This window comes from Mycolicibacter acidiphilus (assembly GCF_018455725.1).
In the GTDB taxonomy this organism is placed as follows: domain Bacteria; phylum Actinomycetota; class Actinomycetes; order Mycobacteriales; family Mycobacteriaceae; genus Mycobacterium; species Mycobacterium acidiphilum.
Map to the genome: position 1 here is coordinate 1 of NZ_JAHCLR010000036.1, position 42,044 is coordinate 42,044.

General features: G+C 63.4%; 47 protein-coding genes and 1 pseudogene. 19 read left to right on the plus strand and 29 right to left on the minus strand.

All coding sequences use genetic code 11. The annotated features are described in order from the left end of the window. The 13 genes and pseudogenes from KIH27_RS15945 to KIH27_RS16005 all read right to left on the minus strand — a co-directional run. Positions 1-441: pseudogene (locus KIH27_RS15945) on the minus strand (hypothetical protein); the annotation flags it as partial. Between the two features lie 418 nt (positions 442-859). Next, positions 860-1,702 (minus strand): P-loop NTPase family protein, encoded by an 843-nt coding sequence (locus tag KIH27_RS15950; RefSeq protein WP_214093944.1) that lies wholly within the window; start codon positions 1,700-1,702, stop codon positions 860-862. Then, on the minus strand, positions 1,699-2,430 hold the full coding sequence (locus tag KIH27_RS15955; RefSeq protein ID WP_214093945.1) for a hypothetical protein: 732 nt from the start codon (positions 2,428-2,430) through the stop codon (positions 1,699-1,701). Before KIH27_RS15955 ends, KIH27_RS15950 begins: the two co-directional genes overlap by 4 nt. 280 nt (positions 2,431-2,710) lie before the next feature. After that, positions 2,711-3,379 (minus strand): hypothetical protein, encoded by a 669-nt coding sequence (locus tag KIH27_RS15960; protein ID WP_214093946.1) that lies wholly within the window; start codon positions 3,377-3,379, stop codon positions 2,711-2,713. A 349-nt stretch (positions 3,380-3,728) separates the two neighbouring features. Further along, positions 3,729-4,673: a DUF2637 domain-containing protein gene (locus KIH27_RS15965; RefSeq protein WP_214093947.1), complete on the minus strand. Its 945-nt coding sequence runs from the start codon at positions 4,671-4,673 to the stop codon at positions 3,729-3,731. After that, positions 4,666-4,923, minus strand: coding sequence for a helix-turn-helix domain-containing protein (locus KIH27_RS15970; protein WP_214093948.1), 258 nt, complete (start codon positions 4,921-4,923; stop codon positions 4,666-4,668). The genes KIH27_RS15965 and KIH27_RS15970 overlap by 8 nt, the downstream gene beginning before the upstream one ends. After that, positions 4,920-5,303 carry a hypothetical protein gene (locus tag KIH27_RS15975; protein WP_214093949.1) on the minus strand — a complete coding sequence of 128 codons (384 nt, stop codon included), beginning with the start codon at positions 5,301-5,303 and terminating at the stop codon, positions 4,920-4,922. Before KIH27_RS15975 ends, KIH27_RS15970 begins: the two co-directional genes overlap by 4 nt. 63 nt (positions 5,304-5,366) lie before the next feature. Further along, on the minus strand, positions 5,367-5,624 hold the full coding sequence (locus KIH27_RS15980; protein WP_214093950.1) for a hypothetical protein: 258 nt from the start codon (positions 5,622-5,624) through the stop codon (positions 5,367-5,369). A gap of 586 nt (positions 5,625-6,210) precedes the next feature. Beyond that, positions 6,211-6,579 (minus strand): hypothetical protein, encoded by a 369-nt coding sequence (locus KIH27_RS15985; RefSeq protein WP_214093951.1) that lies wholly within the window; start codon positions 6,577-6,579, stop codon positions 6,211-6,213. A gap of 1 nt (position 6,580) precedes the next feature. Then, positions 6,581-8,620, minus strand: a complete 2,040-nt coding sequence (locus KIH27_RS15990; protein ID WP_214093952.1) for a DNA polymerase — start codon at positions 8,618-8,620, stop codon at positions 6,581-6,583. A gap of 2 nt (positions 8,621-8,622) precedes the next feature. Then, positions 8,623-11,844, minus strand: coding sequence for a DNA primase family protein (locus KIH27_RS15995; protein WP_214093953.1), 3,222 nt, complete (start codon positions 11,842-11,844; stop codon positions 8,623-8,625). A 68-nt stretch (positions 11,845-11,912) separates the two neighbouring features. Next, the gene (locus KIH27_RS23310) at positions 11,913-12,212 is read right to left on the minus strand and encodes an excisionase family DNA-binding protein (protein WP_214093954.1); all 300 of its coding nucleotides are present in this window, start codon (positions 12,210-12,212) and stop codon (positions 11,913-11,915) included. Positions 12,213-12,808: 596 nt separating this feature from the next. Further along, positions 12,809-13,006, minus strand: a complete 198-nt coding sequence (locus KIH27_RS16005; RefSeq protein WP_214093955.1) for a hypothetical protein — start codon at positions 13,004-13,006, stop codon at positions 12,809-12,811. A gap of 108 nt (positions 13,007-13,114) precedes the next feature. Here KIH27_RS16005 and KIH27_RS16010 point away from each other — a divergent pair, with 108 nt between their 5' ends. Together KIH27_RS16010 and KIH27_RS16015 are read left to right on the plus strand one after the other, a co-directional pair. Continuing rightward, positions 13,115-13,597 carry a hypothetical protein gene (locus tag KIH27_RS16010; protein ID WP_214093956.1) on the plus strand — a complete coding sequence of 161 codons (483 nt, stop codon included), beginning with the start codon at positions 13,115-13,117 and terminating at the stop codon, positions 13,595-13,597. Between the two features lie 119 nt (positions 13,598-13,716). Further along, positions 13,717-14,787, plus strand: coding sequence for a DUF3644 domain-containing protein (locus KIH27_RS16015; protein ID WP_214093957.1), 1,071 nt, complete (start codon positions 13,717-13,719; stop codon positions 14,785-14,787). 17 nt (positions 14,788-14,804) lie between these two features. On the opposite strand, the gene KIH27_RS16020 is transcribed toward KIH27_RS16015, so the two are convergent. Next, positions 14,805-15,218, minus strand: a complete 414-nt coding sequence (locus tag KIH27_RS16020; RefSeq protein WP_307856902.1) for a very short patch repair endonuclease — start codon at positions 15,216-15,218, stop codon at positions 14,805-14,807. Between the two features lie 129 nt (positions 15,219-15,347). Here KIH27_RS16020 and KIH27_RS16025 point away from each other — a divergent pair, with 129 nt between their 5' ends. Together KIH27_RS16025 and KIH27_RS16030 are read left to right on the plus strand one after the other, a co-directional pair. Further along, on the plus strand, positions 15,348-16,574 hold the full coding sequence (locus KIH27_RS16025; RefSeq protein ID WP_214093958.1) for a DNA cytosine methyltransferase: 1,227 nt from the start codon (positions 15,348-15,350) through the stop codon (positions 16,572-16,574). Then, complete coding sequence (locus KIH27_RS16030) at positions 16,571-17,179, plus strand: Eco29kI family restriction endonuclease (RefSeq protein ID WP_214093959.1); 609 nt, start codon at positions 16,571-16,573, stop codon at positions 17,177-17,179. Before KIH27_RS16025 ends, KIH27_RS16030 begins: the two co-directional genes overlap by 4 nt. A gap of 248 nt (positions 17,180-17,427) precedes the next feature. On the opposite strand, the gene KIH27_RS16035 is transcribed toward KIH27_RS16030, so the two are convergent. Both KIH27_RS16035 and KIH27_RS16040 read right to left on the minus strand, forming a co-directional pair. Further along, the gene (locus tag KIH27_RS16035; protein WP_214093960.1) at positions 17,428-18,225 is read right to left on the minus strand and encodes an Eco29kI family restriction endonuclease; all 798 of its coding nucleotides are present in this window, start codon (positions 18,223-18,225) and stop codon (positions 17,428-17,430) included. Between the two features lie 336 nt (positions 18,226-18,561). After that, on the minus strand, positions 18,562-18,876 hold the full coding sequence (locus KIH27_RS16040) for a hypothetical protein (protein ID WP_214093961.1): 315 nt from the start codon (positions 18,874-18,876) through the stop codon (positions 18,562-18,564). Positions 18,877-19,084: 208 nt separating this feature from the next. Here KIH27_RS16040 and KIH27_RS16045 point away from each other — a divergent pair, with 208 nt between their 5' ends. The 9 genes from KIH27_RS16045 to KIH27_RS16085 all read left to right on the plus strand — a co-directional run bounded on the left by KIH27_RS16045 (position 19,085) and on the right by KIH27_RS16085 (position 26,776). Continuing rightward, a complete protein-coding gene (locus KIH27_RS16045; protein WP_214093962.1) occupies positions 19,085-19,438 on the plus strand; it encodes a hypothetical protein in 354 nt (117 codons plus the stop codon). Next, positions 19,438-19,767 carry a hypothetical protein gene (locus KIH27_RS16050; protein WP_214093963.1) on the plus strand — a complete coding sequence of 110 codons (330 nt, stop codon included), beginning with the start codon at positions 19,438-19,440 and terminating at the stop codon, positions 19,765-19,767. The genes KIH27_RS16045 and KIH27_RS16050 overlap by 1 nt, the downstream gene beginning before the upstream one ends. Positions 19,768-19,912: 145 nt before the next feature. Then, on the plus strand, positions 19,913-21,034 hold the full coding sequence (locus KIH27_RS16055) for a hypothetical protein (RefSeq protein ID WP_214093964.1): 1,122 nt from the start codon (positions 19,913-19,915) through the stop codon (positions 21,032-21,034). 1 nt (position 21,035) lies between these two features. Continuing rightward, positions 21,036-21,695 (plus strand): hypothetical protein, encoded by a 660-nt coding sequence (locus KIH27_RS16060; RefSeq protein WP_214093965.1) that lies wholly within the window; start codon positions 21,036-21,038, stop codon positions 21,693-21,695. A 13-nt stretch (positions 21,696-21,708) separates the two neighbouring features. After that, the gene (locus KIH27_RS16065) at positions 21,709-22,503 is read left to right on the plus strand and encodes a hypothetical protein (RefSeq protein ID WP_214093966.1); all 795 of its coding nucleotides are present in this window, start codon (positions 21,709-21,711) and stop codon (positions 22,501-22,503) included. A 14-nt stretch (positions 22,504-22,517) separates the two neighbouring features. After that, positions 22,518-24,458, plus strand: a complete 1,941-nt coding sequence (locus KIH27_RS16070) for a hypothetical protein (protein ID WP_214093967.1) — start codon at positions 22,518-22,520, stop codon at positions 24,456-24,458. 39 nt (positions 24,459-24,497) lie between these two features. After that, entirely contained in the window at positions 24,498-25,019 is a 522-nt protein-coding gene (locus KIH27_RS16075) for a hypothetical protein (protein ID WP_214093968.1), read from the plus strand. Between the two features lie 635 nt (positions 25,020-25,654). After that, positions 25,655-25,855 carry a DUF3846 domain-containing protein gene (locus KIH27_RS16080; RefSeq protein WP_214093969.1) on the plus strand — a complete coding sequence of 67 codons (201 nt, stop codon included), beginning with the start codon at positions 25,655-25,657 and terminating at the stop codon, positions 25,853-25,855. Between the two features lie 333 nt (positions 25,856-26,188). Further along, positions 26,189-26,776, plus strand: a complete 588-nt coding sequence (locus tag KIH27_RS16085) for a recombinase family protein (RefSeq protein ID WP_214093970.1) — start codon at positions 26,189-26,191, stop codon at positions 26,774-26,776. 61 nt (positions 26,777-26,837) lie between these two features. Here KIH27_RS16085 and KIH27_RS16090 read toward each other — a convergent pair whose 3' ends face one another. Further along, entirely contained in the window at positions 26,838-27,179 is a 342-nt protein-coding gene (locus KIH27_RS16090) for a VOC family protein (RefSeq protein WP_214093971.1), read from the minus strand. A 97-nt stretch (positions 27,180-27,276) separates the two neighbouring features. On the opposite strand from KIH27_RS16090, the gene KIH27_RS16095 reads away from it, so the two are divergent. The 4 genes from KIH27_RS16095 (at position 27,277) to KIH27_RS16110 (ending at position 31,032) form a co-directional block, all read left to right on the plus strand. Further along, on the plus strand, positions 27,277-29,124 hold the full coding sequence (locus KIH27_RS16095; protein ID WP_214093972.1) for a hypothetical protein: 1,848 nt from the start codon (positions 27,277-27,279) through the stop codon (positions 29,122-29,124). Positions 29,125-29,216: 92 nt separating this feature from the next. Further along, positions 29,217-29,540 (plus strand): WXG100 family type VII secretion target, encoded by a 324-nt coding sequence (locus tag KIH27_RS16100; protein WP_214093973.1) that lies wholly within the window; start codon positions 29,217-29,219, stop codon positions 29,538-29,540. Then, positions 29,540-30,661 carry a polymorphic toxin type 44 domain-containing protein gene (locus KIH27_RS16105; protein WP_214093974.1) on the plus strand — a complete coding sequence of 374 codons (1,122 nt, stop codon included), beginning with the start codon at positions 29,540-29,542 and terminating at the stop codon, positions 30,659-30,661. The genes KIH27_RS16100 and KIH27_RS16105 overlap by 1 nt, the downstream gene beginning before the upstream one ends. Further along, positions 30,658-31,032: a hypothetical protein gene (locus tag KIH27_RS16110; protein WP_214093975.1), complete on the plus strand. Its 375-nt coding sequence runs from the start codon at positions 30,658-30,660 to the stop codon at positions 31,030-31,032. The genes KIH27_RS16105 and KIH27_RS16110 overlap by 4 nt, the downstream gene beginning before the upstream one ends. Before the next feature lie 11 nt (positions 31,033-31,043). Here the strand turns inward: KIH27_RS16110 and KIH27_RS16115 are convergent, their stop codons facing one another. The 4 genes from KIH27_RS16115 to KIH27_RS22645 form a co-directional block, all read right to left on the minus strand. Next, positions 31,044-31,439, minus strand: coding sequence for a hypothetical protein (locus tag KIH27_RS16115; protein WP_214093976.1), 396 nt, complete (start codon positions 31,437-31,439; stop codon positions 31,044-31,046). Next, positions 31,439-31,720, minus strand: a complete 282-nt coding sequence (locus KIH27_RS16120) for a hypothetical protein (RefSeq protein ID WP_214093977.1) — start codon at positions 31,718-31,720, stop codon at positions 31,439-31,441. The genes KIH27_RS16115 and KIH27_RS16120 overlap by 1 nt, the downstream gene beginning before the upstream one ends. Next, positions 31,717-31,962 (minus strand): hypothetical protein, encoded by a 246-nt coding sequence (locus KIH27_RS16125; RefSeq protein WP_214093978.1) that lies wholly within the window; start codon positions 31,960-31,962, stop codon positions 31,717-31,719. Before KIH27_RS16125 ends, KIH27_RS16120 begins: the two co-directional genes overlap by 4 nt. A gap of 520 nt (positions 31,963-32,482) precedes the next feature. Beyond that, the gene (locus KIH27_RS22645; RefSeq protein ID WP_307856903.1) at positions 32,483-34,414 is read right to left on the minus strand and encodes a protein kinase domain-containing protein; all 1,932 of its coding nucleotides are present in this window, start codon (positions 34,412-34,414) and stop codon (positions 32,483-32,485) included. A 286-nt stretch (positions 34,415-34,700) separates the two neighbouring features. Here KIH27_RS22645 and KIH27_RS16135 point away from each other — a divergent pair, with 286 nt between their 5' ends. After that, positions 34,701-34,991, plus strand: a complete 291-nt coding sequence (locus tag KIH27_RS16135; RefSeq protein ID WP_214093979.1) for a hypothetical protein — start codon at positions 34,701-34,703, stop codon at positions 34,989-34,991. A gap of 21 nt (positions 34,992-35,012) precedes the next feature. Here KIH27_RS16135 and KIH27_RS16140 read toward each other — a convergent pair whose 3' ends face one another. Then, positions 35,013-35,666: a chymotrypsin family serine protease gene (locus KIH27_RS16140; protein WP_214093980.1), complete on the minus strand. Its 654-nt coding sequence runs from the start codon at positions 35,664-35,666 to the stop codon at positions 35,013-35,015. Positions 35,667-36,255: 589 nt separating this feature from the next. Between KIH27_RS16140 and KIH27_RS16145 the strand changes: the two genes are divergently transcribed. Further along, positions 36,256-36,573 (plus strand): hypothetical protein, encoded by a 318-nt coding sequence (locus KIH27_RS16145; protein ID WP_214093981.1) that lies wholly within the window; start codon positions 36,256-36,258, stop codon positions 36,571-36,573. Positions 36,574-36,577: 4 nt separating this feature from the next. Here the strand turns inward: KIH27_RS16145 and KIH27_RS16150 are convergent, their stop codons facing one another. The 7 genes from KIH27_RS16150 to KIH27_RS16180 form a co-directional block, all read right to left on the minus strand. Then, entirely contained in the window at positions 36,578-37,297 is a 720-nt protein-coding gene (locus tag KIH27_RS16150) for a hypothetical protein (RefSeq protein ID WP_214093982.1), read from the minus strand. Between the two features lie 6 nt (positions 37,298-37,303). Beyond that, positions 37,304-38,020, minus strand: coding sequence for a hypothetical protein (locus KIH27_RS16155; RefSeq protein WP_307856904.1), 717 nt, complete (start codon positions 38,018-38,020; stop codon positions 37,304-37,306). A gap of 52 nt (positions 38,021-38,072) precedes the next feature. Continuing rightward, entirely contained in the window at positions 38,073-38,381 is a 309-nt protein-coding gene (locus KIH27_RS16160) for a hypothetical protein (RefSeq protein ID WP_214093984.1), read from the minus strand. Positions 38,382-38,433: 52 nt separating this feature from the next. Continuing rightward, the gene (locus tag KIH27_RS16165) at positions 38,434-39,711 is read right to left on the minus strand and encodes an amidohydrolase (RefSeq protein WP_214093985.1); all 1,278 of its coding nucleotides are present in this window, start codon (positions 39,709-39,711) and stop codon (positions 38,434-38,436) included. Continuing rightward, positions 39,708-40,451 (minus strand): hypothetical protein, encoded by a 744-nt coding sequence (locus KIH27_RS16170; protein ID WP_214093986.1) that lies wholly within the window; start codon positions 40,449-40,451, stop codon positions 39,708-39,710. The genes KIH27_RS16165 and KIH27_RS16170 overlap by 4 nt, the downstream gene beginning before the upstream one ends. Positions 40,452-40,481: 30 nt before the next feature. Continuing rightward, positions 40,482-40,790: a hypothetical protein gene (locus KIH27_RS16175; protein ID WP_214093987.1), complete on the minus strand. Its 309-nt coding sequence runs from the start codon at positions 40,788-40,790 to the stop codon at positions 40,482-40,484. Between the two features lie 99 nt (positions 40,791-40,889). Further along, positions 40,890-41,918, minus strand: a complete 1,029-nt coding sequence (locus tag KIH27_RS16180) for a phosphotransferase family protein (protein ID WP_250150236.1) — start codon at positions 41,916-41,918, stop codon at positions 40,890-40,892. Positions 41,919-42,044 lie beyond the last annotated feature (126 nt).

The following is a 42,044-nucleotide window of genomic DNA, read 5'->3' on the forward strand; positions in this document are numbered from 1 at the left end:
TTCGGCACGGCGGGCTTCACGTTCGGCTTCGTAGTCAGCGCGCCGAGCTTCACGTTCGGGGCGTGGCTCGGCGGTCGGCTCAGGCTCAGGCTGCGGCTCGGGCTGTACACCCGACAGATCGACGGGGCGGGTGTACACGGGTGGTGGTTGGTGACGGAACTGCCGTGTGGCAACGGCGGCGTCGTAGTCCTCGACGGCGGGTGCGGTCGGCACCGATGCGGGACGTGCAGCGCGGTTCTTGATCGCGGCGGCTGCGCTGTCACCGAACAGACCCACCAGCAAGGCAGCCAACAGCGCGACGATGCCAGCGGTTGCCAGCGGCGTAACCAACGGATCGCTGCCACCTGCGTGCGTGGTCGATCCGACATACAGCGCGCCTGCCAAGCACACTCCGCCGATGATCGCCAGCGCCTTGGGTGCGTTTTTTATCAAGTCGTTCATCACGGCATCCCCAACAGCCAGTCGCCAGTCGCCCACAAGCAGGCGCGGCGTGCGGCAACGGTGGTAGCTCCTGCCCGCTCGCACTGCCTCATTTCGAGTTGGGCTGTCGCCAGCGAAATACGCGCGGGATTGGAGTGAATGACCTGACGTGACCAATCGAAGTCCGCGTCGGCAGGCTTGGGTGGGGTGGTGAGCAAGGACGTGCGTGTGGCTGCTGTCGGGGACACAGGAGCGCTCGGGGTGTCGTCGCTCTTGTGCGTGAAAACCAGACCGCCGACTAGGACGACGCCCGCCACAGCGGCGTAGGTGACGACCTTGTTGCCCTTCGTCTTCGGGGACGGGGACGCGGGCGGCACGTGGGGTAGTGGCTGCTCCAGGTGCTCGGCGGCGCGGGTCGGGTCGATTGGGGCGGTCATGGTTAACCCTCCTCGACCTTGCTCTTGAAGTAGTCGATCCCGTCATGCACGACGAACTCGCCCTTTTCAGCTTTGTGGACGGCTTCAAACACGTGCTCGGGTGGGACGCCCAGTACGGACACAATCTGCGAATTGGACGAAAGGTGGAAAGCGACCTGTACGCTCGCGCTGTCCCGAAGCCCAGGCGATACCCAGTGCTCGCCAGGGCTCTGAATCATCAAGATGACCTTGATATTGGCTGCGCGCCCTCTCCGTACGAGGTCTTCGATCCTGTCCCAGAAAACGGTCAAGTGTCTACGCGCGTCTTTAGCCCGTCCCACGAATGGAGTTAAGGCACTCGTCTCATCAATGACCAAGATGGCGGGAGGGAGGTTCGCCGTTCCCAGCTCCAAGCGCTCAGTCATCGCATAATGGACGCCTTTGACGACCAGCAACGCCGACTCGAAATTGCCATCAGCGGTGAGGTTCACACCCTGGATGCCATCCCAGTCGTGCCCCGCCTTCCCGTCGATGACGACGACCTTGGTCTGTGGATCGGCGGGAACCTCCTTGAGCCAGTTCTGGACGGCGTAGGTCTTACCGAATCCTGACGTTCCACCAACGAGGACAGTGGACACGCTGGGGTCAAGAAGCGGGTTGTAGTTCGGGCGGAGTTCCAAGGCTGGGCCTGCCTCGGCGGGCGGACTCCAGGTCTCGCGCTCGTTCACAATTACGTGCGGCACGGGAGTAGCCGTCTTCCGCGCACATCCCTTGAGCACTTTGACTGCGGCGGCGGCACCGATGACGGCGGTCGCGACGGCTGCACCGAGGGCGGCACTAGTCAGGTCGATCTTTGATGCGGTCATTTCTTGCTTCCTCCTTGAGTAGTCGGTGTCCAGACCTCGGGTACGCGGTCGATCCAGGTCTCGATCTCGAAGTCGAACTCCATCTGCGTCCAGCCATCTCGGCGGTCTCCTATGGGGTCGTCCAGAGCGGGTAGGGAGATAGAGGAGGTCATGCATTCGTGGGCATCGGTTCCGTTCGTGATGACGTAAGTCCCGAAGTCGGCATCGGTCAGCCCGTCGATCTGCGCGTCGCTCGGGCTAGCACCAAGGGCTGCCCGTGCGTAATCGCGGTCGGCGGCGCGAAGGCACACGCGGATAGCGGCGAGTTCAGTGATCTCGACGGGGATCGAATACGGGTCGCGGGCGCTCAGGGTCACGTTCATGTTCACGTCCCCTGCACGGGCGAACAGCGTGTTGACGGCGGTGGCGATCTCGGGATCGGTGATCAGGTCGTCCGCGCCGTCGATGATCAGCGTCGAGGGCGGCGTCCAGCCCGTGCTCTCTCGCTTACGTAGTTCTTGAACGGCTGCGTTGAGCGCGACGCGGGTGGCGTCTATGGGCTCGTCGCCTCCGATGAATGAGTACGTGAGGCTCAACTCGTACTTCGCACGCCAGGACAGCCAATCCAAAATGGCGGAGGTCTTGCCAGAGTCCTCGACACCGAAAAGAACAACCCCGCCCGCTGCGGAAATGGGAGCATCGCCTGACCGCGCAAGCGGTGCCAGTGGCGGTAATGGCGGGTAAGCCATCTCTATCTCCTCGTTTGCCGACCAAGCCCGAAATCGAGCCCCTATATAAGAGCTATATCGCTGGCGCTAGCGCGCCAGCGATAGCGCCATATAAGGAAGTTTAACGGGTAACGGGGGAGTTTTCTGGATTCCGTTTCGACTTTGACCAGCGCATATGTGTTAATGACGTATTAGCACGTGGTTTAACCAGCGCGAATAGGTACCGTCGTGTACCAAATGGCTAATTAGGTGTGTTGTAGATCACAACCAGAAAGCAGCCCAGATAGCCAGAAATGGCGAGTTAGTCGTTCAGAACGGGTAGAAGGGCGTCCGCTTTTTCAATCTGATCCACCAACTCCTGCACCAGTAGATCGGGGTCGATGTCAGGTATCCGCAGCGTCTCGATGCCCGCTGTCAGCTCGTCGCGTCGGCGGCGATCATGGGCAGCTAGCAAGTCAGCCCCACGGCTTGTGAAATCCGCGCGTTGGATCAAGCCAACCCGCTCGCCACTCGGCATCGCCCGCCAGGCGTCAATAACGCTCATTCCATATTTCGCCACCGAGCCGTCGATGCCCAGCTTTGGGGATTCAGAACCAGCCAGAACGCTAACGGTGTCTGCGCCGGGATGGGCAAGTACCACCGTCAGATCGGTGTCATCGAATCCAAGCGGCATGTCGGCGCGCTTGATCAAGACCCGCGCGTCTTTGGCGCGGACATCCCGCGCCGTCGCGCCCCAGGTGATCGCGTCTTTGCTCAATTTCACCCATCCCGCGCTGGGTACATGCGCCACGATGACGGCGCGGGCTCGTGCGCCAAGGGCGTACATGAGCGGGGTGAAACCAGAGGCGTACAGCGCGCCATCGGTGGTAATCACCCGCGATAAAGCCAACCAGGGAAGATCGTGGTCAAGACGAAATGCCAGGTCACGGTCTTTTGTGCCGTTCCCTGTCGGCAAAACGAATGTGTCCATGCCCTGACTCTCCTCGTTAGTGAACGTCGGTTACGCGCTCTTATTAGGCATGTTACCAGACAAAGTTAACGAAGCCGTGAACGGACTTATGTACAGCTATGTGACCGTGCTATTGAACGAAATCGCGAAAACCCGTAACGCAGGTCGTAACACCGCGTACAGGGTTGGTGTACTTACAGCGAATGCCTTAAATGCGCAGTTCACAGCTAGGTTTCAGAAGAAGAGAGTGGTCTCAATTAGCTGCCCTGCTTGCGTTCCCAGGCACAGGCGTATGTAACAGCTATAGGGAATCAGGAGAACGTCCGTGAACGCCTAGAGCGGCGATTAGTGAACGGCAGCAGTGGATAGGTCAGATCACCGCGTGCAGGGACTCACGTGCGGGCTCAGCGCCATCGCGCACCTCGTCGGCGCGCGCGATCAGGCGGCGCAAGGCATCTTTTTGGATTCCTGTCGCGCGCGTGATGTCAGCGCGTTTGGTGGCGCGTTCCTCCAGCGCGAGCGCCATCGCAACGGCGCTCGGCTCGGCGCTCGTGGCGCGCAGCTCGACCAGCTCGTGCGCCAGGCGCAGGTGTTCGGCACTCGGCTCGACGGCGCTCACAGGCGCGAATTCGGCGCGCGACTCAGCAGCGCGCGGAGGAGTTGGCGCGGGGGTTGGCGCACTCGCCTGGCGGCGCATTGCGGCGGTGTCAGCCTTGGCGTCCGCCACCTCGGCGGAAGTTGGACGGGTCTTGACGGCGCGTTCCCAATCGGCGCGCTTGGCGGCTTCGGCAGCCTCCCGCTCGGCTTGCGCCTTCTCCCGCGCAGCGCGGATGTCAGCGGCGGATGCGGGACGTAGGTGGTAGATAGCCAAGGTCGCCAGCGCGATACCAGCGTCGATTGCCAACGGGAACAGCAGCGCCATTCGTGGACTCAGACCGCTCGCCAACGCCAGCCCGTTCAAGCCATTGAACGAAATGACAGCCGCGTCAATTGCCAGGATCAACGTCGCCGCGACGGCAGCGCGAAACGTCCATTTCGCCGTACCGCTTGAGCGCGTACCCGCGCCGACACGGGCAAGAACCGTCACACCGTGAATCGCAATCAGCGCAATCAGCGGCGGCGTCAACGCCACCGCCAGGCGGACTTGCTTGGGCAGATCGGCGGGCAGCAGCGCGTGCCCCGCGTTACCAAGCAATGTCAGGAACGTCGCCGCTACCAGCCATGTCCAAAAGAAGCGACGGGCATGGGCGCGGTCGGCGTCGATCTCCTCAAGATGCGCTTCCAGCGCCGCATCGGCGGTCGTCTTCTTAGCCATCGTCCCTGTCCTTGTCCCCGTCGTCAGCGGTCCATCTAATCCGCACGGTACCGCCGCGTACCGTCAATGTGGTGGTGCCGCCTAACGCCGACAGGTAGCGCTCTAGCGTGCTCGACATCCAGGTTTTCTGTCGCTCGATTCGGCTCACCATCGACGGCTGTACACCCATCGCGTCCGCCTGTTTCTGTTGGCTCAGCCCCGCTTGCCGCCGAAGTTCGGCTAAGCGCTTGCCCGTCAGTTCGTCAGTCACAGAACGCCTCCTTGCGTCAGTGCCGACAACCACGCAGCGGATCGGTCATGGACAGCGGAGTCCGCCGTGCGAAGGTCGCCGTAGGTCTTGAGCAAGCGAACGGTCTCGCGGTGTTCAGCGTCATAGCCAAGGTCGTCGAGCAAGTCCGCGACCACGCTCTCGGTCGATCCGCGCAAGATCGCCAACGTCAGGCTCTCCAGGGTGTCGTCACCGTTCGCAGCGTGAACGGCGACGACGGTGGCTTCGACGGCCAGTGCGGGATTGAGCCCGTGCATGAGGTCTTCGTTCTGGTCTGGTCCGAGTTGAAACGGTGATTTCGGCGATTCGTGCTTGGGCAGACGTGGGGGACGCGCGCGGCGTGCTCGTTTAGGCGTGCTCATACATCGACTATACACCATCGTACAGGACTTACATGTACAGGGATGGTGTACGGGGACGGGCGGCTAGATGGCGATGACGAAAGCTCCCAGGCGATCCAGCAGACGCAGGTAGGTGTCGCCCGTGGCTCCGCGCTTTCGCCACTCCGCCATCGCCATCGTGCAGAAAGCACGTACGGCGGCGGAGTCGATGACAGGGGCGTCGGGATCAACGCGAGCGTCGTTGATCGCTTGCACGGCGGCGTCAGGGAATGGCATTCCCTGCGCCTCCAGCAGTTCGGTCATGGTGCCCAAGTAGGAGGCAACTTCGGTTGGGGTGGTCATCGTTCGTGCTCCTTCGTGTCGTTGTGATTGGTTTCGATCCAAGGCTTCAGCAGGTACCTCAGCCCCAGGTGCAACGGCGGGGAATGCCAGCCGATACGCGTGTTGCAGCCTTCGCACATCACAATCACGTTGGTGCTGTCGTCGTACGTTGACCGCTCCAAGCCCCAGCGTTCGGCTTCGTATCGACTCACGATGTGCCCGCCTTGGGTTCGGCGGTTTGGGGTCTCGCAGACGCGGCAAGTCAGCCCGTCGCGTAGTCGTAGAGAAATAGCAGACGGGTACTCGATCCATTCCCCGCCGTTGCGAAACGGGACAGCTGGGTAACCCCGAACCAGCAGCGCGGCAGCGAGCAGTTTGGTCGTTCCATCCGCGTGTGCCCAACGTTTGTGGCATGTAGGGCACAGTGGCGCAGCATTGCTTTCGTGTTTGTACATGCCGCCCGCCAGGTCGGCCGGGATGATCGCAGTAGGAGACGCGGACGGAAATGCACATACCGCACACACACTCGGGTCATAGGCAAGAGCTAGCCCTCCCCATGCCACACGTCGTTGTGTGGTGGGGCACGGGGAGAGGACTGTGATCATCGCTAGTCGTGCTTCCAGATTTCGTCAGCGTCTCGGATAGGACGTGACTTCGAGGGTTTGCGCGTTGCGCGGCGCTTCGGCGCGGTCTCATTGCTGAACCACGCATCAAGATCGGCGGCAGCGGCGTCCATCTCCTGCGCGACTTGCTCCAGCAGGCTGGTGTCATTGGTGTGGAGAGCTTTGTTCAGGTAGCGCAACGCTTCTGACATGTCGGGATACTCGGGGTCAAGGTCAGGGCGTCGGGTGCCTTCGGTCGCTGCCAAGCGGTCCTGAATCGCACTGAGAGTGTCCTGGTCGGGGGACACCGTACGTAGGCGCTTTGCGTCGGCACGTGCGCTCTTTGCATCGTAGGGTTCGCAGACATCGTTCATCTCACTTCTCCTTGTTGTTGATTTCCTCGGGCACAGATGTACCCGCAGGCTTCTTCACGTCGGTCTTCTCCATCCATGAGGTGCCGAGCACCTTGGCTTCGGCGGTGATGGGCACGCCGTTGTAGACGGTCTCCATCGCTTTCACCACCCGCTCGGCGTAGGCGTCGGCTTCCCCCTCGGGAACCTGGAGAAGAATCTCGTCGTGGATGGGCAGCAGCATGAACTCGCCCATGCCCGCGTCCTCGACACGGAAGATGGCGTCGAGCAGCAGGTCTCGTGCGTAGCCCTGGATCATGAGGTTCAGTCCCGCCCAGGCGCGGCTCGGGTCGGTGGATTGGAAGCGTCCACTCGGTAACGTCCAGAACGGCTCGCCAGCTTCGACTCCAGGCTTGACGTTATCGGTGAACCACTTGCCGAGTTTCGGAAAGCGCTTGCGGTATCCGTCGAGTACGCTCTGCGCGAGTTGCACCGAAACGTCCACCTGAGATGCGATCTGCTCCGCGCCTCCGCCATACATGTTCGCCAGCACGACGATTTTGGCGAGCTTGCGGTCTTTCTCGGTGGCGGTGTCTCCCCAAACCTGCCAGGCGATCTGCCAATATGGGTCACGCTCCCGAATTTGCCGCTCGGTCGGGCTCGCTGGTAGCGGCTCCGTGTACATCTTCACCAGCTCGGGGTCGCCCGTCATGCCCGCCGCAACGCGCATTTCGACGGATGAGAAGTCCACCGACAGGAACACGAAGCCTGTATCAGCGGTGTAACACGCCTTCACCGACGCGGGCACGTTCTGCGCGTTCGGTTGTGAGCAGGTCATACGACCCGTCCGCGCCGCACCCGCTTGGATGTCGGCGTGGATGCGGTCAGCTCGCAACTTGAGGTATGGCGTCAGGTACGTGCCGATCTCCTTGTCCGCCCTGCCCCATTCGCGGTACAGCGGTGCGATCTTCGAGCCTTCAACGGCGTACTTCTTCAGCGACGACTTGTCCAACGTCGGGGCGCGCTTGCCGTCCTTGGTGGTCTTAGTCGGCACCTTGACGCCCTCGGCACGGATGGCGTCGGCAATCAACCGTTCGCGTGAGTCTTGCTCGTCGGTGTCTTCGGCGTCCGTTTCCCGCTCAGCCTGGGCGAGCTTCTTCGACTTCTTCGGCGGGGAGTACGTCATATCCACACCAAGTGCGAGTAGGTCCGCCTGCGCTTTGTCGCGGCGTGCGATGGCGTCCGCGAAGCACTCGACAGCGGCGTTGTTGTCGAACTTGACGCCACGGTAAGACATCTCGCACACGATTCGATGGATACGGTGCTCGGCTTCCACGCGCTCCGCCCAGAGCCCTCGAACGATGGGGTCCAAGGTCTCAGCCAGTAGCGCAGAGTCGAACACGTCGGCGGCGCAGTAGTCCACAAACGCCTTGTTGTCCCTCGGAATCAGCGCCCACGTGTTCCCCTGTTCGGGATCGCCCGTGAGCGCCCCGTCGGGGTTCACTGTCACGGTCTTGTATACGCTCCAGTTGCCCGAGCCAACACCCTTGGTGCCCATCTGCTTCTGTACGGCTTGGAGCGCTTCCTTGGCGTCCTTGGACACGGCGGCTTCCCCACACCAGGTGGCGGTCTGCTCCTTGAGTCCTACGCCGATACGCTCACCGCTGGACAATAATCGCGCCAAGATGATGGTGTCGGTGGTCCGTCCCCAACCATCCGCGATGGTGTCGAATACACCCGCGCGGGTCAGGTAGAGGATATCGAATCCCGCGTTGTGCGCGGTCAGGCGGAACCGCATGTCGTTCAGCGTCTTACGGGCAGCGTTGACGTGTTCGGTGTCTGTTGGGTCCAGCAGAACCGCGACATACTTGCTACCCACTTGAATGCTAGTCAGTCTGGCGCGCGGGTCGGATGCCCATAGAGCGTTCGTCTCGACATCGAAAGCGATGAACTCGCCAGGCTTCAACGAACGCGCCAATGCCTCCACGGCTGGCGTCGGGTCTTCCCCCTTCCTGACGTAGAGCACCGAACGGACGGGTGCCTTGCGGTCTTCCTTGACGTGCATGGTCAGTTCTCCTTTGTGGCTGCGAATTCGGGGTTGCGGACGATGACGAACGCCTGGCGCTCAACAGGCAGGTACTCGGACACCTTCTTCATCTCAGACAGGTGCTCGGACAACGCGGCGTAACGCTGCTCGGCGGCTCGCACCGCTGCGGGCTCAACGCCCTTGTCCCGTTTGAGTTGCGTCAACTCCCGCTTGGCGCGACCAACCTGCGCCGATACCGCGTTCTTGTCGGTCTTCTTGATAAAGGTGCCCGTGTAACTATCCACGCTCGTCAGGTCTCCGTCGGTGGTGAGACGGCGCTCCAGCAGAGTCACCCCACAGTCCTTCAGGATCGGGTTAGCCGCCCGCAAATAAGCACGCGCCATCTCGGGGGGCAGGTGTAGAGACGCCGCCAACTCAGCGAGGGTCACGACAGGTGAGAGTCGTCGTACCGCACCGCTGTACTGCTGACGTGCTCCCCACTCCGCGAACTGGTTGTCGGAAGCGAGCGTGAGGGTCGGCTTCGGGACTACCACGCCGCGCTCGTCCACGATGCGCCAGAACTCCACGCTCATTCGCGCCAGGGCGGGGTGATCGCGACCGCTACCACCGTTACTGCCCGTGGGCGTTGCGTCCGTGGGCGTTGCGGACGCTGCTTCTGGTGTCGTATGTGCTAGTACGGCAAACGGATTGACGATTGACTCGGAGGTCGCTGTTGGCGGCACCGTCGGGGTTGGGTCTGGGGTGATGGGTGAGCCGCCCCCGTTGTCGTCCTTGTCGTCGTCGTCGCCTTCGGCTTCAGCCTCGGCAGATTCGTTGTGGGCGGCGGCTTTCAGCATCGCTGAGAAGGGCAGCGTTCCACCGCCCGTGGGGGGTGTTGGTGGCGGGATAGTGAGGGTGCCGTTGGTGCCGCCGATGACGTGGGATTCCTCGACGGGTAGCAGTTTGCACCCGAAGACTCGCCGCCCATCGGACGTGCGCCCCTCACGGACGTTGAACGGTGCGCGGGTGATGGCGTCCAAGAACCGTTTCCGTGCCATCGGCTTACGCCCGACACTCAGCGCGTGAGCGGTGTACTCGGCGTACAGGTCGGTCTTGGTGGTTCCCCATTCGGTGGTGACGGTTCCTGTACCCGACCACGCCGCCTCGGGGGCGACACCGACACGCTCAGACATGAACTCTGAAACGGGGTTGGTCGCCTCGGCGAAAGCACGGGTCGCCTCGGCAGCGGGAGGTAGGAAGGTGCCGCCGCGAGACTGCCGCGCCTTCCACGCCTCGATGAGCCGATTCAGAATTCCTGGCAGTTCCGCGCGAAGACGCATACCGATGCCACGATCCTCCTGCCCCACATTTGATTTCGTGAAACGGATCGGTACCAGTCGTGCGGTGAAGCCGCCTGTGGTGTCGGAAACGTGAGGTAGGTCGTTGCCCATGAAGATGCAGAACGCGCGGTTGCGGAACCGCCACAACTTTCCGTACTTCAGCTCAGCGGTGATGAGATCGCCACCAAGGACACGCTTCATCACTGAAGTGTCGGCAACGAACTCATCGCGGGTCTCGCCGCTGATGTTGACCAACATGCGGTACAGGCTCGCGTTCTGCACGGGGCGGTCGGCAGCCATCTCCGACAGTGACATCGCGGTCTGAAATTGAGGTGGAATCAGCGTGCCGATGATGTCGTTGCCGAGCGTGCCTTTTCCCGCCCGTGGTGCCCCGTATAAGTACGGGGCGATGTCAGGTGCGCGGCGTCCTGATGCGGTGTCCAACAGTGCGGACATGGCATCGAGGACGATGGCAGCTTGATTGGTTCCATCGGACAGCGACGTTGCCTCTGGGAGCCAGGCGTCGAATTCCAGGCATTCCGCGTCGGGGTCGAAGTCCACGTTGAGCTTCGCGGTCACGAACACTTCTGGGCTGTACGGGACCAGCCGTCCAGTTTCCATGTCCAGCAGGCCGTTGTTGACGGGTAGTGACCCGTTGGTGTCGGGCACTTCGGGGATGATCCGTCCGTCCGCGATGAGCCGCGCTCGCACCATTTCCTCGACCGACGAGATGAACGTGGAGCGGTAGTCGTCGCCCAACAGGTCGCAGAGGTTGTCGGAGACGAACGCGGACCCGCGTTGTGACCCAGCGTTGCGGTCAGGCTCGTAGAGCCCCGTGAGGACGCTCCAGCGGTACAACACACCGCTTTCGGAGTCGATTGCGTAGTTCGCGGCGTCTAGAATCGCCTCGGCGCACGCCTTGGTGCGAAGCCCGCCCGCGAACGGGTGAAAGTACATGGGCTCGTCGGCGTCCTCGCCCCGTGGGCGCTTCTTCGGGCGCACGTCGGCGGGCGCGGGGATAGCGTTGTCGATGAGTTCGGTCAGGTATGCGGGTCGTTCCAGCGCGGGTAGTTCCGCCAGCACATCGTCAATGCCGTCCGTCAGTCCCTTCGCCCCGACGAGCTGTGCGAACCGCACACAATTGCGGCGTCCGTTCATCCGTGCGCGGATCGCCTTGCCGAGGCGATCCATCGCGTCGTAGACGTAGGTGTTGGTGGCAGCGTCGGCGTCGGGAACGATGATGACCTGCTTCGCGCCTTTAGCGACGTGAGATATCCCGTCCTGCAACCTCCCGTTCGTGACCCCGTTCTGGCAGCCGGGGATGCACACCACGACGTACGACGGGTCGTGCGCCAGGGCGGCGGCGACCGCTCGCGCTTGCTTGGTTCCCTCGATGATGAGGACGGTGTGGTTGACGGGCGGGACGGCGAGCGGAGCGGACACCAACCCGACTGGGGAGCCTGAGCCTTTACGAAACGTGTACTTCTTCGGTCGCCCGTCGTCACCGACGGTCGGGTGGTCGGGGCGGAGCTGCCAGGAGATTTTGTCCGTCTTCGGGTCACGGTGCCCGAACCAGATTCCCGTGGGCTCGTGGGTGTGGTCGATGGCGAAGCGACGGGCTTCGGGGATGTGCTCCCACGAGTTGAATGAGCGGATGAGCGGGGCTACGTGCGGTAGGTCTAGGTAGTCCTCGGTGAAGCCTCCGTCCAGCAGATACGTCAGGTGCGCGGGAGTCAACTCGACGCCAGGCAGCTCGGCCGTCAGGTCGGGGTCTTCGGGGCTCTCGGCGTCGTCGGCAACCTCGGACACACTTCCGCCGTAGATGTCTTCTGGCTCGGCGGCATCGTACGGGGGCACGGTGGGAGGTGGGACATCCGCGTACGGGTCGAATTCTTCCCCGTCACCAATTCGTGTTAAGCTCATATCAGCTTCTCCTAAAGAGCGGGTCTATTTCGTTTCGCAGCGAAGACCCGCTCTTTTCCTTTCTTTGGTCAGGCGTCCACTAGAGGCGTGTCGGACTCTTCACTTACACCTATTGCGGTGCTCACGGCGTCTTTTAGTTCGTCGTCGTCAAGTGGCTTAATCGGGTACTTCCGAATTCCCCATAGGCGATCTACGTCCTCAGGGCGTACTAACCGTGCGGGGTTTCCGTCATGCTCCGAAACAGTGATGTAAACAGGAAGCCGTCCAGCGTCGATTGCCTGAACTACCGTCGGGCGGCTAACGCCGTTCCGCCGTGCGGCTTCAGTGATAGTCAAGAATGGTAGTTCTCGAACGGTCGCGCTCTGCATAGCTAATACTGTAACCCCAGAAATGCAATCTTGTGCACCCCTGCTTGCGTCAAATAACCGTATGCGCTAACGCTATATGAACACTACTAACTACCTGGTTAACGAGCTATTGGGGCGCACGGGACGATGAATCCCCAGCTAGATATTCGTGTACATCATCCCTGTACGGAGTCAACACAGCAAAGGCGTAAGTGGACCGAGAACATTGTTTGTGATATCGGTCACATAGGGCAATTCCTACCGCGACTTCGGGCGGCGCGCCATGCAGAGGCAGATCATCGGATTCATTGCGTTTGTATGTTATATAGCGCATGTATGTCATATGGCATATGTACGTTATATACGGACTGGCAACTTTTGGGGCACTTGACCTGCGCAAACGTAAAACAGGCAAAAAACGGGGGTCTCCCAGAAACTCCCATAGGGGATATTCCTTATATCTCTATAACACTTAAACTGCTTACCACCACGATAAACACTTGCCAGAACTGCCAGAATTGCAGGATCTAGGGTATGACCTGCGGTGGTGCTTTCGCGAGCACCCTCGAAAGTTGCCAGCGAAGTTGCCAGAGTTGCCAGTCTGGTGGCTGCCGAGGCTAACCGTCGTCCGAGTACAGGCTGCCGATTACCTCGGCGCGCTGAGAGCTGTCAATGTCGTCCACGATCATCCGCGCTTGTGTCCGCAGCCGCTTGAGCGTCTCGTCATCGGGTTCAGCGTCCGCGTTGTCCTCGCGCCACCGCTTGAGCATTCGCTCGAACTGGGTGGAGTAGAGCTGCTCCAGGTACCACGACATCGCTACCTCCCGTTGGTCCGTCTACGCGGGCAGGGTGCCACGTCGGTCCGACAAGATGTTGGTGCGTAGCTCCCCAACGTTGTCGGTGTCGCGGTGCACAGTAGAGAAATGAAAGTTCCCGACTCCCGCGCCGCAGCCGCCCGCTACGAGATCACGGAGGACCGATTCGGGTGTTATCCCGCCGTACCCGATGACCTCGGACCGATTCATGCCGTGCTGCTCGATGCAACGAAGAGCCCGTGGCGGCGAAAAGAGCGGCGCAAATATACGAAGGCGCACGAGGAACTGTTCCTAGAGTTCTTCCCCGAAGAGGCGGCGTGCGGTCGCAACGTGCGGCTGATTTTCCCGTTGTCGTTCGACACCGGTGAGGATGACGCCTGCGCGGAGTGCCTGGAGATGGTCGAGCTGTGGACGACCGACCGTGATGCCTATGACCGTCGAGTCCGCGAGCGACAGCGGCGTAGGTGGCTTGCTCGCGAACGCGCTGACGAGGACGAGGAAGCGCAGCGTGACTACGAGGAGTTCTTGGAGCGCCAGGAGGCGGACCTGCACCACCGTAGCAATCAGCAGGAGCACGACGAGGTGGGCTAAAGGCTCACAGCAGCTTCTCGCCCCCCCATCAGGGGCGCTACCAGGCGATCTTCCGGCCTCGATGACAGGAGCGGCGTGGGGCAATGCGGTTGGTCGGAGCCTACGGCTAACGTTTGGCCATGGCGCGACCGAAACGTTGGGAACTGCTCCTACGCGCTTCCCAGCAGGAGGCGCTTCTGGCAGTGAGCCTCTTCAATGACCCCAGTCGGGATCGGGCGCTCGAAGGCTTCATCATCCACATGCACATCGCCTGGCTGTACGCATTCCAGGCGAAGTGGCTGCGCGCGGGGAAGAACTACCACGTGCGGCTCAGTGAGCGTCCCCGCCGCTACAAGCAGATCAACGGTGAGCGGATGTCGCAGCCGTTGGAGTGGTTCGTCAAGCAGGAGTACCCGCAGAGTAATTCCGCCGTGCGCGCGAATCTGGAGTTCTTCATTGCGCTGCGCAACAAGATCGAACACCGCCACACGGGCACCGACGAGGCGCTGCGAACTGTCGTCAACGGTGAGTGCCACTCGATGCTCTTGAACTACGAGGAGTTCATCACCGATTTCGCGGGGCAGAAGCATTCTCTCGCCCACCGACTGCACTTCCCCGTGTTCATTGGCGGGTTCACCGACCAGGGGAAGAGTGACCTGCTGAAGCTGACCAAGACCCTGCCGAAAGACCTGCATACGTTCCTCGCCGAATACGACGCAGGTCTTGACGAAGGGGTCTCACGCGACCCTCGGTACTGTATGCGGCTTACCGTGCTGTTGGAGAGTGGAAACCGCAAGGGCGACCTGTCGCTTCAATTCGTCAACTACAACAACCTGTCTCCCGAACAGAAGAAAGCTGCGGAGGAGATCGCTGCCCAGGGCGGTCTCGTGATCACCAAGACCAAAACACAATCTGTCGCCAACGCCGACAAACTCAAGCCAGGGCAAATCGCGCAGCGCGTCGAGGACGCTATCCTGTTCCGTTTCAGACCGTACGAGATGTCCTGCTTCTGGAGGAAGCATGGGGTCAGGCCGCCCGCAGGGGACGTGGACCCAAAGAACACGAAATCCGAGTGGTGCGTCTATGACACCGCCCACGGTGACTACCTCTACACCGAGGCATGTGCGAAGTGGCTGATCAAGAAGTGCTCAACTGAGAAGGGCTTCCGTGAGGCGACGGGACTGGAGCCGAGACTCAAGCAGGGTTCCTAGCGCGCAGACGTAGTTCCCTATCGTCTGACACGTTCACCTATCCGCTCGACCGCTTCGGTAATGTCGTCGTGCTCCCACACCACGATGAGTTCCCACCCGTTCGCTTCGAGCGCCGCCCGCTTCACCTCGTCGCGTTTGATGTTGTCCGCGATTTTCGTTGACCAGAATTCAGCGTTGCGCCGCGACGGGCGGTGGTGCTCGGGGCATCCATGCCAGAAGCAACCGCGCATTTCGACGGCGACGCGGGCACGGCTGAAGGTCACATCCACGGTCATCCGTGACCCTGGAAGCGGTCGGGTGTTCACCCGATACCGCAGACCCGATGCGTGCAGGGCACGGCGCAGCGCCATCTCGGGCGCGGTGTCCCGCCCCTTGTTCGCCTTCATGACCTCGCGGACGGCGGGTGACGACGCCCAGGACTCCGATGGCACACGGTGACGGTACGCCGACCCGCAGCGACCTGCGACGACCTGGAGTGACCTGGAGTGACCTGGAATAACCTGGAACGACTCCGCCCCGCCTCACGATATTTGTGGGTGGGTACCGCTAGGGTCTGAGCCGTGCGATCCGTCGAGTTGTTCGCTGGCGCTGGCGGGCTTGCCCTTGGTTGTGAGATCGCTGGACTGAACGCGACCACAGTGGTCGAGTGGGACCGCTGGGCGTGTGACACCATCCGCGAGAACAAAGCCACCGACTACCCGTTGGTCCGCGATTGGGAGGTCATCGAGGGCGACGTTCGGGATGTGGACTGGTCCTCCGTCGAGGGGGCGGTAGACGTTCTGGTCGGCGGACCCCCATGCCAACCGTTCAGCATCGGTGGTAAATCACGGATGGCTGACGACCCGCGCGACATGTTCCCCGCGACCGCTGAGGTGATCCGCCAGCTCCGACCCCGAGCCTTCATAGTTGAGAACGTTCGAGGACTGACCCGCGCCGCGTTCTCCAACTACTTCGAGTACATCAAGTTGCGTCTCGAACACCCCGAAATCGGCAGCCGTGACGGTGAGCTGTGGCTCGACCATTTGCACCGTCTCCAGCGTGAGCACACCGCCGCTGGCACGGGTGAGCTGACGTACAAGGTTGTGCCCACCCTCGTCAATGCCGCTGATTACGGAGTGCCTCAGCAGCGGTGGCGGGTGTTCTTCATCGGGTTCCGTAGTGACGTTCCCGCCGAGTGGTCGTTCCCCGATCCGAGCCATTCCCGCGCGGCGCTGATGCACTCCCAGTGGGTGACGGGTGACTACTGGGACCGCCACAAGGTCGCCAAGAAGAACCGCCCCGAGGCGCGTCCTTCGACGTTGCGCGCGGCTCAAGCCTCGGCGGAACTGGAACATGCGCTCCGTCCGTGGCGCACGGTGCGCGACGCATTGCTGGGGCTTCCTGAACCGACCCGCAACGGCAGCCGCAAGTACCTCAATCATGTGTTACAGCCGGGTGCACGCTCCTACCCACCTGGACACACGGGAAGCCCAATTGACCTGCCCGCCAAGGCGCTCAAAGCGGGCGATCACGGTGTACCTGGTGGGGAGAACATGCTGCTTCGCCCCGATGGGTCGGTGCGGTACTTCACCGTGCGAGAGGCTGCGCGGTTGCAGACCTTCCCCGAGCGTTATGAGTTGCACGGCGCGTGGACCGAGGCGATGCGGCAGCTCGGTAACGCGGTGCCCGTGCTGCTGGCGCAGAAGGTCGGGGCGTCCGTCGCCGAGCACCTGGCGGTCGCGTCGGTGCGGGAGACGGCGGACCAGCGCAAGACCGCCCGCAAGTCGTCGCGGCGGGCGACGGCGTGAGTGGACCATTCAATCCGCTCGACATGGAGAATCTCGCGGTCAGCACCGCCAATGCCCTACTCACCACCGATCCGACCCCACTTGGGGGCGTACCGCAGTTTTACGGCGCGGGTGTCTACGCCATTTACTATGGCGGCACCTTGCCGATGTATTCGCTGTTGACGACCGCCACTGTCTACGACACCGCCGTCCCCATCTACGTTGGGAAGGCGGTCCCGAAGGGCGGGCGCAAGGGCGTGGCGGTCGAGCACGGCACCAAGTCACGGGCACTGTCTGGTCGGCTGGGCGAGCACGCCCGAAGCGTCACCCAAGCGACGAACCTCGACATCGCGGATTTCACCTGTCGCTGGCTGGTGGTCGAGCCGATCTGGATTCCACTCGGTGAGAGCGTGGTCATTTCGCGGTTCGCACCCGTATGGAACGTCATGGTGGACGGATTCGGGAACCACGATCCTGGAGCGGGTCGCCGTGCTGGAGTGCGTTCGCGTTGGGACACCCTGCATCCTGGTCGTCCGTGGGCACCGTTATTTCCTGAGCGCCCCGAGTCTGCCGACGACATCGCCGCTGACGTTACGGAGTATCTGGTACAGCGCTACCAGGTGTGATCACCGCTTCCGAGCGGTGTCCCTCTCCTTGGCTCTCGCGTTGTGGTTACTTCGACACTCGATGCAGCGGCATCCACTGTCGTAGGCGACTTCCGAGCCGTGTTCCCCGAGCATCCGTCCCTCGGCGCGGACACGAGCGATGTACGCGCGACGGATAGCGGCGTTCGCGGCGCGACACCTATCGCAGCGGCAGCCGAGGTTGCCGTAACCGTTCGGTGTCCCATGTCGGGGGTCATCGGCTTCTAGCATCACGGTGGCGTTGCGAGCGTCTTCACGTAGGCGTCGATCACGTCCTGGCGCGTCTTCACGGACGGATGTGCTTGGAAGTGCTGCCCGACCTGTGCCTTGATCTGGGAGACGGTCAACTGGTCCTTTGCCGTGCTTGCTGCCCAACCACGTCCAGGATGCAGGGTGTCCCAAGGGGATCGACGGTTCGCTCTCGTTGTCGCGCTGTCTCCGTGCTTGCCTAACCCGTGGACGGGACCGATGCCCTCGTTCCAGACGGGACAGAAGTATCGGATGAGTTCGAGTTCAGCGGGCGCTTCCCACCCCGCCGCAATCACCAGGTAACGGCACTCGAAGTCCGCGATGTTGAGATTCACAGCGTTCGTGATGGACCGTTTGTGTTCACCCAGCCGCGCGGTGACGGCTGTTCCCTGTTCGACGGTCAGGACCGCGCCTTCCTTCGGTTGCGCCTTGCCGACGTAGAGCGGGGTTTCGGTGTTCGCGACGGGTGCGTATTCGGGGTAGTCACCCAGGTAGTAAAGGGCGTAGACGCCCGAGCCATATACAGGGTCCACAGCGTCGAGGGCTATCCGATCCTGCGCGACGAGGGCGATGGAGGCGAAGCGCCCGAACAACCGCGTGTCCGATGGGTCGAAGACGGCGGGCGGTAACGGCTTCGGGTACACGGTGGCATCCAGGGCGCGCTTGAGATTGCTCGCGGTGGTTAGCAACTGTTCCCGCTGCTCGGTGGACACCCTCCTGCCCTTGATTGTCTCGGTACCGTCGATGACATCGGTGATCTTCTGGAGAAGCTCATCCACCTGTTGCTTTAGTGTTGGCGGCACCGTCTGAGCGTATGGGGGACACCACGCCGTGCCCAGTCCATCACGACGTGTGTCTCACAAATTCGTCTGATCCCACGTCCGCGCGCCGCCCTGATCAGGAGAGCGGACCAGGGCGGCGCAGCTCACGCTAGCCCGCTGCTTTCAGCTCCGCTATTCACCCCTCTGACGCCCCGCTTTCGGAGTCCCATCGCAGCAGCGTGAACACCGCCGCCGCCAGTTCCTTACCCGCGTGCTCAGCGTCATCGTGGGTCGGACCCCGCCCGTCCCAGCGGGCGAGGGCGACAATGAGCTGATCGACAAGGGGAGCAGGAATCACGAGTCCACCTTCCATTCGTCGGTGTCACCAAGCGGTGTAACCATCTCGACGCCGTTCTCCCGCAACAGGTTCGGGGTCAACTGGGCGTTGCGGTGGTAGCCGTCCGCGCCGACCCACTCAACCTGCGGAAGCTTCACGCGGTTACCGAGCCAGTACCCAGGATCGGCGTAGCGCACAGTGACCACCTGCCGACGCGTCGTGAGGTACGCGTACCTGGAGGGATGCGTGGAGTGCACCACCGTTCCGCGCGGCAGTGCCACTTCGCCGCCTTGCGGGATGGGGTTCTCGATGAGCCTTCCGTCCGTCGTCATGCGTCCATTGTCCGTGGACGGTGTGACAAGCACATGAGCGCGCGCATGACGCCATCACCACTAAACCGAGTCGGTGAACTGGATGACCTGTGAATATCTACGTCCCCGAATAACTCATACAAAGTGAGAAATAGGGTGTACACCATCCCTGTACAAGAATGGTTGAATTTGGAATGCGATGCATGGCTTTACATGTTAGTGTATAGATATGCAAACGACCTGTATGGATGGGCGTATAAATGGCAACGGTACGCGCCTTTTGTCGCATTTGCGTGTGTCTTCGTCTGATGAACTCCGCGCCGTCGCGTCCTTACTGGACGCCTTGGAAGCCGAGCATATTGCGACCATTCACGCGAAGGGCGATAACGCATACCGTCACCATTCAATCCGCCGCGCCCGTTTGGCGGCAGCCTTGCAATCGCTAGGTGCTGGTTACAAGCGACAGGCGGAACGCACAGGCGTCACCCCGCCCGCAGTGGCGTACTGGATCAAGCACGTCAACGACGGCGAGCCACTGCGCGCACCGACTGGCTATGAGACCGAAACCGAAGGAGCCGTCTGATGACCGCCTACGCCCCAACCCTGAGGCGCATCCAAGCCCGTCGTCGTCCCATCGACCCGTGGTCACGGATGCGACGGGAGTCCGCTGAAGCCGCCGCAGCACGGTTCGCCGCCGACCTGGCGTCCGCGCGGGTGATCGCCCGAACCTCTCGCGGCGTCGCGCTCTCCGACGCCTTGCGCGCCGCCGCCATTGCCGAGGACGGGCTTGCCGCCGCCGCACACACCCTGTACCACACGGGGCTCTCGAAGCCGCAAGTTGCCGCTGAGCTGGATGTGTCCCCGTCCCGTGCGCGGAAGCTGATTGACAAGGGGAACCAGATCAATGGCTAGCTCACCTTTTCACGGAATCCGCGACGCCCTAACGCAATCCGCCGAGGGCATTCGTGGCTCAGCGGGACGCCTACCGAGTGGTACATCTGGTGAAGGCGCGGCAGCCGAAGCCATCGCGCACAGGTTGCAGCGGATCAAGCACAACTTGACCCACGCCGCCGATCACATGGAGTCGAATGCGGGACGGGCGGACACCGTTGCCCACGCTGACGATGAACTGACCCGTCATCCAAGCCCTGCTCAGGTGACCGAAGCGACGGCGAAGGCGAAGACCGTGCGGGTGATGATGAAGGCGGGCGAGGTGACCCCCGCTCAAGCTGCACCAATCATCAACGGTGCGGAGGAGATGCGCCGCGACCGCGACACCGCGTTTAACGTGCACGCGAACGCGATTGTGCCGATGGAAGACTACAACCCACCCGCTAACAGCGGTGGTGGGGATCGTTCAGGTAACTACGAGGGCGATGGCGGCGGCGGACAGAGCGGCGCTAACGGCACCGAGAACACCCCTACGACCGTTGGTGATCTTGGTGGATCGTCCGCAGGCAGCGACGGTGCTGGAGGAGGCGCTGGTGGTTCGTCCGTAGGTGACAGTGCTGTCGGCACCACGACCTCAGGTGATGGCGATGGTGCTAGCGGCAGCGCTCTTGGTGGACAGTCCCAAGGCGCACCCTCGATGCAGCCCATGCAGGGACAGGGGCAGCCGCAGGGCACATCTGTCCCTAGCACGGGCGGTGGTCCGACCGCAGGAACGGGCGCGCCGTTCACCGGTCTGAAGGCAATGCCTCCGAAGAAGCGGAAGGGCGACGGTGACAACGGACTTCCGACCGCGCTTAGCGGTGGCGGTGCCGTTGTTCCTGTCGCTGGTGACCAACTTGGACCCAAGAACGGCAGTTCAGTCCACGACGTGACCACGAAATCCAGCACGACTGGACAAAACGCGCCCGCCGTCTCCGCTACAGGAGCTAAGCCTGGTGGGGGAGCTGGTGGAGGCGCAGGCGGCATGGGTCGCGGCGGCGTGATGGGCGGCGGGATGGGGTCGGGTGCTGGCATGGGCGGTAGTGCCAAGGCAAAGAAGCCTGACGACACGATCAGTGCCTTTCAAGACCGCAATCTCACGGGTCAAGTGAACGTCGATCACGCCGTAGAAGGTGGCTCTATCGGGCGTGACACAGCCAACCCACCCGACTTCGAGGACGGTAACGTGCTGGATCGTGACTCAGTACCACGCGACATGCGCGAACGCAGCGAGCGTAAGGACATCTAACATGAAGGCGCACAATGGGTTTACCATCCTCGCCGCCGCCATTGCGGTAGCGATGGGCGTCCCTTCGTGCGCGCACACCGTGTCAGGTACGGCGGTAGCCGAACAGTCCGCCGCGTCGTTCGCTCCGAGCCCGACCACTACGGCAAACGTCCCGACCAAAGCCCCGTCCGAGATGACCACGGATGAGATGGTCCGCACGATGGTGAAGGAAGCCACGGACTACTGGGTGTCCCGAGGCGTTGATATGTCCGCACCCAAGGTCATCGAAGGGGACACCTGCCCAGGAGCCACATCCGTGAACATAGCTAGCTATTGCGAACATAGCCTTCGGTACACCCCGCCGAGGGTGCAGAAGCTACGCGACGACCTTGGACCAATTGCGGTGCTTGAGGTTGTCGCCCACGAAATCGGGCACGCGGTGTCTAACGCCGTAGGACGTACCGATGGCGACAACGACACGTGGGAAGACCGTGCCGATTGCGCGTCGGGTGCAGTGACCGCCGAGCAGAAGAACCTCACACTTGACCGTGCCGTTGCGATATTCGGGCGGACGAGGACGCCCACCCGTGACGACTCGATTGACGCCTTCACGACTGGCTTCAATACCCAGCGCAATGGCGGGGACACCCTGACCACATGCACGACTTACGAGTACAAGTAAGGAAGTCACGATCATGCCTGCATACACTGTGATCATCGACGCGGTGGAGGACGCCGCCAAGGCGGGCGCTCGCGCATTCGGTAAGGGTGCAGGTAAGTCCGAAGCGGATATAGCTGAGGAGCTAGCCACCAAGGCTGCCGCCAACGCGGGTAAGGAAGCTAAGGCGGGCGCGCAAGCCGCCGAGGAAGCCGCCGAAGTCCAAGCTGCTGACGCCGCAGCCGACGCCGCCAAAAAGCGCGGGCTTGTTGGTAAGGCTGGACAGTGGGCGAAAGAGCACCCGATCAAGGCGGGTTTGGGTGCCGCAGTCGCGGGTCTAGGTGGTAAGGCGATCTATGACCAGTTCCACCACACGCAGAAGCAGAGCGGTGGACCCCTGAACACCGACGCCGTTGTACACGGTGCCGCGAATGCCCTTGCCGCAGCAGCCGCTAACGGGTTGGCTAGCAGCAAGGATGTGGTTCAGTACGACCCCGAAGTCCTCCAGGCGTTCATCGCCGCCTTGCAGGGTTCGGCGGACGAGATGTCAAGCGCACCAAAGATGATGGACACCGCTCTCGAAGAACTGACCGCATCCATGTCCCGCGACGAGTTGGGTAGCCCGACCCGCGACAACGCCCCGTCGCCTGTGTATCGCGACGTGGTGGAGGTCTTGGATGAGTTCCGTGACGCGTTCGCCAAGCTCGTACACGACAGCCAGACGCAGCTTCGTGGGGACGCCGAACGCCTGACGCGAATCCTCGAAGCGCAGATCGAGGTCCAGAAGACCAGCGCTGACGCGATGTCCGCGACCGACACCCACTTGCTCTAGACAGGAGATCAGACATGGAGCAGTACGCCGAGGAGTATCAGCACCGCGCGCCCGAAGCGCCGCGAACGCAGTACCTCCCCATCGCCAATAACGGCGACATCGACACGCCTGATGGCGCTACTGCACCGAATGCCGTTGACGTGCTTGACAGGAAGCTCGACAAGATCAACGACACCACGATGAACTACGACCCCGAAGGGCTGTATTCGTTCTGTGATGACGGTTGCGGTGGAGGATGCGTTAAGTCGGCGCAGCACGTACCTAACCTCGCGACCGAGGGCGTACTTACCGCGATGCAGCACTTCGTGGACGCGTTAGGTATCACGACCGCAGCGTTGCAGCAGCACGGTGGCGAGCAGAACGTAGACCGCATCGCCGCCGTGTACGGAGATGAGGGCTGGTTCGACCTGGCAGGTATCGCCAACCGCACCAACGAGGTTGCTAAGTCGTACACCGACACGATGACCTCCGCCCACAGCTCCGCACAGAGCGCGCTAGAGGCAGTACGACTCACCGTGAAGAACGAACGGAGCAAGCTAGCCGAGAAAGCCGACGTGGTTCATTGGAACGCCAAAGAGATCGCAGGCGAAATCGGGTTCAATGGCAGTCCCGCCGCGCTGATGAAGGTCGCCCCGCGCCTGGTCGGAGGACCGTGGATGCTGGCGGGCGGAGCAGCAGCAAGCCTGGCTGTGGACTGGTGGAAGCGCCGCAAGGCGCAGGGACTCGGACCTGAGGTAATCGAGCAGGGACAGAAAGCGGCGCAGAACGCCATCGGCGAACACGCCAAGGCGATTGAGGCGTTCCGCGAGGAGATCAAGAAGCTTGCCGTTGTCCCGAATACCGAAATCGCCAGTCTCCCAACACCTAAGGCAGATGAAGCGAAGACCGTTAGCAAGACCGACCCCGCCAAGCCCGAGGACACCCCAGCTCCCGCGATGACCGACCCGTTGCCAGGGACACCGCCAGCCGATGACAAGCCGCAGATGACTGACCAGGCGGGACTTGATTCGCTGTTCCCGAAGATGAACGACGGCGCGGGTGGTGGTTCACCGATGGGCGGCGGGATGCCCGATATGGGTGGCGGTTCACCGATGGGTGGAATGCCGCAGATGGGCGGGCAGCCAACAGACCCATTCGCGGACAAGCCGCTTGACGACGCCGAGGACGAGGAAGACCCGTTCGAGGACGAAGACGGCGACCAGGACGAAGCCAAGGACGGGGACGAGGACGCCGAGACCAATCCCGATGACGACACCGAAACCAAGCCCGACAACGCCACTGACCAACCCGTCACCGAGCCAGGCGACGCCACTGACCCGCCAGTACAGTCCACCACGGAGCCTGTCGCTGCGACGGCAGACCCTGAGTCCGAAGAAGCACGCACCGCGACGCTTCCTGACGGACGCAGCGTTACCTTCCCGACCGCTCACCAGGCGGAGGTCGCTCGAAGCATGACTGAAGCCGCAGCCAGCGGTAACCCGAAGTCGCTGTACATGGCAGCGTCCGAGGCGGGCTACGACTTGCCGCCGCAGGGTCAGGACATTGGGGAAAAGGTTCCACCGGCTTTGATGAAGGAGGGTGACATCCTCAGCACCACTGGCGGACAGGGAATGTACGTCGGTAACGGGGACGTGCTCATGGAGAACGGCGAAATCTCCAAGCTGTCCGATGTCGCCAACTTCGACGGCGAATCGCAAGGCGTGTTCCGCATGGCTGAGCCAGACGATCACACTGGACCGGGACTGGAGGGACCAGCCCAAGCGGTGAGCGCCGATGTCACACCGTCTGACACGGGAACCGTTTCAGGGGATGCGACAACGACTACGAGTGGCACCCCTGGCGTCCCGACTGACACCGCCGCTCCTGTACAGGACACAGGCACCTCGCTCGGTTCAGGCAATGGACTGTCATCCAGTGGCGGTGCGATGGACCCGAACAGCGCGTTCCCGAGTTAGAGATGAGGAGATAACGACATGTCAGGTGGACCAGGCACGTTGGGCGAACTCGCCAGCGGCATCAAGCCGCTAGCAGCGGACCCAAAGGCGGGCAAGGCGTTAGCGACGGCGGCAATCGTCAAATGCGACCCCGACGAGTTGCGGGTGTTGGCGCAGCAGCTACACGACGAAGCTGTTTCGGTGGCGACTGACCGCCAGCCCGTCACCAACGAGCAGCTCGCAGCCTCCAGCGGGATCGCCGCGTTCGTGGGTGAGTGGGAGCCACACAAGGAGAAGTACGCCGACGCAAAAGCGAAGTGGAACGCCGCAAGTGCTAAGTACCACAACCACATTGACGAAGCGGTCAAGGAGTTGACGACCACGGCTAACGCGCTCCAGTGGATCGCGGACAACATGGAGGAGGCGCAGGAGATCGCCGCCACGAACACGAAAGCCGTGGACACCGACCTCGGTGTGGACACCGACCTTGGCGCGGACGGCGGTAAGGGCGCAGCAGCACAAGCAGCCCCGACACCAACGCCGCCGCCCACCGCTAGCGGCGAAACGACCCAGTACGCGTGAGGACTTGACCAGTGTCTACGCCCACCCTTGACCGATACCTGACTACGGACATGACAGCTATGTCCGTTGGCGCGGTCGGTTCAGCTATCGCCCAACGCAAGATGACCGACACCCGAGCCCAGGCGGAGTACCGCAATGCTGCCATGTCAGGGATTAGGCGAAGCGGGGACGTGGACGAGCACGAGATCATGGAGCGATTGGACGCCCTCGTGCTACGTACAGCGAACAGCCAACGGAACAGCCCCGCGCCCGAAGTGGTTCCGCCAGCGACACAAGGCAAGAACGTGATCTTGGTTGGCGCAGAAGGCAGAGGTAGGGCATGGACGGCGGGCGCGGGTTTGGTGGAACTGACCAAGCACACCCGATCCGCCGTCGATGAAGGTCAGGACGGGTTCACGGGGTTCGCAGGCGAACATCTCATAGGCACGCTTGATCGCATCGCGGCGGGTATCATTAGGTAGGTAGACGAACTGCGCGCGTGTTAGAACCACAAACGCCAACAGCAACAACCGAATAGCAACAACGGAACGCCCCCGACCCGATGTGTCGAGGGCGTTCTTCTTTGTACAGGGACGGTGGACACCTCCGCACTACATCGCTTCGCTCTGTCGGTACCGCCGCGTACCGTCGCCGCCATGACCGCCACTCGAATCCATGTCCTCCCGATCTACGCCGATTCCGTCGTCGCACCTCGTGCATCGAACATCGAGCCCGACTTCCGTATGTACCAGCGCATCGTGGGCGGTTATATCGAGGCGGTGTACGGCGAAACCGCAGATGGGCAGCGAGTCGTGTTCTATGTCAACGAAGACGGCAGAGCACTAGGTCTCCCATAAACGCGGTGGCAACGCAGTTGTGGCATCGGCTGAACCCCACCGCCGCGCAGTTCCTTGTCGGGAACGTGATCGTGGTCGGGGTGGACGGCTGCGACGATGCCGACCTACCTCCCGCCGTGGCAGGCATCGCGCACGCTGTGCACCACGAAATCGAGGTTGCGGGATTCGTGGCGCGATTTCGGGCTGGGGGAGAGCGGTCTCACTTCTAAAGAACCGCGACCGCTAATTCAACCACCGAGCGGGACGATGAACGCGCAGGTCACCTAGTCTCATTTCCTGGTATCACGAAATCGGTCGCATATCCCTGTCATACCCGCGTGTGAGACTCAGCCCATGAGCACTAGCACCGAGACCCGAACCGCCACCGCCGCATACGTTCGGGTGAGCACTGGTCACCAGACCTTAGATCAGCAGCATGATGCCTTGACGGCGGCGGGTATTGATCCCACGCGCACGTTCACCGACACCGCCAGTGGCAAGGCGGGCACCGACCGTCCTGGTCTAGCCGAAGCCCTGGACTGGTTGCGAGAAGGGGATCGCCTTGTCGTCGTCGCCTTGGATCGACTAGGGCGTTCGGTTGCCGAAGTGACCGCAACCGTCGCCGAACTCACCAAACGCGGCATCACGGTGGTTGCCCTTCGCGAGGCGGTGGATACCTCAACCGCGACGGGGCGTGCAATCGCCGCGATCATGGCAAGCCTGGCGGAGCTGGAACTCGAACTCGGCAAGGAACGCCGTCTAGCGTCCCGCGAGGCGCGGGTGTCGCGTGGGCTACCCGCTACCAAGCCGCCGAAGCTCGACACAGCGCAGCAGGAACGCCTTGTTCGTCTGTACCACCAAGGTGAGCCCGTCGCCGAACTGACGGCGATGTTCGGGGTGTCGCGGGCGACCGTGTTTCGGTACGTGAAGCAGGTGTCCTGACGAACCGCGTCGCCGCACAGGCACCGTTAGACATGAACTCCGCAGGTCAACGCGGTTTGGTCTAGCGCCCAGTGTCGCGTCCGTGTACGGATACCGCCGACCGAGCCCGCACGGTGATCAGGTTGTGATCGGGATCACGGACGCAGAACTGCGCCGCACCCGCGCCCGCCTCACGGACCTGGAAGCCTGCCGCAATCAACCGAACCCGAACAGCCGCCAGGTCATCGACGTAGAGACCCAAACCGACCCGTGAAGCAGGTTCACCCCGCCACAGGTAGAGCGTCCAGCGGTCGAAGTGCACACGAGGGATGTCGTCTTCGTAGTCAGCCCATCCACCGAGGAGTTCGTAGAACGCAGCCGTAGCCAGCGGATCGGGGACGGTGAGCGCCAGATCAGTGAGCATGATCGGGATGGTACTGCGCGGTACCGACACTCCCATGCGCCAGCCGCCAGGCATTCTGAGACATGAACGCAGCAGGTTAACGTGGTAAAATTGGGTTATGTGTCGAGCGCTATCAGACCCGCGAGGCGGCTATCGCTGTCCGAGCAGTGGTGGCGTTCGTCCATGCCCGCAGACCCGCAAGGAACGCCGAGCCCTTGCCGTTGAGGTTGAACGCCGCCGTGACGCCAACCGCCGCGCCGCCCTCGCCTACAAAGCCCGTGCCAAAGAGCAGGTAGCCGAAGCCGAGAGTTGGCTAGCCACCAAGAGACCAACCGCCGACAAGATCACCGCCTACCTGAACGAGCTGCCCGAACGCGGGCACAGCGCCGAGCGAAAGGTGCTGGAAGCCGCCCTTGCTGCCTCCCAAGGACAGGGACAATCGCAGGTAGACGCCTCGTCAGCCCGACCAGAACGGAAGAAGTCCAAGGCGCTGCTTGCCGCCGAGGAGCGGCTTGAGTTAGCCCGCCAGGCAGGTGCCAGCCCCGAGACGTTGGCACTCATGGAATCGAAGGTTGCCAAGCTCACCCCGAAAGCGAAGACGAAGCCAGCCAAACCCGAACCGCAGCCCGTAGCAGTCAACCCGTACACGTCCCAGGTCGAGGCGTTGATCAAGTCCGCCACAGCCCGTGGTGAAGACCCCGCCGTGACGCTTGCGTTGATCGAAGACGCCCTCAAGATGGTGCCTGACGGCAACCCCGAATATCGCGAAGCGCTCACACGAACCGCCGCTGAACTGCGTAGTTCATGTCTAAGCGTTCCGCTTCGACCTACCTCCGACGAGTCGGAGGGCATGTCCAGCGTTCCCACCGTGGATGAGGTAGCCGCCCGTCGAGCAGCGAAAGCCGAAGCCGCCGCCGAACAGAAGCGCCAGGACGAGATGACCCGACAGGAAGCAGCCCGCGCCGATGACCGAGCCGCCGATGATCGTAAACGTCAGGACGCCGAAGCGCGCGCCGCCCAGGACGGAACCACCGCCGTCAAAACCACCAGCGGGGTATGGCTGACAGAGAAGGAGATGACCCGAGCCAACTCCTACCAAGATGCCGTTCGTGACGGTGCCGATCCCGAGGACGCCGCCTTGTTCGCCGACGCCGAAGCAGATCGCCAGCACCAGCCGAAACCACACCCGCAGCCGCAGCCCACCGTGGATTGGCGACAAGCCGAACGGGAAGCCGCCGAACGTGCCGAGGTGTACGCCGAAGCCCAGCGCATCGGTGCCGATCCCGACCTTCTTGCCGCCGAACGGGGCGTTCACGTGCCGCCAGAGCCGAATCTCACGCTAACCCCGACCGCTGAGTCAGAGAACGGTTCAGAAAGCCCTTTTGCCAAGCACCTACAGGTACCACGAGTCCGCAGGGGCGGGGCTTACGACCAGACCGCCCCAGTACCGCCGTCAGGTCACCGAATCCCTACGTCGTCGGGTTTGTCGTTCGCGGGGCGGGTTGACCACAAGTTGAATCCGTTCGGCGACATGCCAACTCAGCCGAAGGACATGGATACGAGCACGTCACAACCACAGCCGCAGCAGCCGTTGGTGTTCGACGCCGAGGCGTTCAAGGTAGGGCTAGCCAACAGCGAAGCCCGCAAGAACGCCGAACGCCAGGCGCTCAACGCCGAACGCGCCGCCGCCGTGAAGGCACTCAAAGACCAAGGCGTCCCGGAACTCGCGTGGTTCGAGCCCGAGCACGTCGTGCGCGTCGCCAAGGGCGAAGGTACCCGCTGGATCAAGGACGGTCAGGGCAGTTGGGTGATCGCCGCACCCGCCGCCGACGTTCAGCCCGACAACACCGTGATCGTCCACCGCAAGGACGGTAGCGCCAGCGTTGAGCGGGTAGCCGAAGTGCTGGCTCATGGGACGGTTGACGGCACTTGCGTGGCGATCTTGCGTCCAGCGCCGAGCGCATAGGGGACGTAGATCATCCCCGATCAGAAATACCTCGCGCGTACGAGAACGGTATCGTCACATCAATCAGAGTTGTCGTCCTAGTGGGGGATGTCGTGCCCGAACCGTTGAAGGTTGACCTGACCGACCTGCGGATGTCAGCGAACCACGTAGACATGCACCACGGAGACCTGCACCAGGCGCACACCGCCGCGCACGGCACCATCGAGGACAGTTCAGTGGAATGGGTCGGGGCATCGGCGCTGGCGCTGCAAGCCGCGCTCGCCGAATGGCAGGCTCACTCCGTACACATGACCAATGAGACCGCGCACCACCGTGACGCCTTCCACCAGATCGCGGATGTGTACCAGACCGTCGATGAGGATGGGGCAATCGAGGTGCTGCGGACTCGCAAGCAGTCTTCTGCCCTTGACCTCTGATGCCGCTGACGCTAGCGGATGTGCGGAAGTGGAATCCCGAAGCGATCCGCGATGTCGCCAAGGCGCTGACGAAGAAGGGTGCGTCAGCCCAAGAAGTCGCTGATGGACTCAAAAAACTTCCCATCATCGCGTCCTGGGAGGGGCAGGCGGGGACGGCGGCGAAGGAGTCGCTGGGCAGGCTGGGGTTGTTCCTAACCAGTCACGCCGAGCAGATGGAGACCCTGAACAAGGCGCTGCTCAAGGCTGCTGACGACGTGGAGAACGTCAGAGGCGACCTCAGCGCCATGCAGACCAACGCCGACAACTGGTACTTCAACGTCAACTACGAAACTGGCGCGGTGAGCGCCACCGACTCCACCGATGAGTCCACCGCCGACGCTCATCAAACCGAGCTGGAGGGCGATGTCGCCAAGGTGCTGGCAACAGCGAATGGCGTCGATCAGGAGCTTGCCACCGCACTCTCGAACGCGACTGGTGCCCCACCCACCAACGAGCACACACCTGGGAGCTTGCCCGACATCCTCGACAGGATCACGCCGCACCCGCTTCCGCCCGAAATGCACCCCACACCATCGGAGATGAATTTCACCGAGGCGGAGAATTTTATCTACAACGAGATGATGAAGAACCAGAATTCCCCGTGGTTCACCGCCATTAAGGAAGCGATGAATAACGGTCCGCTTCATCCGCTGGATAAGGTGGACGCGCTGCACGCTTTCTTCAACCTCACGCGGTCAAATGGACCGTGGGACCACAAGCCGCAGATTCAGAACCTCGTGGGGATACACGGAGGTGACGGTCTTTTCTTTCAACAGCCAGGAAGCGACCGTCAAGTATTCTATGACATGTACTCGAACATCCACTACGGGTTCATTGGACGGGCAGCGGGGATACCCCCGTCTCTTCTGGAAACAGCACCAAACATCCAAACCCCGTTCACTGGTGTCAACGACGCTGCTGACGACATCTACGTAAAGGCGGGCATTTCTATGTTTGATAGATATGGACCTAATATGACGGCAGCACAGTTCCACACGGGGCTGGTTGATGTCATCAACCAGCTTGACGTGGCTCAACAGGCTGGCGGGGCAATCGGTCAGCTACGACATGGGTACAAATGATGCGAGTACGGTTTATAGGGTTCTTCCTTGTTGCTTTCCTGACAGTGGCATCCCTTCTTGCCTGGTGGGCGATCCTCGGCATGATGTGGAAGGACTGCGAAACCCTTCCTGATAATGTCGCCAACGGCGCGACGATTATCGTCAGCGCACCAGTGGTACTTGTTGGTGTGGCGGCGGCAACTTCTGCGACTTACGCGTTACTAGTTCGATTGCCGAAAAGCTGGTCAATGTACGTTGCTATCGGCGCAAGCGTGATAATTGCGGCGTTGGCGGTGATCGTGGCGGTTTCTTGGGTGTACCAACCCGTTGCGCACTCCGAGAATCCCTCGTGCCACAAGGGTGCCCCATCATGGTGGTGGTTCCCTACGTGATCGTCTGCAAGCTAACGCCAACCCGCCTCAATCATCAACTGCGCGAACTCCACCTCAGGCACCGTGTAGCCATTGCTGTCCGTCATCGCCGCCAGCGCCGCGTCAACCCAATCATCACCAGCAGCGGCGGGAATGCTAACGGCGATCCGTCGCCCCCGCCGCGTTGGTAGTGGTCGAATCAGCGGAGGTAACGGCGGCAGATGTACAGGGTCGATGTACGGATCAGCCGTCCACAACCAGGAGTCGTACCAAGGGAAGGTGTCCGCGTCATCGCCGTCGGCAGCCATCAGGGCATCGAACTCGGCTAGGTTTCGGGCACGGCGTTCGTCGTCGGTTTCGATTACGGGCTCAGGCTCCGCCTCAAGCTCACCGATCCGCTCAAGCAGCTCGTCCAGGTCACCGCTCATCACCTAAGTACCTCCAAGCGCGCTATTCCGTGCGGGCACTTGATGACAGCCCAATCATGTTGTGCTAGCTGACGATTCACTTCCAGCGTGATACGGACGTGGGTGTCGGTGGGCAGGATAATGCCCAGGTCACGCAGGATTTCGCCCATGCCGCAGTTGAGCACGGGGACACCCCAGGCGTTCAGGTAGTCGCTCTGTACGGTCACAGGGGAGCCGCCGCGCGGGTGCCAGGTGACACGAGCGTTCAAGAACTCAGGGTTGCGGTCGGGATCGGTGGTCACCAGTTCTCCCAGCCTGTCGTGTCGATGGGCGGGGCGCAAAGCCCGCGTTCCACCGCGAGATCGAACATCGCCTTGAAGACATCCAGCACAGCCGCGTCGCTGTTGGGGTCAAGGTGTGCCATCCGCGCTGACTCCGCCCTGTCCGCCCACATGCCAGCCCAAGCAGCGCCGTCCCAGCCTGCAAGCAGAGCGTGGTCGGAGTCGTCGGTGTACAGAGCCAGGAAGTCAGGAGCAGCGGTCATACCTCAATTATCCCAGGCAGGTGCGACATCACGAAGGAATCAGCATGGCGGTGGAGGGGACGTGCATTGCCCGCTATAAGCGTCGAGCAGCGCACGACTCGACGCTTATTCGACGCTATTGCCCCGTCGAGCTAGCGATAACGCGGCGGCACGTTAACACTTATGCCAGGTCAACGGCTTCCATTGCTACTCTAAGCGATTCGCGCTACCAGGCGTTTCTCCATGTCCGCTACCAGAAGGTTGGGGGTTCGAATCCCTTCGGGCGCACTTTTTTCGCAGGTCAGAGACTTTTAGTCCTCGTCAGAATCTCCCAAAGCCGGTCCAACTGTCCAGAAAGTGTCCGGAAATGAAATCAGGCCGGGCAGCGCCGCGGTCGAGTCCGGGGCCTGAATAGCCCGGTCGATGTAGTGCCGGCCAGACAACGGGATCATCATCGGTCTCGCTGAGCCGTTTGGGGGGTGTGTTGACGAGGATTGGCAAGCGTTTCGGTGTACACGCCGACGCCAGGCAGCAGGGGTGCTCACCAGTCCCAGACCAGGTCGCCATTCAGGTCTGCCTTGCACGTGGCGATCCCATCGGTCTGCACGACACGGGCGCGCGCCCCGGGCTCGCTGCACGCCGAACCGCGCTCGACGGCCGGCCGACTCTGGTGGGTCTTGTCTCTCCACGAACCCGTCTCCATGCTGCAATACAACGCGCCATCTGGTGATACATCGCCGGACTCAGCCGGCGTGCATGGCTTACCTTCGTACAGGAGGGGAGCCGCGGTGGTCGTCGTCACCGCGGTGCGGGTCGAAGTGACCGCGGGCGTTGCCGACTTGTCCTCCCCGACGTAACCGCTTCCGTCCCAATGCAAGTCCTTTTCGGTCCATGTCCCATTGGCACACGAGGGTGTGCAGTCGTTCCAGTGTTCGCGAAGCACGTATCGTCCGTCGACACCGGGACCGATCAGCTCGGTGTTGAGCATGTCCTCACCGATGGTCCTGAACCCCTGCGCGGTCGGGACCAACACCAGAACCATTGCGGGGTCGTGGGCTCCGCCGCCCCGGTAGCGAATGAAGAGATTGCCGGTGAGATCGGTCGCTGGATCGGCAAAGTCGAATCCGTGGCCGAACTCGACGGGAATCGGCATGAGAACTGAGCCTGCAGCGGTCACAGCAGAGATGCAGGCGCCGTCACCGACCGCGGCACCGTACGAAGGTGTCTGGGGGATGAGAAAAACCCGCATGCGGCCCAGATAGGGATGGTCGAGGTCGCGGTGAGCGGAGGCGGTGCCAGGGCAGCCTGAGTTTGGTGATGGGTTGTCCGGCAGCGACGCGGCCTGCGCCGATGACGGCGGCATGCTCACCGGAGGGGTCAAGGTTGCTGTTGCCGAAGTCTCCGCCGCCCTGGCCGCCGGCGCCGCGGCTTCATCGCTCCCACCACGGGTGGCGTAGAGGCCGACCGCCGCAGCGACCGCGACCGTCGCCACCACCGCCCCAGCGATCGGAGCCGTCCGGGACTTCGACTGCGGTGTAGGAGAGTCCTTCGTCGCGACCTTCCGAACCTGTGTCGACGCGTTCGACGGCTGCGCGGCAGCTGCCATGGTCGGAGCGAACGCCGCGACCTCGCCGCCAGCTGCCTCCTGTAGCGCAGTGACGAACTCCGCAGGGGACTGATACCGGCCGTCGGGGCTCTTCGCCAGCACCCGTTCGAAGACCGCGTCTAGCCCCTCCGGCAGACGCGGATTGACCGCGGTGATGTGCGGCACCGGCTTGGTCAGGTGGGCGGACATCGTCGAGGCGATCGATGTTCCCGTGAAAGGTGGTTGCCCGGTGAGCAGGTGAAACGCGGTGCAGCCCAGGGAGTAGAGGTCAGACCGGTTGTCGACCTCCTCGCCCTCGATCGCTTCGGGGCTGATGTACTGCATCGTTCCGATGGTCATCCCGGTGGATGTCAGCGAGGTGGACTCGCCGGCGGCCTTCGCGATGCCGAAGTCCGCGAGCTTCACCGATTCGATCTGCGCCGCCCCATCGGTCTCGTCGATCCCGACCAAGATGTTCGCGGGCTTCACATCGCGGTGCGTGATGCGTTGCTTCCGCCAGGCATAGTCCAACGCCGCGGCCGCGGCGTCGACCAACTGGATCGCAAGGTCGAGGTCGAGGGGCCCGTCTGCCTTGACTAGTTCCGAGGCGTCCGTACCGTCGATGTACTCCATCGTGATCCACAGCCGGCCCTCAAACTCGCCGCGGTCGTGCAGCGTGACGATGTTCGGGTGGTTCAGCTGGGCGAGCAGGTCCGCCTCGCGTTGGAACCGCACCTTGAAGTCATCGTTGCGGGAGACCCCGGCGTCGAGCAGCTTCAACGCATCCTGCCTCGGTAAACGCGGGTGCTGCACCAGGAACACCTGCCCCATACCGCCCGCACCGAGCTGACGGATGACGCGATACCCCGCGATCTCGGTGATTTCCACGCTGAGAGTGTGGCAGGCCAGTCGCTGCGTGGGACAGAGCAATGATCAATGCCTGTGGATGAGCCTCGGCGGGGCAGCGTAGGAAAGGACGCCCCCACTGACATCGCCCTCGCCGGCGGCCCGGCCATGGAGTTGTACCCCGCGAGCTCTGGCTGACGGGTCTGCTGCACGGCAGGGTGACAGGTTGACCTGTCCGTGCAGCAGAACCCGGTGGTGTGCAGGTGAGAGTGTGCGCCTGTATTGGTGCCGGTCTTGTCGATGTCGGACCGTTGGGGTGCAATGAGCCATGACCAAGTCGGATCAGGAGTTGGCTGATGAGCGGCTGATCGCCGCGTTGAAGGACCACGGCGTGTTCCAGGAGCAGGATGCCGAGGGGCGGATTTTCTACGGCGATGGTGAGACGTGGCGGATGGAGGTCGCGGTCGATCTCACGGAGGACCCTGATGAGTCGATCGATCACGACGGAGCCTGTGTGCTCGGGCAGTACGCTCTGGAGCAGCTGGAGGCAGGCGACATCGAGATGCTGTGGGCGCCGCCCGACGAGTACGACAAACGGGTATGGGGTCCTGACTGCTGAGCTTGGTCAACGAGTCCAGCGTTAGCCGCCGACCGGGACGTACCCGGTTCCGGGCCCGCCGTCGGCGTCGATGGCGTTGAGGATCACGCTCATCAGCACGATCTTCGGGCGGTACCCGAGCGGGAATATGGGGGGCTGGCCCAGCACGAAGTCCGGGCAGGGTCTGCCGAACGGATTGTGCGGCTCAAGCCCGCCCTGGACCATCCCGATCAGCCGGTCGTCGACGGTGACCGGCGCCCCGGTGTCGTCGGGGGTGCCGCACTCGATCGCGGTGACGATCCAATCATCGGGCATCAGTCCGCGCCCCCCGATCAGGAAGCAGGTGCGCCCGGTCGCACCGCTCTGCATGCAGGCCGGCGCGCGCAGCGGCGGTGGCGGTCCGATCCCGCTGATCGCGAGTCCGTCGAAGTCACCGATCGGGGTGATCTTGCCGGGGTCGAAGGTGATCACCGCGTAGTCCAGGGTGTCGTTGACCCGTGCCACCCGGCCTACCGTTTCAGTCAGTCCTGGGACGGTCACCACCGAGTCGAGTCCGCCGCAGTGCGCCGAGGTGATCCCCACCAGCGTGCCGGTGCTGTCGTGTCCGATCGTGGTCAACGTGCAGGCGACATCGCCGACGTGGATGGCCGCACCACCACCCAGCAGAACCGCCGCTGCAGCACTCGGGGCAGACACCGTGGCAATCAGGACTGCCGCCACGAACCCAACGCCGTACGCTCGCCGGCCCGGAAACATGCTCAACATTTTCCGCTTGACGGCCCGACCGGTCGAACATCCGCGATTCAGACTGTCGTTCTCCCAGGAAACTCTGATTGAAGCCCGAGGAATGTCCCAGAGTGAGATCTGGTTGTGGGAACGATCACATTCTCCGCATGTTTTCGCAGGTGGGATGGCCTGCGACGGTGTTCTACGACGCTCGCCGGTCAGCGGCGCGATACCCGGCGACGCCGGTACCGTGGCACGCAGCTACCTAAGTGCCCCCTGAACGGAGTCCCGATGATCGCCCCCGCCCGTACCGCCACCCGTCTCCGCCTGCGTCGCTGGAGCGTCGGCGCCGCCCTGGGCGCCGCGGCCGGCTTCGCCGCCGTCGCGGCGGCGGCCACCGCCCACGCCGACGCGCCCCCCGGCTCCGATCGACCCCACGACGCCGCTCGGCATCGCCTATGACGACCTGACCAGCGCTAGTGCCGCGACAAGCACGGCGTTCTTCCTCGGTGACCCGCAATCCTTCCAGTTCAGCGAGGCCGCCAACACGCTGACGACGGTGCAGAACGACGGGCTGACCTGGATCGACCAGACCGAAGAGGTGCAGGCTGCGCTCGCCAAGCACGGCGGCAGTGTCGCCGAGATCGGCGCCGTGTTCTTCAACGGCCTCAACGAGCAGACCGAGGCCGCTGCCGCCGCGGCGCTCAACGCCGACCAGGCGTTCGTGACCGAGCCGTCGCTGTTCACCGAGATCGGCCTGATCGGGCCGGAGTACGACCTGGTGGGGCTGGAGTACGAGACGTCGATCTATGACCAGGTGGCCAACAGCGTCGCCGACCTCGGCTTCAGCGACCTCGCCGGTCACCTGCCGCTCTGATGGCCTAGGACTCCGCGTCGGCGGTGAACCACGCCGCCTTGGCGCGCCAGGACCGCGCCGACCCGTAGGCGAAGATCCCGATCGACAGGCAGGCGCAGCCCCAGATGGCGCAACCGAAGTTGGCGCCGAAGACCAGCGAGGCGATCACCACCAGGCAGGCGGCGGTCGCGAACGCCATCGACACCAGATACAGGTGAACGGTCGTCTTCGCCCGCGGGTCGCTGCGCAACGCCAACAGAACCCGGGTGACGTAGCCGCTGAGGTAGATCACCACGGCAGCGCCCACCAGTTGGTAGGCGATCAGGGCGGATCCGGAGGTCTCGTCGTCGAACATGTCCGGCTGGAAGTCCTGATCGGCGAACACGAACAGCGGGATCATGGCTGCGATGCTCAGCGCCACCGGGCCCCGGATGTGCCGCCGCATGATCGCCGCCACCTGGTCAGGGTCGGCGAGGCGCACCAGCAGGTGATAGACGTTCGCGGCGATCGCGATGATCAGGCAGAAGTGCCCGGCCATCTGCTGGACGTTCCACACCCCCAGCGCCCGGTGCAGGAACGGCGCGAGTTCGACGCCGGCCCACGGCGACATCAGCACGATCGAGCATCCCTCCAGCGCGACGGCCAGGGTGGCGCGCGCCTCCCAGCGGGACCACCAGGTGTCGCGACGCACCCACAGGCTGTAGACGACGATCGCCAGTGTGGCGTTGATCAGCACCGGTGTCATGCCGCCTCATGACTGGGTCGGCGGTCGACTGGACTGCAGGTCCAGGTCCGTACCGGAGGTGAACCAGGCGGCCTTGGCCTGCCAGGAGCGTGCCGAACCGTAGGCGTAGACCGCGACGGCCAGGCTGGCGGAGAGCCAGATCGGCAGCGTCATGTCGGCACCGGTCCAGGTGCCGACCAGCAGCGCGATGCAGGACGCCACCCCGCACGCCGCCGACGCCACGTAGAGGCGGACGGTCGTCTTCGCCCGCGCGTCCGAGCGCAGGATCAGCGTCACCCGGCCGGCGTAGCCGAACAGGAACATCAGCAGCACGCACGCCACCAGCCGGTATAACGCCAGCCAGGTGGTGGTCACCGGCGCGGAGTTCAGGTCGCTGTGATGCTGTTCGTCGGCGACGATGAACAGCGCCGTCAGGGCAGCGATGCCACCCCACACCGGGATGCGCAGGTGCTTGCGCATCAGGGCGCGAACCTGGTCCGGGTCGGCCACCCGGACCATTGCGTGATAGCTGTTCGCGGTGAGCGCCAGTACCAGGCTGATGACCCCGAGCAGATGCTGCACGTTCCACAGCCAGACGGCGCGGTGGAGCAGCGGACTGAGTTCGGCGGCCAGCACCGGCGACGTCAGCAGCAGCGCAACGCCCTCCAGCGCAATGGTCATGGTGGCGCCGACCTCCCAGCGGGTCCACCAGGTGTCACGGCGAATCCAGAGGCTGTAAGCCACTGTCAGGAGTGCTGCGCCGATGAATGTCGACGTCATCGGCCGACGCGGCCGCTCAGACCGGCGGTTTGTTCAGGTCGGGTTTCAGGTCACCGAGCCGCGGCGTTCGCGCGGCGGAGTCCAGGTATTCCTCGACGGCGGTGTGCTCGATCAGCCCGAACCGGACCAGCAGATCCACCGGGCTCAGCCCGAAGTACCTGGCGACCTTGATCAGGTTGTCGGCGCTGACCAGACGGCCCTCATGCGCGGCCTTGTAGTAGGCCGACTTGCGGTAGCCGAATGCCTCGTAGACTTCGGTCGCACCGAGCGGCCGGCCCACCAGGTACGGCAGAACTACGGTTGGATCCTTGTGACGATCGTCCACGCCGACAAACGTTAGCTTGTCTTCCATCCTCGGCGCAATATCCACACGCCGCTCACCTCGGTGTTCGCAGCAGCTCCAACATGGCGCGGCTGGCGACTTCGGTCCCGAATCCGATGGCGGCCGGGTCGACGACGTACTCCGGTGAGTGCGGGGCGTAGGGGAACAGCTTGCCCTTCGCGGCGGCGTCGGCGTAGACCTTCGGATCGGCCACGCCGACCATCAGATAGGCCAGTGGCACGTCGGCGTGCGGGCCTTTGAGCAGGTGGCAGTCCTCCGAACCGGTCACCGCGGGCAACTGCGTGACGACGTTCTGCGCGCCGACCGCCCCGCCCAGCGCGGAGGCCAGCCGGCCGGTCAGCCCGGTGTCGTTGGTCAGCGGCGTGGACCCGCCGTGCATGGTGATCTCCGGCCGCAGGTCGTCGGGCATCCCGTTGCTGTGCGCGATACCGTCGCAGACCGCGCGGATGCCGTCGAGCAACTGCTGGCGGACGTAGGGGTTGAACCAGCGCAGGTTGACCTTCAGGCATGCCCGGTCGGGGATGACGTTGTAGGCGGAGCCGGCCTGCAGCGAGCCGACCGTCAGCACCGCCGTCTCGTGCGGGGCGACGGTCCGGCTGACGATGCTCTGGAACTGCACGACGGCCTGGGCGGCCATCAGCACCGGATCCTTGGCCAGCTGCGGCATCGACCCGTGCCCGCCGACGCCGTGGAAGACGATGTCGAGTTGGTCGGTGCCGGCCATCCGCTCACCGCCGACCGCGACCACCATCCCCACCGGCACCGGCGCGGTGTGCAGGGCGACGAACGCGTCGGGCTTGGGGATGACGTCGTAGAGCCCGTCGTCGATCATCGCCTGGGCGCCGGCGATCAGCTCCTCGGCGGGCTGGCCGATCAGCACCGCGGTGCCCGTCCAGGTGTCGGTGGTCTGAGCCAGCACCCGGGCCATCCCGAGCATCCAGGTGACGTGCGCGTCGTGCCCGCACAGGTGCCCGACGGGTGTCTCCCCGGCGCCGTCGGCGTCACCGTGCCGCACGTGCGCCGTGCTCGCGTAGTCCAGGCCGGTGTCCTCCCGCACGGGCAGCGCATCCATGTCGGCGCGGTACATCACCACCGGCCCGGGACCGTTGTCCAGGGTGGCCACCACCCCGGTCCGGCCGATCCCGGTGGTGACGGTGAAACCGAGATCGGCCAGCGCCTGCGCCACGATCCGTGAGGTGCGGACCTCGGTGAAGCCCAACTCCGGGTTGCGGTGCAGATCCTTGAACACCTCGATCAGCCGGTGCGTGTCACCGTCGATCAGCGCGGTGATCTGTTCGGTCGCTGCACTCACCCGACATCTCCTTTCAACCGGTTCGTCGACCGGTTCGGACTGAACCACGCGGCTTTGGCCTGCCAGGACCGGGCGGACCCGATCGCGAACACCGAGACGCTCAGCGCCACACCCGACCAGACCGCGATGTCGGCCCGGAAGTCGAACCAGACCGCGACCATCTGAATTGCGAAGGCCGCCACCGCGAAGACGGTCGACGCCTGGTAGAGCCGGTAGGTCTCACGGGCGCGCGGATCCGCCTTCAACGGCAGCAGTACCCGCGTCGCATAGCCGCTCAGGAAGATCAGCAGGCTGCCCGTCACCACCCAGAAGGCGTCGAACCAGCCTGAGGTGTCGGCGGCTCCGAACCCGTGCGCCAGCGCTTCCTCGTCGGCGATAACGAACGTCGTCACCATCAGCACCAGCCCGAGCAGGACCGGCACTCGCAGGTGTCTGCGCAGTACGGCGCGCGCCTGTGCGGGGTCCACCATCCGCACCAGCACGTGGTAGGTGTTCGCGATGATCGCCGGGATCACGCAGAGCCACCCGAGCAGGTGCCCGACGTTCCACAGCCCGACGGCCCGGTGCAGCGGTGGCCCGAAGGTGCTCGTCCCCCACGGCGAGAGCAGCAGCAATGCGACGCCCTCCAGGGCGAGCCCGACGGTGATGCCGACTTCCCAGCGCGTCCACCAGGTATCGCGCCGCACCCAGAGGCTGTACGCCACCGCGGCCAGCGTGGCGACGACCAGAACCGACACCATGGTCACCGCAGGATAGTGGTGCGGGGATGCTCAGAGGGCCGGTTTGTCCGGGTCGGCGCGGAGTTCGCGCAGCCGTGGTGTCGGCGCGGCGGACTCGACGAATTCGGTGACCGCGTCGATCTGGATCAGCCCGAAGCGGACCAGCAGGTCGACGGCGTTCAACTCGAAGTACTTGGCGACCTTGATCAGGTTGTCGGCGCTGACGAGGCGGCCCTCGTGGGCGGCCTTGTAGTACGCGGATTTCCGGTAACCGAAGGCCGCGTAGACCTCGGTTGCGCCGAGCGGTCGACCGACCAGGTATGGCAGAACAACGGCGGGATCCTTATCGCGATCTTCCATGATCCCCAACCATCTTCCCGTCGTGTAGACCGATCTTGTTCGTGGGGGGCATAGTACAGATTCAAAACGAACGGACAACCAACAAAGCCGTTACGGCCGTTACGGCGAGTCCGCGGCCATCAGCGTCAGCGCGCGTTCGAACAACCAGACGGCGGCGGCGTGTAACTGATCGCCGACCTCCTTGGACGCTTTGCCGGCCGACGCCCGCGCCAGGGTGCCCTCGATCACGATTCCCAGCTTGAAGCAGGCCAGCACCGTGTACCAGCCGATGTTGCTGAGGTCGCGGGTGGTGTTGGCCGCGTAGCGCTCGATGAGGTCGGCGGTGGAGGCCAGACCGTCCAGCCCGGTCAGGGTGTGGCTGAACACGCTGGTGCCGTCGTCCTGCCGCCAGGTCGCCAGCAGCCAGCCCAGGTCCAGCAGCGGATCCCCGATCGTCGACATCTCCCAGTCCACGATCGCCACCACCTGCGGCCCGGTGCGGGAGAACATCACGTTGGCCGCGTGGTAGTCGCCGTGCATGATCCCCGGCTGCCAGTTCGCCGGGATCGTGCGCTGCAGCCAGCCGGCGACGTCGTCGACACCGGGCAGGTCGGGTCCGGGGTAGTTCTCGAACTGCCGGTAGGAGTCCAGCTCCGAAAGCCAGCGCGGCACCTGCCGTTCCAGGAAACCGGCGGGTTTGCCGTAGTCGGCCAGTCCGACCGCAACGTGGTCGACGGCGCCGAGACGCGCCAGCGCGTCGGCCATCGACAGCCCCATCCGGTAGCGGACCTCGGGGTGGGTGGCGTGCAGCGTCGGCAGCCCCTCGCCGGTGTTGAAGCCGTCGACCGGTGCCATCAGGTAGAAGACCGCTCCGTCGAAGACCGCCGGGTCGTCGCAGACCGCGATCAGCTCCGGATGCGGCACGTCGGTGCCGGCCAGCGCTGCGAGTACCCGCGTCTCGCGCAGCATCACCTTGTTGCTGCCCGGCCGCAGGTGCGCGGGGCCGCGGCGCAACACGTAGTCCCGGCCGGACCGGGTGAACCGCAGCATGACGTTCTGGGTGCCGCCGCCGAGTTCGGCGACGTTCTCCAGCGGGCCGTCACCGATGCCCCGGCCGGCCATCCACCGCGCCACCGCGTCGAGGTTCATCCGAGCGAACCTACCGGGCTCGGTTCCTGCCGGGGTTGCATCCGTGACGGCGGCGCGGCGCCAACGGTGGGTGAGTTGTGCCCGCCTTCGCGCGACGTTGAGACTGGTATTGCTCCGTTCGGTGGT

What these genes read in the sequence shown, in the direction of transcription:
- KIH27_RS15950 (WP_214093944.1), bottom strand. Translation starts at nt 1,702, where the DNA reads ATGACCGCATCAAAGATCGACCTGACTAGTGCCGCCCTCGGTGCAGCC.
- KIH27_RS15955 (WP_214093945.1), bottom strand. Translation starts at nt 2,430, where the DNA reads ATGGCTTACCCGCCATTACCGCCACTGGCACCGCTTGCGCGGTCAGGC.
- KIH27_RS15960 (WP_214093946.1), bottom strand. Translation starts at nt 3,379, where the DNA reads ATGGACACATTCGTTTTGCCGACAGGGAACGGCACAAAAGACCGTGAC.
- KIH27_RS15965 (WP_214093947.1), bottom strand. Translation starts at nt 4,673, where the DNA reads ATGGCTAAGAAGACGACCGCCGATGCGGCGCTGGAAGCGCATCTTGAG.
- KIH27_RS15975 (WP_214093949.1), bottom strand. Translation starts at nt 5,303, where the DNA reads ATGAGCACGCCTAAACGAGCACGCCGCGCGCGTCCCCCACGTCTGCCC.
- KIH27_RS15980 (WP_214093950.1), bottom strand. Translation starts at nt 5,624, where the DNA reads ATGACCACCCCAACCGAAGTTGCCTCCTACTTGGGCACCATGACCGAA.
- KIH27_RS15985 (WP_214093951.1), bottom strand. Translation starts at nt 6,579, where the DNA reads ATGAACGATGTCTGCGAACCCTACGATGCAAAGAGCGCACGTGCCGAC.
- KIH27_RS15990 (WP_214093952.1), bottom strand. Translation starts at nt 8,620, where the DNA reads ATGCACGTCAAGGAAGACCGCAAGGCACCCGTCCGTTCGGTGCTCTAC.
- KIH27_RS15995 (WP_214093953.1), bottom strand. Translation starts at nt 11,844, where the DNA reads ATGAGCTTAACACGAATTGGTGACGGGGAAGAATTCGACCCGTACGCG.
- KIH27_RS23310 (WP_214093954.1), bottom strand. Translation starts at nt 12,212, where the DNA reads ATGCAGAGCGCGACCGTTCGAGAACTACCATTCTTGACTATCACTGAA.
- KIH27_RS16005 (WP_214093955.1), bottom strand. Translation starts at nt 13,006, where the DNA reads ATGTCGTGGTACCTGGAGCAGCTCTACTCCACCCAGTTCGAGCGAATG.
- KIH27_RS16010 (WP_214093956.1), top strand. Translation starts at nt 13,115, where the DNA reads ATGAAAGTTCCCGACTCCCGCGCCGCAGCCGCCCGCTACGAGATCACG.
- KIH27_RS16015 (WP_214093957.1), top strand. Translation starts at nt 13,717, where the DNA reads ATGGCGCGACCGAAACGTTGGGAACTGCTCCTACGCGCTTCCCAGCAG.
- KIH27_RS16040 (WP_214093961.1), bottom strand. Translation starts at nt 18,876, where the DNA reads ATGACGACGGACGGAAGGCTCATCGAGAACCCCATCCCGCAAGGCGGC.
- KIH27_RS16045 (WP_214093962.1), top strand. Translation starts at nt 19,085, where the DNA reads ATGCAAACGACCTGTATGGATGGGCGTATAAATGGCAACGGTACGCGC.
- KIH27_RS16050 (WP_214093963.1), top strand. Translation starts at nt 19,438, where the DNA reads ATGACCGCCTACGCCCCAACCCTGAGGCGCATCCAAGCCCGTCGTCGT.
- KIH27_RS16060 (WP_214093965.1), top strand. Translation starts at nt 21,036, where the DNA reads ATGAAGGCGCACAATGGGTTTACCATCCTCGCCGCCGCCATTGCGGTA.
- KIH27_RS16065 (WP_214093966.1), top strand. Translation starts at nt 21,709, where the DNA reads ATGCCTGCATACACTGTGATCATCGACGCGGTGGAGGACGCCGCCAAG.
- KIH27_RS16070 (WP_214093967.1), top strand. Translation starts at nt 22,518, where the DNA reads ATGGAGCAGTACGCCGAGGAGTATCAGCACCGCGCGCCCGAAGCGCCG.
- KIH27_RS16080 (WP_214093969.1), top strand. Translation starts at nt 25,655, where the DNA reads ATGACCGCCACTCGAATCCATGTCCTCCCGATCTACGCCGATTCCGTC.
- KIH27_RS16085 (WP_214093970.1), top strand. Translation starts at nt 26,189, where the DNA reads ATGAGCACTAGCACCGAGACCCGAACCGCCACCGCCGCATACGTTCGG.
- KIH27_RS16090 (WP_214093971.1), bottom strand. Translation starts at nt 27,179, where the DNA reads ATGCTCACTGATCTGGCGCTCACCGTCCCCGATCCGCTGGCTACGGCT.
- KIH27_RS16095 (WP_214093972.1), top strand. Translation starts at nt 27,277, where the DNA reads ATGTGTCGAGCGCTATCAGACCCGCGAGGCGGCTATCGCTGTCCGAGC.
- KIH27_RS16105 (WP_214093974.1), top strand. Translation starts at nt 29,540, where the DNA reads ATGCCGCTGACGCTAGCGGATGTGCGGAAGTGGAATCCCGAAGCGATC.
- KIH27_RS16110 (WP_214093975.1), top strand. Translation starts at nt 30,658, where the DNA reads ATGATGCGAGTACGGTTTATAGGGTTCTTCCTTGTTGCTTTCCTGACA.
- KIH27_RS16115 (WP_214093976.1), bottom strand. Translation starts at nt 31,439, where the DNA reads ATGAGCGGTGACCTGGACGAGCTGCTTGAGCGGATCGGTGAGCTTGAG.
- KIH27_RS16125 (WP_214093978.1), bottom strand. Translation starts at nt 31,962, where the DNA reads ATGACCGCTGCTCCTGACTTCCTGGCTCTGTACACCGACGACTCCGAC.
- KIH27_RS16135 (WP_214093979.1), top strand. Translation starts at nt 34,701, where the DNA reads ATGACCAAGTCGGATCAGGAGTTGGCTGATGAGCGGCTGATCGCCGCG.
- KIH27_RS16150 (WP_214093982.1), bottom strand. Translation starts at nt 37,297, where the DNA reads ATGACACCGGTGCTGATCAACGCCACACTGGCGATCGTCGTCTACAGC.
- KIH27_RS16170 (WP_214093986.1), bottom strand. Translation starts at nt 40,451, where the DNA reads ATGGTGTCGGTTCTGGTCGTCGCCACGCTGGCCGCGGTGGCGTACAGC.
- KIH27_RS16175 (WP_214093987.1), bottom strand. Translation starts at nt 40,790, where the DNA reads ATGGAAGATCGCGATAAGGATCCCGCCGTTGTTCTGCCATACCTGGTC.
- KIH27_RS16180 (WP_250150236.1), bottom strand. Translation starts at nt 41,918, where the DNA reads ATGAACCTCGACGCGGTGGCGCGGTGGATGGCCGGCCGGGGCATCGGT.